This window comes from Streptococcus sp. CF4-3 (assembly GCF_024295385.1).
Taxonomy (GTDB): Bacteria; Bacillota; Bacilli; order Lactobacillales; family Streptococcaceae; genus Streptococcus; species Streptococcus infantis_I.
Genome location: NZ_JANCPN010000002.1, coordinates 230,260 through 287,930 on the forward strand (window position 1 = coordinate 230,260; position 57,671 = coordinate 287,930).

Here is a 57,671-nt window from a genome sequence, read left to right on the forward strand (position 1 = left end):
GGCGCATGAGCTCACGTACAACGGTCAAGCCTCCAACGCCCGAATCCAAAAAACCAATTGGTCGATTATCCATACAGTCTTCTTTCTAGTCTTATTTTTCTGATTGATAGTTCATTATCATTACATTTCTCGCTGAAATTTCTGACAGACTGGTAAACTCCAGACTATCCCCTCTTAATCATAATCAAATATCAATAGAATGCAAGGAAAAAGTCTTATCCTTAAATATCAGTTGAACATAGTGAGAAGTCTGGAATTTTCATCCCAGACTTTTCCTATTTATTTCTTTTTATTGTTAGCAAGGGCTGCTTTTTGTTGGCGAATGATTTGGTGGTACACTTGTTGCACCTTAGCTTCGCTTGGTTTTTGACCATTTGCACTCAACAGAGTACGAACTGCTTCTGCATTCAAACGTGGGTTATCAGCAAATTCTTTTTCAATTTGCTTGCGCACCAAGTACATTCCTCCAAGAGCTCCACCTAGAAAAGCTAAAACAATCAAGACAATTGCTAAAATAAGGTCCATAATATTTCTCCTGTTTCTTTTTGAATCTTCTATATTATACCATAAAGTCCCACGCCTGACTAGTTTGATTTACGCTTTCAAAAGGGTAGGGCATTACTCAGATTCTTTTTCAGCTCTAATCTTTTTTAATTCAATAAAATTAAAAAAGAACTAAAATTTGGTAAAATAATTCAGTTTTTCCTAAAAAACCTTGCATTGAATCGATTTATTTGCTATATTAAGATTATACAAAACAAAGGAAACATCTTTCTGCAAGGCTTATTTTTTTACAAGAAAATGTATGCGCTTACAGATTTGAGAAAGGAGTTTTTATGGAGAAGAGCTATTGGGAAAAATCCTGTAAGTATAGCATCCGAAAATTGACCGTTGGAACTGCTTCTGTTTTACTGGGAGCTGTTTTTCTAGCAACACAGAATGTAGCTGCCGATGGCATCGAAGTGAAAGAAAATCAAGCAAGTGTCAGTGAGACTACGGTTCAAGTGAATACAAAAGTAGAGGAACCCACTCAAGAGGGTAAGGAAAATCAACCAAGCACAGAAAATCAAACCTCTACTGAATTAGCTGACAAAGAGGTAAAACCTGAAAAGGAAACACCTCAAACACATCATCAATCAGAGACTAACGCTGTAGTTGAACCTTCTGAAAATAAGGAGAGTGAAAAACCAGAACTTCCTATGACTAAGCAAGAAAACTATCAACTTCATTACGACCAACCAACTGCTCCTTCTTATGACGGCTGGGAAAAACAAGCCCTGCCAGTCGGAAATGGAGAAATGGGGGCAAAAGTTTTTGGGCTCATCGGTGAAGAAAGAATCCAATACAATGAAAAAACTCTCTGGTCTGGTGGACCGCAACCGGATAGCACCGACTACAATGGAGGAAACTATCAAGACCGCTATAAGGTCTTAGCAGAAATTCGTAAGGCATTAGAAGAAGGAAACCGCCAAAAAGCAAAACAATTAGCGGAGCGCAACCTAGTCGGACCAAACAATGCTCAGTATGGTCGTTACTTATCTTTTGGTGATATCTTTATGGTCTTTAACAATCAAAAGAAAGGCTTGGAAAATGTTACCGACTATCATCGTGGCTTAGATATTTCTGAGGCCATCTCGACCACTTCTTATACCCAAGACGGTACAATCTTTAAGCGTGAAACCTTCTCTAGCTATCCTGACGATGTTACTGTGACCCACTTGAGTAAAAAAGGTGATAAAACCCTTGATTTTACACTCTGGAATAGCTTGACTGAAGATTTGATTGCGAATGGCGACTACTCCTGGGAATATTCGAATTATAAACAAGGAGCAGTTACGACTGATTCTAATGGTATTTTGCTCAAAGGAACTGTCAAAGACAATGGTCTGAAATTTGCTTCCTATCTCGGAATCAAGACAGACGGACAAGTCACCGCACAAGATGGCTATTTGACTGTCACCGGAGCCAGCTATGCGACCCTTTTACTCAGTGCCAAGACCAACTTTGCTCAAAATCCAAAAACCAATTATCGTAAAGACATTGATCTAGAAAAAACGGTCAAAAATATCGTAGAGACTGCAAAGGCCAAGGGCTACGAGAAACTCAAGGAAAATCATGTCAAAGACTATCAAAGTCTCTTCAATCGAGTACAATTAAATCTTGGCGGTAGCAAGTCTAGCCAAACTACAAAAGAAGCTCTGCATACCTACAACCCAGAAAAAGGGCAAAAACTAGAAGAGCTCTTCTTCCAATACGGACGTTATCTACTCATTAGTTCGTCTCGTGACCGAACAGATGCCCTTCCTGCCAACTTGCAGGGAGTTTGGAATGCTGTAGACAATCCACCTTGGAACTCAGATTACCACCTCAATGTCAACCTTCAGATGAACTACTGGCCTGCCTACATGAACAATCTTGCAGAAACGGCTAAGCCAATGGTCAATTATATTGATGACATGCGCTACTATGGTCGTATCGCTGCTAAAGAATATGCAGGTATCGAATCCAAAGAAGGCCAAGAAAACGGTTGGTTGGTTCATACTCAAGCAACACCATTTGGCTGGACAACTCCAGGCTGGAATTACTATTGGGGTTGGTCTCCAGCTGCCAATGCTTGGATGATGCAGAACGTCTATGACTACTACAAATTCACCAAGGATGAAACCTATCTCAAAGAAAAGATTTATCCAATGCTCAAGGAAACAGCCAAGTTCTGGAATTCCTTCCTGCACTACGACAAATCTAGTGACCGTTGGGTTTCTTCTCCATCTTACTCACCAGAGCATGGAACTATCACGATTGGAAATACCTTTGACCAATCTCTAGTTTGGCAGTTATTCCACGATTATATGGAAGCAGCCAATCACCTCAATGTCGACCAAGATTTGGTGACAGAAGTGAAGGCTAAATTTGACAAGCTCAAACCACTTCATATCAACCAAGATGGCCGTATCAAGGAATGGTATGAGGAAGACAGTCCTCAATTCACTAATGAAGGAATTGAAAACCATCACCGTCACGTTTCTCATCTGGTTGGGCTCTTCCCAGGAACCTTATTTGGCAAAGATCAGCCTGAATATCTGGAAGCAGCACGCGCAACCCTAAACCATCGTGGAGATGGTGGTACCGGTTGGTCTAAGGCTAATAAAATCAACCTCTGGGCTCGTCTCCTAGATGGAAATCGTGCCCATCGTTTATTGGCAGAACAACTCAGATCCTCAACTCTAGAAAACCTCTGGGATACGCACGCGCCTTTCCAAATTGATGGGAACTTTGGTGCAACCAGCGGTATGGCAGAAATGCTCCTTCAGTCTCACACCGGCTACATTGCCCCATTACCAGCCCTTCCAGATGCATGGAAAGATGGTCAAGTCTCAGGTCTAGTAGCTCGTGGTAACTTTGAAGTCAGCATGAAATGGAAAGAAAAGAATCTTGAAACGCTATCCTTCCTTTCTAATGTGGGTGGAGACTTAGTCGTAGACTATCCAAATATCGAATCTAGCCTTGTTAAGGTAAACGGTAAGGAAGTACAAGCTACCCGCATCAAAGACAATCGCATCCAGCTTGCTACTCAAAAGGGCGATGTCATTACCTTTGAAAACTTTCCTGTGCCTATACCGTCTGAATTTGATTAGACTAAATCTAATCTATATCATAGACTCTCTACGAATCTATTATTTGCATCAGCTTTTTAAAACTTCGCCTTAATCTTATTGCTATAAACAAAAAAGATGGAATATCTTCCATCTTTTTTGTGATAATAAAGTTATATATGAGTATATATATGTACGTACTTCCAATTTCTAGTCTCTAAAATAAACTAAAAAGCCAGTTATAAATCCAGTTAAAAATCGAATATAACAAATTCAAAAGGAATTCATAAAAAAATAAACAAATGTGATACCAAATAAATTCTACAATCGTAATCAGTGGCTTGACTAGGATATAAAATAAAATATCCCAAATAAATTTCATTTTTTATCTTCCTTTCTAGGAAGTCCCGCAATCCAAGGCAGAGCAGATAACATTTTATAAGCCGCAAGAAATTTAGCAACCTCTAGGGCTTTTGGCTCAGATTCCTTCTTCTCAGTCAGTACTCCCATTCCTCTTACCCAGAGGCATGTTCCAATAATTCTAGCCATTCCTGTAAAAAAATTTGGTTGGTTGTCCATATGATTCTCCCGTAGTTCATATCATTTCTAACAGATTAGTTCTTATTGTATTCAGTATATCAAATTTATATAGTTTATCAAGTTTTTATCTGCAAAATAAAAAAGTTTCATAACCTTTCTAGAATAATACTAGGAAGATTATAAAACTTTTCATTAGTTCATATCTTTTTTATAGCGTTCCAATTCTGCTTGGTTAGCCCAAACATAATGTCCTGGACGAATTTCAACCATAGACGGTTTATCAGTTTCGTAGTCGTGTTGGTCTGGATCATAGACTTTCAAAACTTTCTTACGTTCCAAGATTGGATCTGGAATCGGTACAGCTGATAAAAGTGCTTGTGTATATGGATGAACTGGATTGTTAAACAATTCTTCAGTTTCAGCCACTTCAACAATGACACCCTTATAAATTACCGCGATACGATCAGAGATAAAACGAACTACTGACAAATCGTGGGCGATAAAGAGATAGGTCAAGCCCAATTCTTTTTGGAATTTCTTGAGCAAGTTCAAAACTTGGGCACGAACAGAAACGTCCAAGGCTGAAATTGGCTCATCCGCGATAACGAAATCAGGTTCCATAACCAAAGCGCGGGCAATCCCGATACGTTGACGTTGTCCACCTGAAAACTCATGAGGATAACGCGTCAAATGCTCAGACAAAAGTCCAACTTCACTGATAATCTTTTTAACTTTTTCTTGTCTTTCTTCCTCATCCTTAAATAGGTGATAGTTATAAAGACCTTCAGAAATAATATAGTCAACTGTTGCACGTTCATTCAAACTAGCAGCAGGGTCTTGGAAAATCATTTGGATTCGGCGGACTAATTCTGACGCTTGAGTACGTGATTTTTTACCATTAATTTTTTGACCATCAAAGATGATATCACCTTTGCTGGTATTATTCAAACCGATAATTGCACGACCAATTGTTGTTTTACCACTACCTGATTCTCCAACAAGTGAGAATGTTTCACCTTTGTTGATAAAGAAGTTAGCATTTTTAACAGCTACAAACTTTTTACTTCCTTCACCGAAGGAAATCTCTAAGTCTTTAATTTCTACTAATTTTTCAGACATTTCCTTCCTCCTAGTTTTCCAGATGAACAAGACCCATTCTCTCACGAATCTTGTCATGTAAATTTGCAATTACTGCTGGTTTTGCAACTTTTGGTGCTTGCTCATGAAGTAACCATGTTTTAGCCCAATGAGTATCTGAAACAGCAAATTGGGGTGCTTTTTCTTCGAAATCAATTTTCATTGCGTAATCTGAACGAAGAGCAAAAGCATCTCCCTTCAATTCTGTATAAAGTGATGGAGGTGTTCCCGGAATTGAATACAATTCCCCTTTATCGTCAGCCAACTGTGGCAAACTTGATAAGAGGCTCCATGTGTATGGGTGACGTGGATCGTAGAAGATTTCCTCAACTGTACCATACTCAACGATTTCACCAGCATACATAACCGCAACTTTGTCAGCAATACTTGCTACCACACCAAGGTCGTGTGTGATAAAGATTGTTGTAAAGTGGTATTCATTTTGTAGAGACTTCAACAAGTCAATAATCTGAGCCTGAATCGTCACATCAAGGGCAGTTGTTGGCTCATCACAGATAAGAACATCTGGACGACACGCAAGAGCAATAGCGATAACGATACGTTGACGCATCCCTCCAGAATATTGGAATGGATACTCCTCAAAACGCTTTTCAGCATCAGGAATACCAACCTTATTCATGTAGTCGATAGCCATTTCTTTTGCTTCTTTTGCTGTTTTACCTTGGTGTTTAATGATAACTTCAGTAATTTGGCTTCCGATTGTTTTGATTGGGTCCAAACTAGTCATAGGATCTTGGAAGATAGTTGCAATCTTGGCCCCACGAATTTGTTCCCAATCTTTGTGAGACGAAAGTGCTGTTAGGTCTTGTCCACGGTAATCGATGCTCCCCTGAGCAATACGCCCGTTTTCTTCTAACATTCCTGTAAAAGTTTTTGTCAAAACTGATTTACCCGAACCAGATTCTCCAACCAAGGCAAGAACTTCTCCTTCAATCAACTCAAGAGAAACTCCGCGGATAGCGGTCAAAACTTTGTCACGAACATCAAATTCCACGACAATATCTTGAGCAGATAAAATTACATTTTTATTATTTGTCATTTCTACTCCTATCTGTGTGTACGTGGATCACTAGCATCGGCTAAATTTTGTCCAACAATGAAAAGTGATAAGGAAACCAAAACCAAAGTTGTCAATGGAATCCAGAAGAGGTAGGCATTTGTAGTTACGTTCTGAGAATAATCTGAGATCAAACGTCCCAAACTTGGAACTGTAATCGGCAATCCGAGTCCAAAGAATGAAAGGAAAGCTTCATATGAGATAAAGGCTGGAAGCATTTGCGTCAAAGTCGTTACGATAACAGATACCAACTGAGGCATAATATTTTTTACTATAATTTTATATGTCGGTGTCCCCAGTGTCTGAGAAGCAAGGTTATATTCCAAATCACGATAACGCATGATTTGAATACGGATAGAATAAGCAATACCAATCCATGTAGTTACACTCATGGCGAAAATCAAGTTCCAGAAACCTGCACCGATAGAGTAAGTCAAAACGATAACGATCAATAACGATGGAATATTGTTGATAACGTTGTAGACTTCCATCATGATACGGTCTACTGATTTTGAAATACCCCAAATTCCACCTACAATCACACCGATAACAAGGTTTATAAAGGTCGCAATTACAGAAATCAAGATAGAGTTACGAGCTCCAAACCAGACACCATCAAAGAGAGATTTCCCGTTACTATCTGTACCAAACCAATGTTCACCATTCGGTTTGATATAGCGAGCACTAAAATCATTTACCTTACTTACATCGTTAAAGTCAAAATCTGAGAACATTGGATAGATGAAACTCATCAAAACGATGGCAATCAAGATACCGAGCATGATGACTGTTGATTTTTTCTTCAAAAACTGTCTAAAGACAGAACCCCAGTATGAATAGGCAGGAGTATCAATTGCTTCAGAGGCATAATCATCACGTTTTACAAATTGAAATTTATCATTACTAATTGTAGACATTATTTGCCTCCTTTCTCTGTCAATTTAATACGTGGGTCAATCATAGTCATCCAAATATCCCCTACAAATAATGAGAAGATAGAGATACATGTAAAGATAAAGACAAGACCAACAACCATATTGTTGTTTGATGCTTTTACAGAGTCAATCAGCATTTTACCCATACCAGGGAAAGCGAAGACTGTTTCTGTAAGAGTTGCTCCACCGATAACACCAATAATAGAACCTGGAATACCTGAAACGAGCGGTACCATAGCGTTCTTAAAGATGTGTTTATTTGAAATTTCTTTCTCAGATAGACCTTTTGCACGTGCAAAACGAACAAAGTCTTGAGATTGTAAGTCAATCATGTAACGACGAATCCAAATTGCCATACCAGGTGCACCCAACAAGCCCAAAATCACTGCAGGAAGGACATAAGAACGCCAATCTCCAGCACCCAAAATTGGGAATGAATCAGGAAATCCGATAGATGAACCAATCAAACGAATGATATAAACCAAGGCAATGGTTGGAAGGGCAAGCAAGAAAGTCAAAATTCCTGTAGAGAAACTATCAATCCAAGTATTTTTGTAACGAGCCATTGCAGAACCAAGTGGAATTGCAATCGCGTATGAAATAGCAAGACCAATCAAACCTGTGATAGCAGAACTTGCAATCATTGATGGATACTGATAGTTACTTTCAGTAGCTGTGTATGGATCATCCTTACCATAGTTTGCTACTTCACGTGCATCTGCTTGACTTGGAGATTTATAAGTTCTTGAGTAGATATTGACTGATGATGTTTTCTTACCAGTTGGGAATTGAACTTCAGAAGTCTTGGTTTGTCCTTGTCCTTGTGTGATAACTTGAAGCACAGGAGTATTGGCATAAGTTGGATAAGAATCTCCTAAGTTTAAGTTCACAAAGTTTTGATGAACAAATGGGAATTGACTGTTGAAGTACAAGAGGTATTTATGTTTAGTCCCTGAACCTACCAAAGACCATCCAATAGCTGGATCGTTTTCAAATCGCAAATAACGCTCTAAATTAGGATTTTCTGGATCTTGAATCTTGTTTGTATGGTCAATATCAAGCAAGTTTGCATAGAATTTGAACACACGCTCAAAAATAGGAATTTCACGAGTCGCATAGAATTGTCCGCTCTCTGTGAATACACCCAAAGTCCAACCGTTACCAAGTTGTTGGATATATTTTTCGTAGATAGCTTTATTTGTATCGTTTGCATCAACGGTTACAGAAGGGTCAATGCTACTAGCTTTTTCCTGCAACTCTTTCGTATCGTAATATTCGATATAACCCATACGCTCAAAAACGGTATTTTCATAGTTATCACGTTTATCAGCTGTTGTTGCAATTTTATTGTAGTTAGTATCTTGTTTGAAGATCAACTTCCGTGGAACCATCGTATAGATGATTGTGTAAATCAAGGTCGTTACTAAAAAGATAGAAACTAACGACCGCAAGATACGCATAAAAACATATTTTTTCATATTATTTCCTTTAAAATCCCAAAAGAACCTTCTCCTTTTGGAGAGAAAGTTCTGATGAGCATTATTTATTTCACGTGGCTCGCTAATTCTTTTTGAGCTTTTTCATTTGATTCAGCTTTTTCTTTGAGCCATTTTTCACGAGCTTTTTGGTATTCTTCTTTTGTAATAGGTTTTTCACCAACTTCAGTGTACTTCAAGTAACCTGAGGTTTCTCCTTTAAGACCCGCAACTGAGTATGAAGAAGTAAATGGAATAACTTTAGATACAAATGATACAGCAGTTTCTTTCGGACCTGCCATTACAGGAATTGTCAAACCGTTGTCTGTTAACCAAGCTTGTGCAAGGGCATATTTTTCATAACGTTTTTGAACGTCTTGATTTTCTTTGTTTGCTTCATCAAGTAATTTTTCATAGTCAGACAAACCAAGTTTTTGGATAACTGATGCATCAGTATCTTTATCGATACCCATAATCAAACGAGTATTACCACCTTTAATCGTGAACTGGTCTAAGAAAGTTGATGGATCTTGGTAATCAGGATTCCATCCAGTCAAGGTATGAATATCCCAGTCTTGTTCTTTAGCTGTTGGAGCACTAAATGAAAGTGGTAAAGCTTCTGCTTGGGTCATTTGTTGAAGATCGATGACAACATTGTCAGCTCCAAGTACGTTTTCAATAGACTGTTTAAGTGATTGAACACGGTTTACAACTGCTGTAGACTCTTGGATTGTTAGAGCATCCAAGTGAATTGGGAATTCTACCCCTTCTGCTTTCAAGCTTTCTTTTGCTTTAGCAAAGGCAGCTTTAGCTTTTTCTTCGTTGTAAAGACCATTTTGCGAATCAGCAAGCGATACGTTTGACCATGTGCTTGAGTTTGTCTTCGCAAGACTTTCTTCTACAAGTTTACCAAACTGTTTGTCTCCAACTTGAAGATTATATGGTGAGAATGTATTACGGATTGCAACTGCAGCACCATCTGTACCATTTGTCTGAGCTGAGTAAGAATTACGGTCTACCGCAAAGTTAAGGGCTTGACGGAATTCTTTGTTTAGCAAAGCTTTTCTTGTAGATTCTTTTTGGCTATCTGTTGTTTTTGAGGTATGGTTATAAGTTGTACGACCATAGTTCACACTTACAGTAGCGATAGCTGATCCTGGTTCGTTAAAGAAGATATTATCTTTGAACTCAGAAGCATATTTTTCATACGTTGAGCTAGTAGGATAGATCCGAGCTTTACTGTATTGTCCTTCTGAGAATCCTTTAGCAACGATATCTTGGTCTTTCCCATCCCAGTAAGTAAATTTGATGTTTTGAATTTTAACAGCGTCTTTATCCCAATAAGCATCGTTCTTAGCCATCTCAATCGAAGACTTAGCAGTGATTGATTTCAAAACAAACGGTCCATTATACAAAATAGATGATGGATCTGTAGGTGCACCAAAGCCTTCCCCTTTTGATTTAAGGAAATCTTCGTTGATTGGCATCATCACGCCATTTGTTGTTTTGTCATTCCAGAAAGTCTCTGGCTGATTCAATGTATACTCAAGAGTGTTATCGTCAACTGCTTTTATACCAACAGTTGAAAAATCGTTTGTTTCACCGTTAATGTAAGCACTAAGTCCTTTGATTGAAGAACTAATAACTGACAAACCTTTTGATTTGCCTTCTACCGCGTGTTTCAAACCTGTCACAAAGTCTTGGGCTTTAACTGGAGCATATTCTTCTCCTTCAGCAGTAACCCACTTAGCATCCTTACGGATTTTATAAGTATAAGTCAAACCGTCTTGTGAAACTGTCCATGATTCAGCAATCGATGGTACAAGGTTTCCATATTTATCGTTAGCAAGCAAACCATCTACCGCATTTGTCGTCACAAAAGAAGTAGAATCAACGTTGTTAACAACGTAATCCAATGTTTCAGGATCAACTGAATAAACGTATTTATAATCTGATGCTAATTTTGTATTGCTTGAGCCTGCATTTGAATTTGAATTTGAACATGCAGCAAGTACTCCGACTGCAAGCAAGGATACTCCCGCTACCGCAAGAATCCGACTTTTTTTCATTTTTTAAACTCCTCGTTTTAAATAGTGGATATTGAAGATTATACCACAGTTTTTTTAAAAAGTAAACGAATTTTCAGAATATTTTGTCGCATGTTTTTTTACACATTTGAATCTTATGTTTTCAGAAAAGAAAACTATTGACGAGAAACAATTTTCAAGGTATAATAATAAAAGTTAAGGCGGTATAGCCAAGTGGTAAGGCACGGCTCTGCAAAAGCTTGATCGTCGGTTCAAATCCGTCTACCGCCTTTTTTATACTATTTTATAGGAATTTATCCGAAAAAAAGCCCATTTTTATGGGCTTTTTTATTTTTATTTTCGTATAAAAAAGATAACTTTAAAAACTTTTGGGGCGAGGGTGTTTTTTAGAGCTTGGATTTAAAATCCAAGCTCTCAGGGTAAACAAAAAAAGACCGCTCAAAAAAGCTTTATCAGTTTTCTCTGATAAAGCTTTTGTTTTATTCAGTTTCTTCTTCTGATTCAAGTTCTTGAATTTGAACCTTAAGCTTGGTGACACGACCATTTTTGACCTTGTCATTTGTCAAGGTGATATGCTTGTTGCCACTATCTAACTCATAACTGAGTTTCTCAGATGTTGGAATAGTTCCCACACCAGTCAAATAGTACCCAGCAATGGTATCTACATCGTCACTTTCAAGAACAACATCAAAATAGTCATTGAAATCGTTCAAATTCATTGTCCCTTGGACAATATGAGTGTCCTCGCCGATAGTATGAACATAGACTTCAGCACGGTCAGTTTCATCATCAATCTCACCAACAATCTCTTCAAGGAGATCCTCAAGTGTTACCAAACCAGCCATTCCTCCGTATTCATCAAGAAGAATTGCCATCTGTCTTTGTGAATTTCTTAGTTCTTTTAACAAATCGTCCACAAAAATAGTTTCTGGTACAAATAGAGGTTCCTGTAATATCTTTCTCAATACAATATTATCAAAACCATCGGTAAACCCTGCTTTTAGCAGACTCTTTGTATGAATCAAACCAATAACATTGTCCTTATCGCCGTCATAAACAGGAATTCGAGAAAAATTTTGTTTTAAGATACTTTCGATAATAGTCTGAGTGTCATCTTTGATATCTACCATAAAGGCATCTGTTCGAGGAACCATGACTTCACGCGCCATAAGCTCATCTAGTGAGAAAATCCCCTGCAACATCTCGATTTCATCAGCATCCAAAGTTTCTTCGCTCTTAGTCAGCATGTACTCAATCTCATCACGAGTCATTTTTTCGTCTGCATCGTCAAATGTCATCGGCGTTAAACGGCTCAAAAGATTGGTTGATGCAGATAGCATCCAAACAAAGGGACTCACAATCTTACCGAGAGCAATAATAAATGGTACAGTTCGGATTGCCAAGGCATCCTTAAGATTTAGAGCAATGCGTTTAGGATAAAGTTCACCAAAAACGATAGAGATATAGGTCAAGAAAGCAAGTGACAGGAAGCTTGCGATTGCGTGCGCAGTTTCGCTATTTCCCATCCATGAGGCTATCAATTGTCCTAGAGAGTCTGCTAGTTTAGCCCCTGACAAGATTGTAATTAAAGTAATACCAACTTGAATGGTTGATAAAAAGTGATTGGGGTTTTCAAGTACCTTTAGCAAACGGATATAGCGTTTATCCCCCTCTTCAGCCTTTTGTTCAACACGTGAGCGACTAAGAGAAATCATAGCCATCTCTGTAGCAGAGAAAAAAGCATTTAAAAAGGTCAAAACAACTAATAATACAAATTGCAGTAACAAATCCTGACTGCTCGGGTCTTCCATTTTCCTTCTCCTAAAAAGTATAATTGTGACTATTATACCATATTTTTCAACTTCTACACATTAAATTGTGATTTCTATAGTAAATCCCCTACCGAAACAATAAGGGACCGACTATCTATTAGTTCTTTGTAACAGTTACTTTTCCTGTTCGGTAATCTAACTGAATTCCCTTTTGAACGTTAGGAACTACGACGTTAAACTCCAATTCACCATCAGATGATTTGGCTTCAATCTGAGATGCAGAAGGAACCAAATCTTCTTCTGTAGCGTAGAGCAATGTGACACGGTAACGCACGCGCTTATTTTGATCCAAAGCCTTTCGAACTAAACTTTCATAGTAGTTTTGTCCAGTCGAATCTTCTGCGCGTGCTTGGTTGGCCCAGGCTGTTTGTACAGCGATATTTTTGGGATTGCTAGTAGATGCATCAAAACCATCTAAACCACCAATCAAGGCATAGCCTAATAAATGTCCTCTATCTACAGCGTGATTATAAGTCCCTTTTAGGTTTTTGACTTGATGCCATCCTGCTGGGGTCCAAGAAGTTGAACCATTACCGGTTTCTTCACGGTCTTTGTACTGTCTTGTTGCTTTTGACATAAGGGCATTAGCCACAGTTGGAACCGTCTCCCCACCTACAGTTTTTGTCTTGTTATCAGCATAGGGTTTACTTGAAACCTTTGCATCTAAGTTCGTTTTGTTCCCATTTACGATAAAGGCACCTGCTCCATTCCACTCAATAGTACCCTTTATTTGTTTTTTTACCGAATCAGTCAGTACACTCTCGGCCAGTTCTTGACTTGGAGCATCAGACGACTGGGATTTTTCTTTTACTCGTGTTTGTGGTGCAGTGTTGGAATACTGCATTTGTTTAATATAGTAGCTTCCTGCTGACAAGAGCAAAAAGAGCAAGAGACCAATTAGGGCCTGCCTTGTTTTTTTGTTCATACTTTCTCCTTCATTTCACTTCCTAGAAAAAGACTGGTCTCCCAGCCTATTTTCCTGTAAATTTCGCAATTAACTCATGCCATTTTTCTGGAGCTAAAATCGCCCATGGATCTTGCCCCTTGCCTAAGATACCGTAGCCAATCATCAAGCCAATTCCAAGTGCTAAGAGACCTAAAAGTAAAACAATGATGACTAAAAGAAATCGACGCAGCACATAAGCTACTTCTTTATTCATCTTCATCTTCATCAGCTTCCACACTTACCCGTTCAATATTAGCTCCTAACTGAGCTAACTTTTCATGAAAACGATAATAACCTCTATCCAAATGGACAAGTTTTCCAACAACAGTCTCACCCTCGGCCACTAAGCCTGTCAATATCAAGGCTGCACTTGCACGAAGGTCCGTAGACAGCACTTCTGCCCCTTGGAGAGGTTGCCCGCCAACAATACGAGCAGTGTCACGGATAATCTCAGAATGCAAGCCCATGCGACGCATTTCCTCTAGATGTTGGAAACGATTCTCAAAAACTGTCTCAACCATAGTTGATTCTCCTTGAGCAACCGTCATAAGAGCAGTAAACTGCGCCTGCATGTCCGTAGGAAACCCTGGATGTGGTAAGGTCTTGACATGAACTGCTTTTAGTTTGTCCCGTTGAGAACGGATGCGGATACCTTCATCCTCATCGATGACTTCAACACCCATTTCTTGTAATTTCGCCAACAAGGGACGGTTGTGTTCCCAGATAGCATCTTGAATCAGGACATCTCCACCTGTCATTGCAGCAGCAACCATGAATGTCCCTGCTTCGATGCGGTCTTGAACAACGTTATGGGTTGCACCATGCAAGTTTTCAACACCAGTGATGGTAATGCTCTCTGTTCCTGCGCCTTTGACTTTAGCTCCCATTTTATTCAAGAGGACAGCCAAGTCTACAATTTCAGGTTCACGCGCAGCATTTTCGATAACAGTTACGCCATCAGCTAGCGTTGCAGCCATCATCAAGTTTTGGGTTGCCCCAACACTAGGAAAGTCCATATAGATATGGGCCCCATGCAAGCGTTCTGCCTTAGCTTCGATATAGCCAGCTGTTTGGGTAATCTTAGCCCCCATTGCTTCCAAACCTTTAAGGTGAAGGTCAATCGGACGACTACCAATTGTACAACCACCTGGCATCGAAACTTTAGCGTGACCAACCCTAGCTAGGATTGGACCCAAGACTACAATAGAAGCACGCATCTTGCTAACATACTTATAGGGAGCTTCTTCTGTGATATCATCTGTCGCATCCACTTCAACAATGTGTGCATCTTGATCAAAATTAACTTTCGCATTTAATCCACGAACTACTTGGTTCATGGTAAAGACATCCGATAGGATAGGAACATTTTTTAAAACTGTTTTTCCTTCGCTTGCTAAAATTGTCGCCGCAAGTAGTGGCAAAACTGCATTTTTCGCGCCCTCAATGGTAACACTTCCGACAAGGCGATTATCGCCACCTCGAACTACAATTTTTTCCATAAATATTTTCCTTTACTTTCGAATTTAGAATAATGTCCGTACAGCTTCTTGCCATAATTGGTAGAGATTTAGGAAAAAAGAACTGATTAGATATCCTAAACCGATACTACACAATACTACCAAAAGTCGTACCTTCCTCGCATTGTCCTTGGTCACCTTCAAAATTTGATCCCATTTGACTAAATCTTTCAAAAGTTGAAAAACTAGGTAGACAAAAAACATATGACTACTGAGAGTAAAAAACAATTGAATCATCTGCCTATTATACCATCTTCTTTTTTTCTACGCTAGTCTATGGACTTGCACTATATTCTATGGGTTGTTTTTCAAGTAATCAATTGCATCCTGAAGTGTTTTTACAGGAACAATCTTCATGTCTGTTTTAATCATTTCAGCCGCTTCTACAGCCGTGTCATAATTACTTTTAGCATTAGGATTGGCCTTTTTAGCTTCTTCAGTTACTGGATTGTTAGGAGCAAAGAATACAGTAGCTCCTTTTTTTGCAGCAGCAACAACTTTTTTGTCAATTCCACCAATATCACCAACATTTCCATCTCTGTCGATACTTCCTGTACCAGCAATGATACGTCCATTTCGAAGAGTTGGATCTGCAATTTGCGTATAGATGGATAAACTAAACATCATTCCAGCACTCGGACCACCAATGCCAGCAGTTGAAAACTTGATTGGCACGTCACTTGACACTTCTGTGCGGTCAATCAAACCGATTCCAATACCGTTTTTCCCATTTTCCAGAGTAATGATTTTTCCTTCAGCGGTTTTGACTTTCCCGTCTTCTTGGTAAGTAACCTTAACCTTGTCACCTAGCGTTTGAGAATTAACGTAGTCGACCATCTCCTTAGAACTCTCAAAAGTCTTATCATTGACAGCCGTTACTGTGTCAGCGATATTGAGAATACCCTTGAAGGTTGAGTTATCTGTTACGGTCAAAACATAGACTCCCAGGTATTTGAGTTCTATCTCCTTGCCCGCTGCCTTCAGACCTTGATATTTGGCCATGTTCTGCGAAGTTTCCATGTAAAACTGGTTGATTCGCATAAATTCCGCATCTGACGAACCACCAGTCATCTCTTTAGCACTATGTATGTCCGTAAAAGGTGTTAGCCAAGCATAAACCAAGTCAACCAGTCTAGCGTGCTTAACTCCAACTGTTACAAATTGGTAGGAACCTTCTTCTTGGTCAGATTGGTTATTTACTTGTAAAACCTTTCGAATATCTTCTGAAGTCCCTGGCACCTCAATGTAATAAGGAAGTGGTACCGTAAAAGATATAAAAGTGATAATGAGCCCGATGATTAAATATATGGGCCATCTAGTTTTTTTCTTCATTCTTTAACTCCTCTAAGACAGCATTTGGTACATACTTGCTAATATCTTGACCAAACTTCAATAGTTCTCTCACAGCTGAAGAGCTGATGTAAACATGCTCTGGGCGACTATGGAGATAGACTGTCTCAATCTCTCCTGCTAATTGATGGTTGTAAAAATCAAAACTGGCTTCATACTGAAGATCCGCAGCGTTACGCAAACCACGAACAAGAACATGGACACCCAGTTTTCTAGCAACATCAACGACTAATTCATCATGAGAGGCAATGACTTGGACATTTTTAAGGTGTCCCACCGCTTTTTCAACCGTCTCTAGCCGACTTTCTATCGGTAAAAATCCATTTTTGTGTGGATTATAAAAAATTCCCACATACAATCTATCAAAGAGCTTACTTGCGCGTTCAATAAGGTCCAAATGACCATTGGTAATTGGATCAAACGAACCTGTAAATAGCCCAATTTTATCTGACATAAACCGTCACCTTACTAATCCCATATATTTTTTCCTTCCAGATGCCTAAACAGGCGATTTCTTCTGGAAGCTCTACTGATTTATCGGTCTCGCAGACCACCATGACATCTTCTGAAAAAAGATTTCTCTCAGCCATTTTTTCAATGTCGGATACGATCTGTTCCTTTGCATAGGGAGGGTCCAAAAAGATGAGATCAAAGACACCATCCACTTGCTCCAATGCGCGACTGGATTCCATTTTCAATAATTGAAATTTAGAGGTTTCCTTGGTCATCTGAATGTTTTCTGCCACAATATTCTGTGCTCGGCGATCCTTCTCAACTAGGACAGCGCTGGACATCCCTCTTGAAACTGCTTCAATGGATAAGCCCCCACTACCAGTATAGAGATCTAGCACACGCCCTCCTTCAAAGTAAGGGCCAATCATATTGAAAATAGCCCCTCGGACCTTGTCCGATGTCGGCCTCGTTGTTTTCCCGTCCAAGGTCTTTAAAGGACGTCCTCCGTAGATTCCTGATACGATTTTCATAAGGTATATTATACCAAATTCTGATGAAATAAGAAAATCGAACCTCTCGGTTCGATTGATTAAAGAATATTCTCGTAAGTATCTCTAACTTCTTGTGGCCAAACACTGGTTTGAACTTCACCGATGTGCTTCTTACGAAGTAAGAACATGGCCATACGAGACTGTCCAATTCCTCCACCAATTGTCAATGGGAAGAGTCCATTCAAGAGAGCCTTATGCCATTCAAGAGATAAGCGGTCTTCATCTCCTGTAATAGCTACCTGACGACGAAGAGTGTCTTCATCGACACGAATCCCCATTGAAGACAACTCAAAGGCTGCACCAAGATTCTCATTCCAAACTAGAATGTCCCCGTTCAGACCCTTATAGCCATTTTCAGATTCTGTTGTCCAGTCATCATAGTCCGGTGCACGTCCGTCATGAGGTTTTCCATCTGACAATACACCACCGATACCAATCAAGAAGACTGCACCGAATTCCTTACAGATAGCATTTTCACGTTCTTTAGGTGTTAAGTCTGGATAGCGTTCAACCAACTCTTCAGTATGGATAAAGGTAATTTGCTTCGGCAAGATTGACTCAATATCATAGCGGGCTTCGACTGCCAACTCTGTCAAACGAATGGCCTTATAAATCTTTTCAACTGTCTCTTTAAGATATGCAAGATTGCGATGTCCGTTTGGAATGACCTTTTCCCAGTCCCACTGGTCAACATAAACTGAGTGAGTCGCATCTAGTGAGTCTTCATCTGGACGAAGAGCCTTCATGTGAACGAAGAGACCTTCTCCCTCACCAAAACCAAAACGAGCCAAGGTATGGCGTTTCCACTTAGCAAGTGAATGCACCACTTCATAGGTCTCATTAGGAATCTGCAAAACCTTAACTGAAACTGGATGTTCAATACCTGAAAGGTTGTCCTGCATTCCATCACCAACCTTACTCAAGATTGGTCCTTGCACTTCTACTACTTCTAACTTATCTTTTAAATATTGGGTAAAGGTATTTTTTACAAAGGAAATCTCTTCTTGCTGATGGATAAAACTTTTCTTCATACGTTCCTCCTTTTGAATAATAAAAAGATTATACCTTTTTGTTATTAAAAATGAAAGTAAAAATTAAAAAAGAGCTCATTTGAGCTCTAAAAGTATTAATCGTCACGTCCAAAGATTCGTAGGAAGCTAAGGAAGAGGTTGATAAAGTCGAGGTAGAGGCTAAGTGCTAAAGAAATTGCCCAACCTGTAGCGACCTGACCATCTGACTCTTCGTAAACATAACGAATTTTTTGATTATCCCAAGCAATGAGACCTGCAAAAACAAGCACCATAACAATACTAATAATGTAATCCATTAGGTCACTATTTAAGAAGATATTGACAACCATAGCTAGTATCAAACCAAATAGGGCTGCAATCAAAGCACGACCGATTCCACTCAAATCCTTTTTAATGACTACTCCTATGATAGCCATCACGAAGAAGAGGGCTGCACTGGAGATAAAGGCTGTCAAAACTGTCCCAGGAAGATAGAGCGACACAATGAAGCTTAGTGAAAAACCATTGACCGCTGAATAGAGCAGGAATATTGGAAAGGTTGCTGGACTATTCTTTATCGCTAAACCACTCGCAAAAATCACTAGAGCTACTTCTACAATTCCTGTGACAATTAACCATATGCGGGCGTTAAGCATTAACTGAACCAGAAGATCTTGGAAGGTTGTTAACATCAAGGCTGAAACGATTGCAGATAAAGCAATCCCGATCCCTACAAAAGCATATACTTTTGCATAAAATTGATTCAGACCAGAACGTTCTTGAATAATTGTTTGATTCATATCTTTTTCTCCTTATGAAATCTTTTTACTGATTATAACAAAAATAAACTATTTTAACTCAAATAAAACATGAGTATGCCTGCAGCAATGGCAACGTTGAGACTTTCCGCTTGCCCTTTCATGGTAATATGAACCAGTTGGTCTGCCTGGTCTGTCATGAATTGACTGATTCCTTGACCTTCATTTCCCATGACCAAGGCGAAATCTTCTAGCTGAGCAAGCTCACGATAATCTTTAGAGTTTTGGGACAAAGTAGTTGCCAGAATTGGTAAATTGCTCTTTTTAGCCTCTTCAACAAAAGTTTCAACAGGCATCCGATAAATCGGCAAATGAAAATGGCTGCCCTGCATGGATCGGAGAGTCTTCAAGCTATAAATATCTGCTGACTTGCTTGAAACAATGACTCCAGAAAAACCTGCCGCATCTGCCGTTCGGATCATTGTGCCAACATTTCCAGGATCCTGCACGTCTTCCAAGAAAAGATATTTTCCAGAGGTGAAATCCGGCAACTGCTCTTCTTCCTTTTGAACAATGGCTACAATGCCCTGAGGAGTTTGTGAATCTGCTAAATCAAGCAAGATTTCTTCGGCCACAAAGACGGTCTGAGGATAGTCCGTTAATTTTTCACCATACTCTGACAGGGCAAATATTTTCTCTATAATTGCACCTGCTTGAACAGCCTCTTCAAACAAATGCCATCCTTCAATTAAATAAGAAGATTTTCGATATTTTTTTTGATGCAATTTCTTGGCATTTTTTACCACAGAATTGGCTTTAGAGGTTATAATAGTCATAGGAGTATTATAACACAATCAAGGAGGTTTGGTATGCAAAAGGTCAAAATGATCGCACAGGGTCGCGTTCAAGGCGTTGGTTTCCGCTGGGGCGTCTATACCCTTGCCCTCGAAATAGGTGGAATCACTGGTCGTGTCTGGAACAACGATGACGGAACCGTTGAAATTCTTGCCCAAGCAGAGTCTTCAGCTATCATGGCTAAGTTCATCCAAGAAATCCGAAAAGGACCTACTCCCTTCTCAAAAGTAACTTATCTAGATGTTCAATTGAGCAACTTCCCATCCTATTCAGATTTCAAAGTAGCAAATTAGGTCTCTAGAACTATTGTATATTTTCAAAAAAAAAAGTAGAATAGAAAGGTATAATTTTTAAAGAAGGAATAAAAACAGTGAAATCAATTAAACGAATCGCCCTCTCTATCATGGGAGTGGCTATGCTATTAGTCTTGACAGGCTGTGTCCAGGTTGATAAAGCAACTGGACAACCAACAGGATTTATTTGGAATACAATTGGAGCACCTATGGCTGAAGCTATCAAGTACTTTGCTACTGATAAAGGGCTAGGCTTCGGGGTCGCTATTATTATCGTAACCATTATCGTCCGCTTGATTATTTTGCCACTTGGTATCTACCAATCATGGAAGGCAACGCTTCATTCTGAAAAGATGAACGCCCTCAAGCATGTTCTTGAGCCACATCAAACTCGTCTGAAAGAAGCAACGACTCAAGAAGAAAAACTTGAAGCCCAACAAGCTCTCTTTGCTGCTCAAAAAGAGCACGGTATCAGCATGTTTGGCGGAGTAGGATGTTTCCCTCTCCTCATCCAAATGCCTTTCTTCTCAGCGATCTACTTTGCTGCTCAACATACAGAAGGTGTTTCTGAAGCTAGCTTCTTAGGAATCGCACTTGGTTCTCCAAGTTGGATTCTTATCGCCTGTGCAGGTGTTCTCTACTACGTCCAATCGCTCCTTTCACTACACGGAGTTGAAGACGAGACTCAAAGAGAACAACTTAAGAAGATGATTTACATGAGTCCAATGATGATTGTCATGTTCTCAATTTTCTCACCAGCCAGCGTTACGCTTTACTGGGTTGTCGGTGGTTTCATGATGATCCTTCAACAATTCATCGTCAACTACATCATTCGTCCAAAACTTCGTAAAAAAGTACGCGAAGAATATGCCAAGAACCCACCACAAGCAAGCAAAACTTCAGCTACTCGTAAAGATGTAACTCCTGAATCAGCTGCAGTTATCTCAACTTCTGCTAAGAAGAAAAATAAAAAACGCAATTCTGGAAAACAACATTCTAGATAAAGCTACGTGTGCTATCCAATAATTAAAAAAACGAATGAATGACAATTAGTTTTCATGAACTAGGTATCATTCATTCGTTTTTATTATCTACTTTCACATCTTAATTTATTTAAATCCTATGACAACAAATTAGTAAGTAAATCACTTTGATTTAATACAATTAAGAGCCATTAAAACTTCTGCTCCCTCGTCTCTATTTCTAAGCTCAACTCGGCCTTTGTGCAGTTTTGCAACTCTACATACAAAACTAAGTCCAATACCAAAATGTTGCTCTTTAACCGTTCTAGCTTTATCCATACGATAAAAGAGCTTCCCAAAATTAGTTAAAACTTCATCTGGAAATTCAGAGCAATTATTCCATATCCCTATTTTCAATTCCTTCCCCTCTTGCTCTACCCTAATTTTAATTTTAGGATTCTGTTTATCTGCATACTCCAAAGCATTTGTTAAAATATTTTGTATTGCACGAATCAGAAGAGATGGATTTATATAATAGCTTTCAGTTCCTTTCAAATTTTGTTCAAAAGAAAACTTCATCTGATTTTTTATCAAAAAAGAGACTTCTTTCTCTAATTCATTGATAAAATCTGAAGAAGAATACTCCGTCCAACCTGTCTCATCATCATAGTAAGTTTTAGAATAATGAATCAACTGATTAAAATAATCAAGCAAGCGTTGACTAGCATGAACTATATCCGCTAAACATTCTTTAGACTGCTCATCTTTAGTGGAAATGTGCAAAAATTCTGCATTCCCTTTGATGATAGTTAGAGGTGTCTTTAAATCATGAGAAGCTGCTGAAACCTGAAACATCAAATCTTCTTTCTGTTGCTTCTCATCATCTAATAGCTGTCGAATACGATTTTGCATCACAATAATGCGATTACCAGTCTCACGAAACTCCTTAACCGTTAATCTTTCTGTACATTCGCTTTCAAGCCACATACTATTTTCATAAATCAAATTCATTTCATAACTTAGTTTTTTCAACAATTTACCAATGTGATAACTTATTAGAATAATCAATAAAACACAAATATATATCCATGATGACACATTAAAAAAAATTGATTGAACATCATTATTTTTAAGAGGCTTCCCATCTTCATTTATTTGTATAGATACTGAAGCTAAGGGAATAAGATAGGCCATTAGTAAGCCAAGACTAAACTGCCAAATAATTCTCCAGCAGGTTTCTCGAATTAATTGTCTAAAACTTTTGATTCTACCCATTGATATCCTCCACCGTACAAGGTTTTAATTGGATTTAATTGATAAGGTTTCAGCTTTTGACGAATTTGATAAATGTACTCTGAAACCGAACGTAAAAGAGCTTCTGAACTTTGTGGATATAAATAATTATAGATTTCCTCTATAGAATATATTTTACTTGGGTTACTTGCTAAAAGATTCACTATATCAAATTCCCTCCTTGTCAAGGCAATCTTATCTTCGTTTACAAATAGTTCCTTACTATCCGTATATAGTATAAGCTTCCCAATCTTTATTTGATGAACATTTCCTTTAGTCCGTTCTTCACGACGTAAGTGCATTTTAACACGTGCTAAAAGCTCTGGCATACTAAAGGGCTTGATAATATAATCATCAGCTCCTGCATTGATTCCAGCCACCAAATCTTCATCCATATCCTTAGCAGTTATAAAACAGATAGGAACAGATATCTGCTCGCGAATCATCTGACAGACTTCTAAACCACTAACAGGCATCATAATATCTAATAAAATCAAGTCAAATCCTGTAAAATCACAAAGATCAATCTCTTCTATGTTATCTCGTATGACTACTTCATACTTTTCATACTCTAGTACCTTCTTTATTAGGCGAAGAATAGCAAGATCATCATCTACAACTAAAATTTTATAAGCCATAACTCACGCTCCTAAGTTATATTATATCATTAACTGAGAAAAAGACAGGATAGCCCCTGTCTTTAGCGTACATTTCTTCCTATAAGTATCAGTGTAGCAACTACAAAAACAATTAATAACCAAACTATTTGTATCCCCAGACCTTGCCAAACTGGGTAATAAAGTGATAAAGGATGGATATAGTAACAGTTCATACTAGCTAGTAATGGTAAATTTCTAAAAAAAGAACTGAATTGTAGTAGCATTTGTCCCAAGCCCAATAAAAGAGATAAACTTATTCCCAAAATTAAGGTAAAAGATCGGAAAATAAATACAAAAATACCACTTAAAAGAGAGAAGGTTAAAATAGAAATACAAACTGGAAATAGGATTGTTAGAACATTTTTAATATTGCTCAAAAGATTGATATTGTAGTATCCTTGGGCAATTAGTATACATACTGATATTAAAGCTAGCAATAATACAATTTCCACACATAACACAATAGCTAGTTTACATATTATAAATTTTAAACGATTTGGACATGTAAGAAAACTTGTACGAAGGCTAGAACCTGTAAATTCTTGACCTATAAATAGTATAGCTAGACTAATAAAACCTGCCTGTCCTAAATAGAGACTTTGCAGTAGCTGTTCCAAAACAAAGTGTAGGGTCAACTGATCTGGTTTACTATTTAAAAAAATAACCATCGGCGGAACACAAAGTAATAGAGCACCTATAATCAACCAATGCCAAGGATTCATAATAAACTTGAGATACTCACTTTTAAATTGCTCTTTCAACTCATTCCCCTCCTCCAACATCTGACTTAAGTAACCGGTAAATTGCCAAAACCAAGAATGACAAATTCCAACAAAGTAAAAGCAAAATATTTTGTAAACTATTCTGTTCTAACATTTGAGGAGATGTAGCAATCAGTCCATAGCTCAATGAAACTGGAAGAAATTTCGCAATTGATATATGATCGGCTAAGAATGTTCCTAAATTGTAGACTTGAGGAAGCAAAAACAATAGGGGAACAAGGGCTTTTTTAAATGTTAAAGCCAGAATATAGGCTAAAAGCCCCAACAACGTCCAAGCTATACTGTCCAAAAACATATAGAACCAAACTGTCCCATTTAGTGAAAAAAGTAATAAACCATCTTGTCCTAAAACATAATGTGTCATGTTAATCGTCAGAAATATTGATAGGAAGGAAATGACAAAAGAAAATACCAGCCAAACTAATGTTTTTGAAACTAGGAAAGTACTTCTACTCGTATTAGAAAGGAGGCTTGTGCGAATAGCAGAGCCTTTATACTCTTCAGCTCCGTAGATTGAGCCTAAGATAATCATAAAAAAAACGCCAACTAAAGTAACATCAAAACCTAAAAATTCAATAGGGGGAATAGCTTCTACTAACTCTGGGGTTGTCTCTGGGGTAGCATGGATACCAACTGAAACAATTTGAGATGCACCAATATTTGCTAAAAACGTTTGAAATACTAGTATCAAGAATAGTACAACATGAGTAGCTCTCTTATAAAGTAATTTCAATATTTCAGAATGAAGAGAGTAAATAAGTGCCATGTCACTTTCCTCCCTCTGTTAATCTAAAGAAGACTTCCTCCAGTGAAGAAAGATTTTTCATCACTTCTTGTAAAGTCCCTTTTATAAGAACTTTGCCTTTATTTATGATGACCACATCATCTGTCACTGCTTCCACTTCCGATAATATATGAGATGATAGCAAGACGGTCTTTCCTTCTTGAGCTTGTTTTTTTATAAACTCTCTAAACCACCGAATTCCTCTTGGATCCAACCCATTTGTCGGTTCATCCAATATCAAATACTGAGGATCCCCTAATAGAGCTGTTGCAATTCCCAAGCGTTGTCCTTCTCCTAATGATAATTTTCCTATTTTAGATTTTTTCTTATGGCTAATATCCACCATATCCAAGACTTGCTCAATTCGCTGGCTGGATATTCCATTACTAGCAGCAACAATTTTCAAATGTTGATAAACAGTCCGATCATCAGGAGCTCCGACACTGTCAAATGAAGCTCCTACAGTCTTTAGAGGAAATTTTAATTCCTTATAAGTTTGATTTCCAATTTTGGTAAGACCAGATGTTGCTTTGTCTAATCCTAATAAGATACGTAAGGTTGAACTTTTACCAGCTCCATTTGGACCAAGGAAAGCAGTCACTCTACCTGCTTTTGCTTCAAAAGAAATATCTTTTAAAATTTGAGTGTGACCATATGACTTACATAGATTTTTAATGGTAATACTTTGTTCCATAGATGTCTCCTGTTCAATTTTTTGTTTTATCGTTTTAAACAAGTATATATTAACCAATAATTTTCGGATTTTTTTCAGAATTTTAAATCTTTATAAAATCTGTATTGTCATATAAATCATAAAAATTTTGTTTAATTTAATCTTATTTGTATTTATTTGTGTAAACTTAAAAGCCCGATGTTTCCATCAGGCTTCTTTTTATCCATGTACACGTTTCATGTAATCTTGATAGCTTTCTGTATCCATCAATTCCTTAGCGTTCTTCACACGATCTGCTGTTGGAGGTTTAACCCCTTCAAGTGAATACGGAATCCCAAGTTCACGCCATTTGAATTCTCCCATAGTGTGGTAGGGTAGGATTTCAAACTTATCAACGTTTTTAAGAGTTTTTACGAACTTCCCAAGTTCAATCAAATCTTCATCACGGTCTGTCAATCCAGGCACAAGAACGTGACGAATCCAAACAGGTTTCCCAATATCTGACAAGTACTGAGCACAAGCCAAGATGTTTTTATTGGTTTGACTGGTTACAATCTTGTGTTGTGCTTCGTTGATTTCCTTGATATCAAGAAGAACCAAGTCTGTCACGGCCATTAGTTTGTTGAATTTCTCTAAATAACGTGGTTTATTACGGAATGGAAGGGCACAAGTATCCAAGGTACAGTGGATTCCTTTTTCTTTTGCTTTTGTAAAGAGAGCAATCAAGAAATCAATCTGCAAGAGAGCTTCTCCTCCACTGACTGTGATACCTCCCTTGTCTCCCCAGAAACCACGATAACGAAGCGCTTCTTCTAGAACATCATCTACTGTTCGTACACGAGATTTATTGGTTTCCATCGCCCATGTGTCAGGGTTATGGCAATACTGGCAACGCATCTGACAGCCCTGCAAAAAGACAATGAAACGAATTCCAGGGCCATCTACCGCCCCAAAACTCTCTGTCGAATGCACCATTCCTGTCACTTGTCCATAGTCAATTGTTTCTTCAGACATCACGTCACCTTCCTTGAAACCGTTTTATAGCTTTATTATATCATGCCTGAAAAGAAAAACCACAGATTTTGTCTATTTTTTAGAAAACAAACTGTTTTTCACTTTCAACTTTCATGATTTTCAAAAATTCTTCTAATCCTTGTCAAAGTCGAATCCATAGAGAGTCGCAAAATAGTCCTCAGGTCGCTCTGCTCTGCGGATTAGTCGTGCACCACCGTCCTCTGTGTAGAGAATCTCTGCTGAACGAAGTTTCGCATTGTACTGGTAACCCATAGAGAATCCATGCGCACCTGTATCATGAATGACTAACAGATCACCAATTTCTGTTTGAGGTAGTTCACGATTAACTGCAAACTTGTCGTTGTTTTCACAAAGTGAACCAACAACATCAACGACTTCCGTCTGACCGTCAGGATTCATCATATTGGTGATGTGGTGATAGGCTCCATACATAGCCGGTCTCATAAGATTGACAGCTGATGCATCTACTCCGAGATAAGTTCGGTAGGTTTTCTTTTTATGGGTTACTTTAGTCACTAGAATTCCATGAGGCGCTAACATAAAGCGACCTAGTTCTGTAAAAATCTTAACTTGACCGAGACTTGCTGGCGTAAGAACTTCTTCATAAACCTGACGAACCCCCTCACCAATTAAAGCAATATCATTTGGCTCCTGGTCCGGACGATAGTTGACCCCGATTCCTCCCGAAAGATTGATGAAGTCCAGCGAAATACCTAACTTTTCCTTGATTTCTACAGCCAGTTCAAAAAGCTGGCGCGCCAATTCTGGATAATAGAGATGAGTCACAGTATTAGAAGCTAGGAAGGAATGAATCCCAAAAGTTTTTGCTCCCTTTTCTTTCAAGATAGCAAAGGCTTCAAAGAGCTGTTCCTTAGTCATCCCGAACTTAGCTTCACCAGGATTATCCATAATATCCGTTCCGAGTTCAAATACGCCACCGGGATTGTAACGGCAAGAGATGATCTCAGGAATCCCCGCAGCGCGCTCTAAATGGTCGATATCTTCAAAGGCATCCAAGTTGATAGTCGCCCCTAATTCACGGGCATAAGCGTACTCCTGGTCTGGTGTATTGTTAGATGAAAACATCATCTCCGCCCCTGTAAACCCAAGCTTATGACTCATCAAGAGTTCTACATAACTAGAACAATCCACTCCACATCCTTCTTCTTGCAAAATCTTCAAGATAGCTGGAGTTGGGGTTGCCTTAACTGCGAAGTATTCTTTAAAGCCTTTATTCCAAGAGAAAGCCTCATTAACTGCGCGTGCTTTCTCGCGAATACCTTTTTCATCGTAGAGATGGAATGGAGTTGGAAACTCTTCAACAATCTTTTCTAAGTCTTCACGTTTAATAAATGGCGTCTTCATAGGGCTCCTTCATATTCATTATCAAAGAAAGGCTGGGACGAAAGTTCCAACCTTTAAGCATCTTATTCTCTCTTATTTTTCTGTTTCGAAGATGTTCCCAACTTCAACTTCAATTTGTTGGTTCTTCACATCAATATTGGTAACTTTTAAGAGCGATTTATAGTCGAACTGCTGTTCACGATCTTCCTGCGCATTATCAGCAAAGACAGCTACACCAGCTAGCTCAGAATCAAACTCTGTTAAAAGGCTAATCATACCGTTAATCGTTCCTCCGCCTTTCAAGAAGTCATCAACAATCAAGACACGACTTCCTGCTTTAAGGCTACGTTTTGAAAGGAACATTTTTTCAATACGGTCACTAGAACCTGAGACGTAGTTAACACTCACAGTTGAACCTTCTGTGATTTTCAAGTCACGACGGACAATGACAAAAGGTACGTTGAGAACATTTGCTACTGCATTTGCAAGTGGAACCCCTTTGGTCGCTACCGTCATAACAGCATCAATCTTTTGGTCCATAAAGCTCTTAGCAATAATACGTCCAATATTTTTCAAAATAGCTGGAGTGCTAAGGAGATCAGACAAATAAATGTAGCCTCCTGGCAGAATGCGGTCGCTCTCTGAAAGTTTATCGCGAAGCTCTTGGATGATTGTTTTAGATTCAAGGGTAGAGATAGAAGGTGTGAAAATAACCCCACCACCAGCACCTGTCACCGTTTGAATATGGCCGATTTCAATTTCTTCAAAGGCGCGCTTAATAATGACAATATCTTCTGAAATAGAAGATTTGGCAGATTCATACTTTTCCGCAAAGGTATTGAGACTGGTTAATTTGTATGGATTGTTAATCAAATAATTGGAAATAACAACCATCCGATCACTTCTTCTTAATTTCATTAGTTATTCACCATTCTTTTTAATTAGTCTTTTTCTCATTATAACACACTAAAGCAAAAAAAACGAACTTTATTGTCTAAATAAAGCTCATTTTTTTAGTTTCTAGTCTAATTTTGGCTTGTAGAAGGAACGATTGTCCATAGCAAAGACTTTATTGGTCATTTCACCCTCATCAACAAGAGCCAGAGCTGTTGACATCATCATCATACTCGCATCCAAATTATCAATCATATGAATAATTTCAGCTTCCATCACACGAGGACGAACAGGACTACCATACTCGAGTAATCCATGGTGGCTGAGAATCACATGGCGCAGAAGCACCACTTCTTCTCGAGTATCATCAATGCCAAGTTCCATAACCGCTTTGGTAATCTCGCTATCAATCAAGGCGATATGTCCGATAAGATTCCCTCTCACTGTATACTCTGTCTGATCCGGACCTGTTAACTCAATAACCTTAGCCAGGTCATGAAGCATAATTCCTGCATAGAGCAAGCTCTTATTGAGTTGTGGGTAGACATCTGCAATTGCCTCTGCTAAACGAACCATAGTCGCTGTATGATAAGCAAGCCCTGTTTCAAAGGCATGGTGGTTGGTTTTTGCAGCTGGATAAGAATAAAATTCTTTATCATATTTGGTATAGAGGGCCCGAACGATTCGTTGCCAGATGGGATTTTCAATCTTGAAAATCATCTGTGCCATGTACTCACGGATTTCTTTAACATCCACTGGTGATTTGACCTTGAAGTCTGCTGGGTCATTGGGTTCGCCAGGCTGAGGTAAGCGAAGGGTAATTTGATTTACCTGTGGAGTGTTGTTGTAAACTTCACGACGCCCTTGCATGTGGACAACCTTTCCTACAGTAAAGGCCTCAACGTTATGAGGTTGGGCATCCCAGAGCTTTCCTTCGATTTCCCCACTATCATCTTGGAAGGTGAAAGCTAGGTAGTTTTTCCCAGCACGCGTCTGTCTCAGATCGGCTGATTTGATTAGGTAAAAGCCTTCGAACAGTTCATCTTTTTTCATGTGACTAATCTTCATATTCTTCCTCATCTTCTTGGAACTGGAGCAAATCAAGCATAGGCTCACCTTCTGACAATTCAATATGTCGGAGAGTTCGCTCAATAGCTGAAGTACGTCGGTTTAACAATTCATCAATATTACCAGTGGCATGTTGGAGGTGTTTTTGCGCTTTAACCAAAATGCCACCAAACTTGCCAAATTCGGTTTTGACGTTGGCTAGAGTTTGGCTAATATGGTCAGCACTCTTTTGGATATTCAGAGTCTTGAAGCCGACCGATAGGGAGTTCAGAAGGGCTGACAAGGTACTTGGTCCCGCAACGATAATCTGCTCCTCCCGTCTCAAACCATCAAAGAAAATCGGATTTCTAACGATTTCTGAGTAAAGACCTTCTGTCGGAACAAACAGAACTCCAAAATTGGTCGTCCTTGGCGGTGCTATGTACTTGCTCTTGATATCTTTGGCAAAACGCTTAACGCTTGTTTGGAGGGATTTGCGACAACTTTCGATTTCATCCTTATCACCTGCTTCATAGGCTTCTTCCAGACGGTAATAATCTGCCAGTGGAAACTTAGAATCAATCGGTAGATAGACATATTCCTGGTCACCTTGTCCAGGTAACTTGATGGCGTATTCCACACGTTCACTAGAGTTTTCAACCGTTGCAAATTCTCGTTCATACTGGGCAGGTGTCATGATATCTTCAATAATCTGTCCCAGTTGTAATTCTCCTAGAATTCCTCGAGTTTTTGTACCAGATAAGACCTTATTAAGAGCGCCGACATCACGGGCAACCGTCTGCATTTCTCCAAGGCCGCGATTGACAGATTCCAGTTGTTTTGAAACTGTCTCGAAAGACGCTTGCAAGCGTGTCTGCAAGGTCTTTTCTAACTTTTCCTCGACCGTTTGGCGCATCTGCTCTAAACGTTGCTCATTTGACTCCTGCAAGGCCTGTAGTCTTTGGTCAGTCTTATCTCTGGTTTGGAGGAGGTTTTCATTCATCTCCTGTCGAACCTGAGTCAGACCTTGGTGCAACTCGATTCGCACCTCCTGCAAACGGTCGCTAACAACCACTTCAAGATTTTTTTGGTCAAGCTGACTAGACTGTCTGGCTTGCTCAAATCTATAATCTAACTGATCTGAAAGGTTATCTGCCTGGTCTTCTAAACTTTTGGTCAGGTATTTCTCCTGCCTATCCTGCCTTTGCCAAATAAGAAAGAGGCCGGCTAGGTTAGCAATTAGTAACAGTAGTAATATAATCTCCATCCTATCTCCTGTCCTTGCTATGCAGTACAACCACATAGCCATCTGGGCAAGTCACCGAAACTCCCCTATCTATATATTCGTTAGAAGCGTAAACTTTCTTAAAGAAAAAATTCGCCTCCGTCAGTTCATACTTGGCTCCGATAATAGTCAACTGACTATCCCGAACCGGCATAAAGGCCAGATAATCGTAGTCCGAACGTGGCTCTAGTTGACTGGTCCCTTCTGGGCAATAGCTAATCAAGTTTTGCCCATCCTCAATCTCTATTTGGCGCATATAGGGCGCCAATTTGGGATTGCTGGGTAGAAAGACATTAGCCAGCATATGATCGATGCGACCACCTAGGGCACCAAAAATGGTCACCTGAGCCTGAGGATTTTTTTCAAAAATCGTTAAAAGTGCTAGTTCCAGATCGGTATCATCCTTCTCTGGCTGAGCTTGGACAAAGTGCTGGGCACGTTCTTGAATCAACTGACCTTCTTCTACAGTCACAGAATCAAAATCCCCAACTGCTAAAGCAAGAGGAAGTTCTTCTTCCAATACCCAGAGTGAGCCTCGATCCACACCGACAAAACAGTCAAAATCTGTCCGGTAGTGACCGCGGTCTCCCCCTGCAAAAACTGCAGCTTTAGTCCAGTTGATTTCTGAGAGCTTGCACTCGTTCATTGACATCTCCCTTAAAAACATAGGATCCTGCTACAAAGACTGTAGCACCAGCTTCTTTGGCTTGAGCAATCGTTTTATCATCAATCCCGCCATCCACTTCAATCTCAAAGTTCAGTCCTTTTTCTTCACGAAGGGCAACTAACTCACGAATCTTATCCATGGTTTCAGGTAGAAAGGCTTGACCACCAAAACCAGGGTTAACCGTCATGACCAAAACTTGATCAACTAAGTGAAGAACGTACTTGATAGCCTCAACGGGCGTTCCAGGATTAATGACAACCGAAGGTTTAACACCGAGAGAACGAATCTTTTGAAGAGCGCCATGAATATGAGGTGTCGCTTCAACATGGATGCTGATGATGTCAGCTCCTGCACGCGCAAAATCCTCTAAATGATGTTCTGGGTTAGAGACCATCAAGTGACAGTCAAAGACCATCTTACTATGAGGTCGAAGACTTTCGACTACACCTGCACCAAAGCTGATCTGAGGTACAAAGTGACCATCCATGATATCGATATGGGCGTATTCTGCCCCAGTTGCTTCAAGGCGTTTAATTTCACGTTCAAAGTTGGCATAATCTGCTGCCAGAATTGACGGAGCAATCTTGTATTGAGACATAGGTTTCTCCTTATTTTGGAATTTTTTTGCTGACTTTTTTATAGGTTTCTCTGCGATTTTCAATCTCACTGAGGAATTGTAGATAGTTGTCGAAACGGAAGTTTGCAATGATGCCCTCTTCTACTGCTGGTTTCACTGCACAAGATGGTTCATGAGTATGCGTACAAGTACGGAACTTACAGTCGCGACTGACACTAGCAATCTCTGGAAAGGCCTGGTTCAGCTCTTCAGCACTTGATACTTCATAATCTAGCGACGAAAAACCTGGTGTATCTGCGATTTTGCCTCCATTTAGGTTGTAAAAACTAACAGCTCGAGTGGTATGACGACCACGGCCTAGACTATCAGAGATTTCTCCCGTCTCTAGATTGAGGTCAGGAGCAATTTTATTAAGCAGGGTTGACTTCCCAACACCTGTCTGCCCCATAAAGACTGTCACTTTGTCTGTCAACAAGGGTAAAAGTTCTTCTTTACTCGTCACAAAATCGTAACCAATAGCACGATAGGTTTTCTCGTAGAAATCCAGTTCTCTCCTATCCTCTAGTAAGTCCATTTTGGAAATATAGACGATAGGATGAATGTCCTTGTGCTCTAAAAGAACCAAAAAACGATCCAACAAGTTGCTATTAAAGTCAGGTTCTTTAACGGACATAATGACAACGGCTTGGTCAATATTGACAATGGGTGGACGAACCAGACTATTTTTTCGTTCATGAATCTTGAGAATATAACCTTCAGAATTTTCCTCCGCAGAAAAATCTACCCAATCTCCAACATAGGGTGTGTGGCCTTTTTTACGAAAATTCCCACGCGCGCGTGTTTGATAAACCTGACCATCACTTTCCACATAGTAGAAACCCGCTAAGGCTTTAATGATTTGTCCCTGCATCTTAGAGCCCTTGTCCTTTAAGCGCATCTGCTAGACTAGCAAATTCTGCCAAGCTGAGAGCTTCACCACGTACAGATGGTGACAAGCCTGCTTGGTCCAAAGCCTTGGTCAATTTATCCTTGACTTCTTCAGACTTCCCAAAGTAACCTGTCAAGTTGTTCCACAAGGTCTTACGACGATGAGTAAAACTAGCCTTGGAAACTTTAAAGAAGAAGTTCTCATCTTTTACTGCTACAGCAGGTTCTGGACGGCGTACCATTTTTAAGATAGCTGAATCTACGTTGGGCGCTGGCACAAATACTGTACGAGGCACGATAAAGGCAACCTTGGCCGTCATGTAATACTGAACTGCAATTGACAAGCTACCGTATGCCTTGGTATTTGGCTTAGCAGAGATACGATCTGCCACTTCTTTTTGCATCATGACCACAAACTCACTAAAAGGAATACCACTTTCAATCAAGTGCATGAGAATAGGCGTCGTGATATAGTAAGGCAAGTTGGCTACTACCTTAATAGGCAGGTCAGGATTTTTAAAATTTTGGATATGTTGCGCTAGGTCAACTTTTAGAATGTCCTCGTTGACTACGGTCACATTATCAAAATCACGCAGAGTATCTGCTAGAATTGGCACCAAACGGTGGTCAATCTCAAAGGCCATGACTTGAGCTGCACGCTCAGCTAAAAATTCCGTCAAAGCACCAATCCCTGGACCGATCTCGATGACATTGACCTGGTCATCAATTTCAGCCGTATCCACAATTTTTTGAAGGATATTGGTATCGGTCAAGAAATTTTGTCCGAAGGATTTTTTAAAGGTAAAACCGTGACGCTCCAGCACTGCCTTGGTCACTCTATAATCTGCAATTCTCATTTATTCTCTTTTCTAATATTAAAGAACTTTCTAATCTTGAGCTCTTCCTTCTTGTTCCTCACTAAGCTTTTGCATGTCTCTAAAAGCTGTTAGGCTAACATAGGCACCCGCTTCATAGTATTCCGTTGGGTTAATGGCATAGTCAAAAACTTCAATCATGCCTCCTGCTTCTTCTATCATGCCATTCCACTTTTCATCAAAGACCATTCTCAGACGTTTCCAATCGGTAAAGACTGGGACGGAATTTCGTCCATCTTTTCCTTCTTTGACTGGAATGTTAAAACTGGAATCTTTTTCCAAGACAAAGGAGTTCCCTTCCTGACTCTCTCCCTTAAATTCCGAAGCTGCATCTAAAGGCAATAGGAATTTTGCTTTAGGCATAGCTTCTGAGAAGAACTTATAATAGAGTTTATAAAGTAATTCTTGCTCTTTCGTAATAGGATAATCTAGTTGCCCCATCAAGAGCATCCATCTTACCAGGTCAGGATTCATGACAGGCACTTGTATTTCTGGTAAATCAGAAAAATCTGGTTTTTGGACTAAGGCTGAAGCACTGATGCTGACTTCCTTGGAATTAAAGATTGCTCCCAAGGCACCATTTAAGTAAAAGGCTGTTCCAAGGAAATTCTCAATCTCTTTTTTATCTTCCGTATTTTCAATCAGTTTAACGACTGAGTTTGGTCGGCTATCAATGGTTTCCTTGAATTGGCGATACCAAGATGGTGTCAAAAGCATAATCATGGGATCAGTGCAGAGATACCCTTCTTCTCCTCTGTCATAGGTCGTTGAGAAAAGATAGGGTTCTCCTGTTTTTTCCGAATAAACAGCATAAACTGCATCTGCTTCTAAGAGCTTATCTTTAACGATTTCCGCTAGACGTTCCAACTTGCGAGTGTTGGATTGATAGCTTTCTTCACTTTCAGTTTCCTGATTTTGACGGCATTTCCATAAAAAGAGACGTAAAATCTCTACGCTGTCATCAAGGGTAGCTGCCAAATAGTCTTCATTTGTTAACTGACCCTCTTGGATGGCTACAAAAGCACGATAAAGAGCATCTGAATAGCTAGATAATTTTTGCTCTTCCTCAATACCTGAACTAAAGAGCACACTTCCTTTTTTCAGTTTATCCAAAGAAGGAATCCTATCAACCACTAGATGGGCAAGAACTTCATCAGTTAGACTATCTACATCTTTGTTTTGACTGCTAAGTTTTTTAACCTCTACAGTACCAAGACTTTCCATTCCTTGGTCGGGATTGCAAAATTGCAACTGATCCCCAACCTTGAGCCTACCTTCTAAACTTCCAACAATCAATAATTGATTCGTTTCCTTCATTGGGAGAAAGTCCAAAACTCCCACACATGCATTGTTTTTAGACTCTTCTGCTTCCTTATTGGATTCAGTTGTTTTTGTTGCTTCAGTCTTTTTTAAAAAATCAAAGATTCCCATAACTTTTCCTCATCATCTCCACTTAGCACAATTTCTATGGAGTCACTTTTCTAATACTTGCTACCAAGCCTGATTAAACCGTATATGATTACTTCTATTGTATCACATTCCCTCCACATTTTGGGGGAGTTTCTCAATTCTCGTATGATTTCATAACATCTTCAACTTCAGCTAGACTTATCCCAAATAACTCTAAACGTTTAAGGAGTTGTTTCCCATTGGAATAACCGATACGAAGACTTTCTCCTAGATATTCTCTGCGTTTTCGGCTATCTGCTCCAGCTAGAAAACCAAGGCGAATCAAGTCACTACGGCTAATATCAAAGTCGCTTTCTACTTCAAACTGCTCAGTTACTTGTTCCAGCGCTGTTCTCAAGTCTTCGTAGCTAGCATGCTCAATTCCTAGAGAACGTCCCTTGGTCTTAGATTTTGGCACTGCCTCATCACGTTTGAGAAAGGCGTGCTGAACTGTCGGAATGGCCGTCATAATCATCCGACGAATGCGTTCCCCGTTAAAATCAGGATCCGTAAAGACAATCACCCCATAACGTTGGTGTAGACGTTGGATTCGTTCAAGGTCCTGTTCATTGATAGCCGAGCCACGAGTCTCATAGGTCTCCACATCAAAATAACGTTTGAGATTGGCCGTATCATCGCGTCCTTCTACCACGATGACTTGGGAAATTTTCTCTTTCATGATTCACGTTCCAATCCAAAGATGCCTTCTGCATTAGCACTTGTCACTTCTGCCAATTCTTCTGTCGTCATACCACGCAAGTCTGCAATAAAGTCTACTACATAGCGCGTGTAAGCTGTCTTGTTTTCACGACCACGCTTGGGTACTGGGGCTAAATAAGGGGCATCTGTCTCTACCAAAATCTTATCCAAAGGTAAACCTTTAGCTGCCTCCTGTATGTCAGTCGCTTTTTTAAAGGTTACTACTCCAGAAAAGGAAATGGTCATGCCAAGCTCCACAAACTTCTCCGCCCAATCCAAAGAACCTGAAAAGGAGTGCATAATCCCACCACGTGGACCGACTCCCTCACTCTTAATAATTTCATAGGTATCTTCGAGCGCATCACGGGTGTGAACCACAAAAGGTAAATCTAATTCCTTAGATAGCTGAATCTGACGACGAAAAACCTTTTCTTGAACTTCCTTAGATGCCGTCATCCAGTGGTAGTCCAAACCAATCTCGCCCAAGGCAACAACTTTTGGATGTTTTAGTTTTTCTAGCAAGTAATTCTCAACATCCGTTGTATAGGTTCCTGCTTCCGTTGGATGCCAGCCAATCGTCGCATAGAGTTGGCCATACTTATCCACTAGTTCAAGAGCACGCTCAATAGTCGGTTTGTCAAAACCAACAATATTCATCCGAGTTACGCCCATTTCAGCCGCTAAGGCAAGTTCTTCTTCTTCGCGTCCCAAAAATTCTTCCACATTCAAGTGGGTATGAGTATCAAAAATCATTTATATTTCCTCGTTTTTTCTACCTTCTATTATACCAAAAAAACTAGCCTCATCCTTATAGGAAAAAATATTTTGAAATCATTCATTTTTTCTTGACGACTTTTTTTCATAGCAGTATAATAACTCTTGTTGAAATTTTCAGAAAAGGAAAGAAAATGTTTACAAAACTAAAATATACCTTTATCGGTCGTCCCCTTAAATCCTTAACTGAAGGCGAGGGAGGACTACTTGGAAAAACGCAGGCACTCGCAATGCTATCAAGTGATGCCCTATCTTCTATCGCTTATGGACCTGAACAGGTCGTTCTCGTATTGGCTAGTCTTTCTCCGCTTGCTATCTGGTGGAGTCTCCCTATTGGCATTTTTGTCCTCTTACTATTAGCTAGCCTGACCATTTCTTATAGACAAATCATCCATGCCTACCCTCAAGGTGGAGGTGCCTATATGGTTACTCGAGAAAACCTCTCTCCTGAGTTAGGTTTGATTGCTGGGGGAAGTCTGCTTGTCGACTATATGCTAACAGTAGCCGTATCAGTGGCTGCAGGTGCGGATGCAATCACTGCTGCACTTCCCGCACTCCATCCTTACAACCTCCACATCTCCATTTTTCTGGTCTGTTTGCTCATGCTTTTGAATCTGCGAGGCTTGAGGGAATCTGCTAGTTCTCTGATGATTCCGGTCTACCTCTTTATCTTTAGTACAGTCTTCCTCTTATTGTTTGGTATCTTCCAACTATTGACAGGTTCTCTAAGCTATCATGCAACTTCTGCAATTGGTCAAACTGTCCCAAGTCTCTCAATTGTCCTGATTTTAAGAGCCTTTACCAGCGGTTCAGCTTCATTAACTGGGGTTGAAGCCATCTCAAATGCTGTTCCATTTTTCAAGACCCCTAAAGAAAAGAACGCAGCTCAGACACTGACCATCATGTCTCTGATTCTTGGATTTCTCTTTGCAGGAATTACTTTCCTAAACTACTGGATGGGGATTACACCTCAACACGGAGAAACAATCCTCTCACAAATGGCTAAAGGAATTTTAGGGGATTCAGCTCTCGGTCAGGTTGTTTATTATCTCTTCCAATTTTCAACAGCTCTCATCCTTGCCGTAGCTGCAAATACTGGTTTTTCTGCCTTTCCGATGTTGGCTTACAATATGGCTAAAAACAAGTACATGCCCCATCTCTTTATGGAGAAGGGAGATCGCCTAGGTTACTCAAACGGTATCTTAACACTAGCCTTTGGCGCTATGATTCTTCTGCTCATTTTTAACGGAAATACGGAACGCTTGATTCCTCTCTATACTATCGGAGTTTTCGTTCCTTTTGCACTTTCTCAAACAGGGATGATTCGCCATTGGAAAAAAGAAAAAGGCTCTCATTTCTTAAAATCTGCCTTTGCAAATATCCTCGGTGCCATCATTTGTTACGCTATCGTTCTTATTCTACTCCTCTTCAGATTTGGAGATATCTGGCCATTCTTCCCAATTATCCTGGTCCTAACCTTCCTATTTCTGTCCATCCACAGTCATTACCAAAAAGTGGCCAAGCAACTTCGACTTTATGAAGGGATTCAAAAACAAAGCTACGATGGCAATGTCGTCCTTGTCTTAGTAGGAAATGTTACTCGAGTCAGTGTTGGAGCGATTAATTACGCTCAAAGCATAGGAGATGAAGTTTTGGCTATGCACATTTCCACCAAGGAAACTGAGGAAAAAGACCAAGAAATCCTCCAAGAATTTGCCGACTACTTCCCAAATATTACTCTTAAAAACATTAATACCAGCTATCGCGATATTATCACACCTACAGTTCGATATGTTCGAAAGATTTCTCAAGAAGCCAAGAAAAAGAACTACACGGTTACAGTTCTTGTACCCCAATTTATCCCTAACAAACCTTGGCAAAATATCCTCCACAATCAAATGAGCCTTAAATTAAAATATGCTCTCAGATGGCACGAAGATGTCGTCGTTGCTAGCTACTCTTATCATTTGAAAGAATAAAGAAAAGCTCAAAATCAGAGAAATTATCTTCTGATCTTGAGCTTTTTCTATATGTGATTTTTTCAAGACGTCTTCTAAAATGTTTATTCTCAATCAATAACTTTATAAAACAATCTTTTTAAATAAAAGAAAAATCAGTAGGCTCGAGTTCCTACTGACTTCTTTGTTTCATTTGTTTGGATTATGCAGCCAAAACTTTGCGTCCTTTACGACGACGAGCTGCCAATACGCGACGACCGTTTTTAGTTGACATACGGTTACGGAATCCGTGTTTGCGCGCACGACGAAGTTTACTTGGTTGATAAGTACGTTTCACGATGAATACCTCCTCATAGATTTTGTATTCGTTTAGCCGGCTATAAAGTGATCAGTTACTAAACATACTTTACTATTCTATCTGATTCTTACGTATTTGTCAATAGCTCTGACAAATGTTTCCAGCTTTTTTGCTATGAAAGCCTTATCTACGATACTGCTTCAAGAAGCGAGTCATCTTTTCCTGTATTTGGGCCAACTCATCGACACGTGGTAGATAAACGATACGGAAGTGATCTGGTTCTTTCCAGTTAAAGCCACGTCCATGTACCAAAAGCACTTTTTCTTGTTTCAAGAAATTAAGGACAAATTGTTCATCGTCATCGATACGGTACATATTGCGGTCGATTTTAGGGAAGATATAAAGACCTGCTTTTGGCTTAACAGCTGATAAACCAGGGATATCTTGAATGGCATTATAAATAAAGTTTCTTTGCTCATAGATACGACCACCAGGAAGAAGCAACTCATCCACTGACTGGTGACCACCTAGTGACGTTTGAACCACCTGTTGAGCAAGGACGTTCGAACAGAGACGCATGTTTGAGAGCATGTTGAGACCTTCAATGTAGCCCTTTACATGATGTTTAGGTCCAGACAAGACCATCCAACCAACACGGAAACCAGCGATACGGTGAGATTTAGACAAACCATTCATGCTGACACAGAAAAGGTCTGGAGCCAAACTAGCGACTGGTGTGTGGACATTGCCATCCATCACCATACGGTCGTAAATTTCATCCGCAAAGATAATCAAGTCATTTTGACGAGCAATCTCGATGATATCTAGTAAGAGTTCTTTAGGATAGAGAGCCCCCGTTGGGTTATTCGGATTGATCAAAACAATGGCCTTGGTATTTGAACTAATCTTAGACTTGATATCATCTAGGTCTGGATACCATTCCGCTTCTTCATCACAGACGTAGTGAACGGCATTTCCCCCAGCCAAGCTGACAGCAGCAGTCCAAAGAGGATAGTCAGGCATAGGAACCAAGACCTCATCGCCATTATCCAAAAGCCCTTGCATAGACATAACGATTAGCTCACTAACCCCATTTCCAAGGTAGATATCATCAATATCCACATTGGGGAATTTCTTCAGTTGACAATACTGCATGATGGCCTTGCGAGCTGAGAAAATCCCTTTGGAGTCAGAATATCCCTCACTATCACGCGCATTCATAATCAAGTCGTGGATAACCTCATCTGGAGCCGTAAAGCCAAACTCAGCTGGGTTTCCTGTATTTAGACGCAAAATCTTTTCACCATTTGCGCGCATGCGCATCGCTTCTTCCAAAACTGGACCACGGATATCATAAGCCACATGCTCTAATTTTATTGATTTGTTAAATTCTTTCATTTGAGTTCCTCTATTCATCAGGATAGTTAATATTATACCACTCCAAAAAGAAATCGTAAATCTCCCAGTACTATTCCACAAAAAAACCTTGCTTAACGCAAGGTAACAGGACAAATCCGATTTCTTTCTATTTTTGGAGAAGAAAGAGTAGATATACTTCTCTAAAAAGCTGGACAAATTGGACCAAAATCTTTGTAGAGAAACTCTGGTGATCGAAAACAAAGTCATTGTAAGGGATGGTAATTGCATGAACAAAAGAATTTCTACTTCTATCCAGCAAAACGCAAAGAAAAAATAAGTAGACTAACCAACATTAGGAATAATGTTAGACTATGCCGAGTCTAGCTGTAAAAATACCATCTCACTAACTTATTTCCTTGCCCTGTCAATTCATATTATACACTAAAATCTTTGCATTTTCAAACAAGTATACATATAAAAAGAACTCAATATTTGAGCTCTTTTTGTATGCTATTTTGCAATTTCTGCCAACATTTTCTCAATGTGTTGGATTGATTTTTCACGTCCAAGCAAGTAGATGGTATCTGGCAATTCAGGACCATGCATTTCACCTGAAACGGCGATACGGATTGGCATGAAGAGATTTTTCCCTTTGATACCAGTTTCCTTTTGGACTGCTTTGATTTGTGGGAAGATATTTTCTACCACAAACTCATCGTCTGACATGGCTTCGAGTTTGGCTTTAAAGGCTTCAAGTACAGTCGGAACGGTTTCACCAGCCATGACTTCTTTCTCTGCTTCTGTCAATTCTGGGAAATCTGAGAAGAAAAGGTCTGTCAATGGAACAATTTCGTCCACTGACTTCATTTGTGGTTTGTAGAGTTCCACCAATTTCTCAGCCTTGTCTGTCAAACGTCCTGCTTCTTCAAGGAATGGTTTTGCCATTTCAAAGATAGTCTCAAGATCCGCATTCTTAATGTACTCATTGCTCATCCAGTCCATTTTCTTCTGATCGAAGGCTGCTGGAGACTTGCTGAGACGGTTTTCATCAAAGAGGTTAATGAGTTCTTGACGAGAGAAGATTTCATCTTCCCCACCAGGATTCCAGCCAAGAAGAGCGATGAAGTTAAAGACTGCTTCTGGAAGGTACCCTTTCTTACGGTAATCTTCGATAAACTGAAGGGTGTTCGTATCACGTTTAGATAACTTCTTACCAGTTTCAGAGTTGATAATCAAGGTCATGTGACCAAATTCAGGTGCATCCCAACCAAGCGCTTCATAGACCATGAGTTGTTTTGGTGTATTGGCAATGTGGTCATCTCCACGGATGACGTGAGAAATTTGCATATCATGGTCATCAATGACAACGGCAAAGTTGTATGTTGGGTAACCATCTTTCTTTTGGATAACCCAGTCCCCACCGATATTGCCACCTTCAAATTCGATATCGCCTTTAACCATATCATGCCACTTGTAAATACCAGACTCATTCACTGCCAAACGAACCGTCGGGATAATCCCCGCTGCTTCACGTTCTGCAACGTAAACTGCTTTTTCTTCTTGGCTCATACCAAGGTATTCGTTAATGTAGCGAGGTGTTTCACCTGCTGCTTCTTGACGTTCACGTTCTGCTGCTAGTTCTTCTTCTGTAACGTAAGATTTGTAGGCTTTTCCTTCAGCTAAGAGTTGGTCGATATATTTTTGATAGAGTTCCAAACGCTCAGACTGGCGGTAGTTTTCATGAGTCTCTGGACTTTCATCCCAGTCCATGCCTAACCAACGAAGGTTTTCAAGCTGTGAACGTTCTCCGTCTTCGACATGACGTTTGCGGTCAGTATCTTCGATACGGATGATAAAAGTTCCACCATGGTGGCGTGCATACAAATAGTTAAACAATGCTGTACGGGCATTACCGATGTGTAATAGTCCTGTTGGACTTGGTGCGTAACGCACACGAATATCTTTTGACATATCTTCTCCTATAAAGTCTCTAGGCGTCTGCCTTTTTGCTCTCTATATTATATCACAAGTCTCGCCAGAGTCCAATTTCTCTTTTCGAGAAAAAGCAAAAAGAGTGGTAAAACCACTCTTTTTTATTCTATTATAGACGAGCGTTAAGTTCTTTGCTCAATTCTTCAAATCCTGGTTTACCAAGAAGGGCAAACATGTTACGTTTGTAAGCTTCAACACCTGGTTGGTCAAATGGGTTGATGGCATTCAAGTAACCTGAAAGGGCGATGGCCAATTCGAAGAAGTAGATCGTGTAACCAAGAGTGAAGGCATCTTGCTCAGGAAGAGTCACGTACATGTTTGGTACGTCACCGTCAGTGTGGGCAAGAAGAACACCGTCAGTTGCTTTTTTGTTTACAAAGTCAACGTCTTTCCCTTGAAGGTAGCCAAGTCCGTCAAGGTCTTCTTCCAAAGTAGGGATGATCACGTTCTTACGAGGTTTGTCAACACGGACAACTGTTTCAAACATGATACGAGTTCCTTCTTGGATAAATTGACCCAATGAGTGCAAGTCTGTTGAGAAGTTAGCTGAAGTTGGGTAAATCCCTTTTTGGTCTTTCCCTTCTGACTCACCAGCCAATTGTTTCCACCATTCTGAGAAGTATTGAAGGGATGGCTCGTAGTTTACCAAGATTTCAGTTGCATAACCTTTACGGTAAAGGATGTTACGAACAGCTGCATATTGGTAAGCTTCGTTTTCAGAGATTTTATCTGAAGTATAGTCTTTACGAGCTGCGTTAGCACCTTCCATAAGGGCTTTGATGTCTGCACCTGACGCAGCGATTGGAAGCAATCCAACTGCTGTCAATACTGAGAAGCGTCCACCGATATCATCTGGAACAACAAATGTTTCCCAACCGTTAGCATCTGCTTCAACCTTAACAGCACCTTTTTGGCGGTCAGTTGTTGCGTAGATACGTTTGTTAGCTTCTTCTTGTCCGTATTTCTTAACCAAAAGTTCTTTGAAGACACGGAAAGCAATCGCTGGTTCAGTTGTTGTACCTGATTTAGAAATCACGTTTACTGAGAAATCTTTATCTGAAACGTACTCTACCAAGTCAGCAAGGTAAGTAGATGAGATTGAGTTCCCAGCGTAAAGGATTTGTGGTGCTTTACGTTCTTCTTTTGTTTGCAAGTTTGCAAAGTGGTGGTTCAAGAAGTCAATGGCAGCTTTCGCTCCAAGGTAAGATCCACCGATACCGATAACCACCAAAACATCGCTGTCTGCTTTGATTTGCTCAGCAGCTTTCAAGATGCGGTCAAATTCTTCGCGGTCATAGTTTTCAGGAAGGTCCAACCAACCCAAGAAGTCGCTACCAGCACCAGTTCCTTTACGGATCAATTCGTCTGCTGCTGTAACTTGTGCTTGCATGTATTCCACTTCATGTGGTGCAACAAATTTGTCTAATACTTTTGAATAATCAAATTTAATATGTGACATAGTATTCCTCCAAAATTTCTTCTTTTCTATCATAACGCTTACTAACAATTTTTTCAAGTTTTTATACTAAAAATTTCCAATTTTTATCACAATTCAAACGTTTGCGTAAAAACACGATTCTATAAAGATTCGTAAATAATGAATAAAAAAACGACTAAGATTCTAGTCGTTATAATTCATTCAATAAATACTCAAATAATTCTAAGTTGCCATCTTCTTCATTGACCAAGAATTCTGGATGCCACTGCAAGCCGATAATGCGGTGTTCGTCGATAGATTCGATTGCTTCAACAGTTTGATCACGTGGATCCACAGCCGTCACACGGAAATTGGGTGCCAGATCTTTAATGCTCTGACGATGCACTGAATTAACCTGACTTTCTTTACCAAACAATTTAGATACTACACTGCCATCCACTGTCTCAATAGAATGTGAAGTCCCAAAAGGTAGACCTTGCCAATGACCTTCAATATCCTGATTGAGTGTCCCACCAAAGGCAACGTTGACAAGCTGAACGCCACGGCAAATGGCTAAGATTGGCTTGTTCTGACGCAAGGCTTCTTGTAGAAGAGCTAGCTCAAACTCGTCGCGAGTTAGGTTATAGTCGTCGCTATCAATTGTTTTTTCCTCACCATAAAACTGAGGATGAACATTTTGTCCCCCAGTCAAGATGAGTTTATCAATCATTTCTACATAGTCATGGACCACCGACTCATCACCAACTGGAATGACCAAAGGAAGTCCGCCAACCTGACGAATACTCTCAGCAAATTTACAAGAGACTGATGAATGAATATTTTTTCCTTCTGCGTCCACAGGACATAGATTTGCTGCAACTCCAACAACTGTTCTTGCCATCACTGATTTCCTTTCCTTCTCCATTGATAATCTTATCTTATCATCCTTGCCCACTCCTGTCTAATATGTATTTTTTAAGTCCGTGATAAAAATTTTTTATCAGAAAAAGTTGCCCAAAATTAGGACAACTTTTTTGCTTATACTCAATGAAAATCAAAGAGCAAACTAGGACGCTGACGTGGTTTGAAGAGATTTTCGAAGAGTATTATTCAAAGACAAATTGATTGTGATAAAGTTCGGAGTAAAAACCTCCAAGCTTGAGCAATTCGTGATGATTTCCTTGTTCGATAACCTCACCATCCTTAAGAACAATAATCTGATCTGCATTGAGAATAGTTTTCAAGCGATGGGCAATCACAAAACTAGTTCTTCCTGCTACAATTGCCTCCATGGCATTTTGAATCTTGCTCTCTGTTACAGTATCCACGTTTGATGTTGCCTCATCCAAAATTAAGACCTGAGGATCTGTCATCAAGGTACGAGCAATAGAAATCAACTGCTTCTGACCGGTTGAGAATACGCTCTGATCATCATTAATCAGAGTATCGTACTTATCTGGTAGACTTTCGATATATTCATGGATATGCGTAGCCTTAGCTGCCGCTTCTACCATTTCTTGACTAGCATCAGGGGCACCAAAGCGAATATTGTCTCGGATGGTTCCGCTAAATAAAACTGAATCCTGTAAGACAATTCCCACCTTGCTTCGCAAGCTATCCAAATCAAACTCGCGAATATCTGTTCCATCAAAGCTGATACTACCTGCATCCACATCATAAAAACGATTGATTAAGTTCATGATGGTTGTTTTCCCTGAACCTGTCGGACCAACTACCGCAATCATTTTCCCTTTTAGAGCTGAAATGCTGACATCTTTTAGAATCGGTTTCCCTGGCAGGTAGGAGAAGTCTACCTTGCGAATCTCTACACCCTCTCGCAATTCTGTGAAAACTGGAGCATCTTGAGGACGAATCTCTTCTTCTGCATCAAACATTTCTTGGATACGTTCTGCACCTGTAAAGGCCAGTTGCAAACTTCCCCAGCTCGCTGCCAATTGGATAATGGGTTGGTAATATTGCTGAGAAAACTGGGTAAACATGACAATCAAACCCAGAGCTGTCGCTGTCTCGATATTCTGATCATTCAGTAAGACAGCTGAACCGACAAAAATAACAATAGCTGTATTGACCAAGCTCATTCCGTTCATGACAGGAAAGAGAATTCCTGAAAACATTCTGCCCTTAAAAGTTGCTTTACGGACACGCTCGTTTTGCTCAACAAAACCTGCGATCACATCATCTTGAATACCCTGAACGATAACGGCTTTTTGACCTGAAATACTCTCATCCATGTAGGCGTTTAGCTTCCCAACCTCTTTTTGCTGAAGATTGGTATATTTTCTTGCCAATTTTAAAATGACAATCAACATGATGACAGCTATCGGAGTGCTAGCAACCGTAATCAAAGCCAAGGTCACATTTTTTGCAAACATGACAATCAGCAAACCAATGTAAAGGGCAATATTGGTCATGACAGACACAAGACTTTCATTAAAAGCTTGGAGAATATTATCCAAATCACTGGTAAAACGAGACAGAATATCCCCATCTTGATGACGGTCAAAGAAGGAAACTGTCAGGCGAGAAAGCTTGCCAAAAAGCCCCTTACGCATCTCATTTGTAGATTCAGCAATAATGCGGCTCATCAAGACCATATAGATGAGACTAGACACCACGAGCGCAATCAAAACATAGGCAAGATTAATAAGGAGTCCGTATAGACTTTGCCAAACCATATCTGAATTTCCATTTTGATAGGCTATAACCAAATTAGCTAGTTCCGTTACTGTTTGACCTGCAAAAACTGGAAAGAGGGCTTGTGCTACCGTTGCAATGATAATCATAGTGATAACAACGACAAAGGATATCTTGTAAACTTTAAAATAGTTCCAAAAAAATCGAAATGTCTTCATCCTACTCCTCCTTTCCTTTTTGCGTTTCGTAAATTTCTCGATAAACTGGGTTTGTTGCAACCAAGTCAGCGTGTTTGCCTTGACCAATCAAGCGGCCTTGATCAAGCACTAAAATTTTATCCGCATGAACAACAGAGCTTATTTTTTGGGCGATGATAATCGTAGTTGTCCCCTTCAAATCCTTGTTAAGGGCTTCTTGAACCAAGCGTTCTGATTTGGCATCAAGTGCAGAGGTTGAATCATCGAAAATCAATATTTTAGGATTGCTGACAATCCCACGCGCAATAGACATTCGTTGTTTTTGTCCACCAGAAAAGTTGGTCCCACGTTCCTCGACCGGACTTTCAAAAGCCAAGTCCATGCGACTGATAAATTCACTAGCTTGTGCGATACGAGCTGCGCGTTCCATTTCTGAAACTGTTGCATCTCCTTTTCCTTGTCTGAGGTTATCTGCGATGGTTCCACTAAAGAGAATGGCTCTCTGTAAGACGATAGAAACTGTTTTGCGAAGTGTCCCTTCACTAACTGTACGAATGTCCTTTCCGCCAATTTTGATCGAACCTTGCTGAGGATCAAACAGTCGTGGAATCAACTGAGCCAAGGTTGATTTCCCTGCACCAGTTGCTCCGACAACCCCAACCATCTCACCAGCTGCAATATCGAAGGAGACATCTTTTAGGATAGGTTCTTCATCATTTGGATAGGTGAAGGTCACATTTTCAAAGCTGAGACTTCCTTCCAAATCTTCATCTTCCACATCCTTAAAGGTCATAGCCGGTTCTGTATCCAGGATTTCACGAATACGACGAAGGGAAATCATAGCACGAGTGACTGAATTCCCCAAAAATCCAACCATGACGATGGTAAAGATAATCTGACTCAGGTAGTTTACAAAGGAAGCAATGGAACCAACTACTGATGGATCTGACTCTGCCATACCTGCTACAAGCCAGATTGAGAGAAAAACAGCCCCGTAAGAAATCAACATCATTGCAGGTTGCATAACAGAAAAGGCATAACCGATATAAAGGTTTTCTCCCAACAATTCATCTGACACCTGCGTAAATTTATCAAACTGATCTTTTTCTCGGACAAAAGACTTAACCACGCGCACACCACGCAAATTTTCTTTAGCAATGGCATTGATACGCTCTAGTAAGGTCTGGAATTTTGCAAAGCGCGGTCCCACAACTCCCATCATAAAACCCATTATGGCAACAATCAGAACGACCATGAGAACTAGCACCCACCACAGAGAAGGTAGGGTGACAACTGCTAGAATAAAGGAACCGATAAATAAAATCGGTAGTCGAAAGAGGATTTGGAAGGTCATCATAACGACGTTTTGAATCTGGTTGATATCGTTGGTCATACGCACAACGAGGTTCCCTGCATTAAACTTCTCAATATTGGCGTATGAAAAAGTTTGAATCTTACGAAAGGCATCTTCACGTAAGTCAGACGAAACTCCTTGAGCAATGTAAGCTGCTAACACTACATTGATCCCACCTGCAACCAAACCAATCAAGGCAACAAGAATTAACCAAAAACCGATAGTATAAATAGCTTCATTATCACCCGTTAACAGTGCCTCTAAAACCTCCTGCAAATAACGTGGTTGCAAGAGTGAACTCGTTACCATTAGACCTGTCATGACCAAGGAAGTCAGGGCCTGCCATTTATAGGCTTTTATTTTCTGAAACAGCATATTTCCCCCTTATAAGATAGACAAAAGTGGACGACAGTTCTGTCAGTCCCTTCTTATGCTTTCATGTTGATACTATTCTAACAAAAAAGAATGCTATTGTCAAAGCACTCAGCTCTCAGAAGCTTGTGCAAGCACGACATTAGCATTCTATCAATCCTTTAAAAATTCTTCTAAATTTAGTGCTGAATTTTATTGTTCTGAACTATCTTGCTCGTCTAGCTTAACTCGTCCAATTTCACGGTAGCTACAGTCCCCAACAATTTTTACTGAAAACTGACCATCTTCGTACTCAAGAATCGTCACACTTCCGTTATCAAGACCATGTGGATGCATGCCGTTAATGAGGTAAACAATAGTTCCAATTGTCATTCCATGACTGACAACGAGAGCATTTCCTCCCCCATTAGCTTCCATTTCCTTGGCAATGGCTTCAAAACCTTCCCAGATACGACCACTTAGTTTTTCCCAGCCTTCAGCCCAACCTGCTGTGTCTACTTCTACCAGACCCTCAGCTAGCTCCGCATAGGACAAACGATGCACATGATCGACATTAAAGATACGAGGAATAATCCCCATAAATAAGTCCCCATCATAAGCACCATCAAAACTACCAAAGCACCATTCACGGATTCGCTTATCCATCCGATAAGGAATTTGCCCTGTTAAACCTAGTTCCTCAAGGATAATTCCCATAGTCTGGATGGTACGTCCTGAGTCACTTGAATAAGCACGCTCAAACTTTAAGCCTGATTCACGCAAACCAATTCCCAGTTCGTGAATGCCTCGCTCACCTTCAGCTGTTAAAGGAGTATCACTCCAGCCTTGAGCACGCCCAATCGTATTAAACATTGTTTTCCCATGACGCACTAGATACAATTTTACACTTGCCATTTTTGGTCCTCCATATGTATCTATTATAGCATGATTTCAGGTAAAAACCTCGTCCAAACTACTCTGTGCCCTTCTTTGAAGGTGCTAATTTTGAAGATCTAGCAGTCTCTTTTTTGCCCCCTTCTTCTTTTTTCTCCTCATTTCCTTCTTTGGGCTTGTTTTCTGTTTTCTCAGACTTTTGACCGGTCTTTTTTAAAGGAGAAAAGTGAAATTCAAACTTATTTTTTCCTGTGTCAATAGTCGTTGTGAAGAAATTCTCGTCATTTCGATAAGTTGACTTCCCTACATTAAATGACTGCTCTCCATTTTCAGAAGAAGCTTTTTCATAGGTTCTCTTAGCCATAGCAAATGCAAGAAGTTTTTCTTTATTTAAGGCATAATCCTGATGATGTGCTAGTTGCCGATTTAGATAAAACTGCAACAAAAGACTAAAAATTCCAGCAATAGTGACAGCGTATAGGAGAACTCCTGCTCTAACTTTTTTCTTTTTCAACACGATAGATAAATTCCCTCTCTAGTCCCTTTTCAAACTGAAAGTGAAAGTGCAACTCCTGCCCTTTTTCTTGAATTCGAGCTGATTTTAGACCGTAGACCATGGGTTGATAACCACGTCCACTGGCATCTGTTTTCCGGAAATCATTTGACTTTGATTTACCCATGGAAATGGGGTTACCTTCCTGTCTGAGGTAAAGCCTATCATTCTCCACTTTTTCAAATTGGGCTCGATTCAGGTCTGCTTCTAGCTGATCCACAAATAAAAGCCATTCTTTTTGCTCACTTCTCTGCTGATAGCGAACCTCTGAAACCAAGAGTTGGCTCATAGCTTGAAAAAGAAGTAAGCTACCACTAATAACGATAAGGGCAACCAAGGATTCTAAAAGTGTAAAAGCTCTGACCCTACTTGTCTTGAATCGCCAGTAATTTCTCCGTTCCATGGTATACCTCCAAACCTCGCTCATTCGAGACAACATGAACCGTAAGGCCATTGACAGTTAACTGCTTTTGTCCAGTCTGCAAAGCCATACGAGCCACTCGCAAAACTTCTTCCTGTTTTAGAAGTTCTACTTCTCTTTTTCTACTTTCTTGAATCTGTCCCAGCAAGAGGGTGGCTATACTGGCAAAAATGGCTAGTGAAATCACTGCCTCTAGTAGAATAACAGCCTTAATTTTTTGCTTCTTGAATACGTTTAATCTTTCCATTTCCTAGATATAGTTGGTAGCGAACCACTTCTTTCCTTGTTTGAAATCTCACGCTAGCTAGAGACGAATTCCCTCCAGCCTTATCAAAGGTAATTGACTGATTAGACTGCAATTGAATGCCTTTAGGAATAGCCAATTTCTGATAGCCATTCCCAATACTTCTCTCTTCTAGCATTAAGTTCATCTTCTGCTGGCTAGCCAGACTTCGCTTCTGGGTTTCTCGATAAAGTTCCTCAAACTCCATAAAGAAAATTTGCTCTTCCACAGCTGCAAAAGTTGATTGAACTGAACTCGACAAGCCCAAGGCTAACAGGCTGACTATTCCTAAGACCAATAAACTTTCTAGCATAGTAAAAGCCCTAATCCGAAACTGTTTGACTTGTCTTTTGTTTTGCATGATATTCCTTATAGGCTTTTGCTTGCTCAGCAGTAATGCGTCCATCTGCCTGTAATTTGCTTAGACTAGCATCTTCATTTTTATCCAGACTATACAGTTCTGCTTGGCTTTCTACCACCTTGACGACAGCTGCTTTCCCCTTATCATTGACTGCATCCTTTTGCTTAGTAAGATTTGGCACAAACAATAAGAGTAGGACGCTAATGATAAGAAGGACCACTAACATTTCTACCAGTGTAAAAGCTTTTGCCTTCGTTTCTTTTAATTTCATCATCATTTTTTTCATCTAAAAATTTACCTCCATATTTTGATACATCGGCAGCAACATAGCTGCATACAATAAAACGATTAGCAGGGCTACAAAAATAAAGACCAGTGGTTGAACAAGGTTCATGGTCCGATTAACTCGAGTAAAGAAGGATTCCCAGGTTTTTTCCGCATAGATTTCCAATTCGCTTCCCAATTTGGATTTAACCTCTCCATATTCAATGATTAATCCCAACTCCTTTCTAAAGAAGGGATAGGTCTGAACAACCTTAGAAAATTCCTGCCCATTTTGCAAAGATTGCTCTAAATCGTATCCAATTTCCTTAAAAAGAGGATTCCCTTGCTCCTGCATCATCTGGAAAATCTGTGCCAACTCTAAACCTTGTCCAATCATATTTCCCCATTCCCGAGCATAATAGGCAGTTAGATAATACTGAACAAACACACCTAGAAATGGAAATTTAGCCAGAAAAGAGAAGACTGATATCTTCCTAGATTTCCTGTAGAAAATCAGCCCTGTTAAAGATGCAAAACTTAGTACCACAGTAAGTCCGAGAAAAATCTGTGGTAGATTGCTAATCACTAAGGTAGCTATGTTACTACTATCCAGTTGGGGCAAGAGATAATTTCGCAACCCCAACATTATGAGCAGTAAGAAAGCTAGCAAAATAAGTGGGTAGGTCGCAACTTCAATTAACCTCTTCTTGACCTTAGCAAGATTATCCAAATATTCTTCAATTTTCCCCAAACTCAAATGGAGATTTCCATGAACTTCAGCCAATGAAAGTTGAGTGACAATCGCACTCGAAAAACCTAAATTCCCCATCATTTCCGAGAAAGATTTTCCTTTCGATAGTCCTAGGTGCATCTGCGAAACATATTCCTTCTCCAACAAAAGACTTCTATCAAGAAAGGAAATGATTTCTACCAAGTGAAAACCACTCGAAAACAAATTGTTAAAGAGAGTGATAATTTTCTTCTGCTTACTGGTAGCTAATTTTCTCCGTTTCAGCTTGAAGGGCAGTGATATGTCCGTCTTTAAGAAGCTGATCAATTTGCTCATTCCACTTTTCTGCCTGGTGTTCTGAATAATTTTGGTTTGCAAAATCAATAATTCCTCCTCCCCCGATTAGTCTCTGGTAGCAAATACCTTGTAAAACAACTGCGAGTTCATCTTCACTGACACCCAGTTCTAAAAGACGCTCATAGACCCCACGAATACTCTTTGCATGTATGGTCGAAAACACTGTAGCTCCCGTTAAGCTCGCTCTTACAACAGCACGGGCTGTTTCGCTATCCCGGATTTCTCCAATGATTAAAAGATCTGGGCGGTGGCGCAAAGAAAGTTTTATCAAGTTTTCATAACTCAGTCCAATAGCTTCATTGAGTTGTAATTGCAGCATCTCTTTTTGCTTAATCTCGACTGGGTCCTCAATGGACATGACTTGTTGTCCCTTAAAAAATGACTTAGCTAATTCATGCATTAAGGTAGTTTTACCACTTCCTACAGGTCCTGCAAATAGATAAAGGCCGCGTTGCCTAAAGCCCTTTTCTAGTTCCTTAAGGTCTTGAAACCAGAAACGCAACTCTTGTTCTTCATCATGCAAAAGGCGAATAACTAAACTCTCATGACCACGATAATCTCCTACCGTCGATAAGCGTAGTGAAGAAACCTTGCCATCATGCTGATAATCACAGGACCCAAGCTGACTACGACGCTTTTCTCCAACATTCATCCCCGCAATAAACTTAAAATGACTAATCACTGCGCCCAACTTTTCAAAGTCATAGCTATTAATCAACCGCCTTTCATCACCTATTCGCATATGCAACTCATAAACCTTGTCCTTGGGAATAAAATAGATATCCTGAGCTCCATCCTTTTTTGCGAGACTAATCAATTCTTGTGCAAGTGCTTGTACCATATTCCCTCCTCAGTTAATTATTCGAAGAAAATACAAAAAAAGAACAACTTTATTAAAAAGTTGTTCCATCTTTTTTGATGCGACACGTCCGGTGGATTTCTAAACCAGTTTGTTTTTCATAACCCGGTCTGAATTTTTCATCTGGTATAACTTGACCATCTTCCAGTAAAGCCAAGGAATGATATTGCTGCAGAAATTCATCACATTCCTCACACCAACGCTTATCCTCCGGATTCCAAAATATGGTCATTAAGTCTCCTCGACTTTTATATAGTGGAATTTTCTTTTCCAGCTCAAACCAGCAAGATTTATAATACTTCAAGGCATCATAGTAATTTTCAAATTTCTTACTACTAATGACGTCTTCTTCCCATCCTTCTATGAACCACCAAGGTTCAAAATCCCCGTACATTTCTATCACTCGATACATAGTTTCATTTCCTTTGTATCGTATATTATAGCGAAATTTTAAGAACAATGAAAGAAATTTGCTTGCTTTCACGAATTATCTAATATTTTCAAAAAATCCAGCAATTCTAAAAAGAATAACTGGATTCAAAATTCGATTAACCTTCTGAAATATCGTTTTCAATGATAACCTTAATCGCATGATGATCTGCAGCCTTACCAAATACTTCATATGCCTTTTCAATTTCACTTAGTTTGAAGTAATGAGTTACCAATTTTTCTGGTTCAATTTTATGGCTTTCTAAAGCTTTCAAAAGCTGAGGAGTTGTATTGGTAGAAACCAATCCAGTAGTAACATTAATGTTACGAATCCAAAGAGTGTCCAAATCAAACTGAACTGGTTTACCATGCACACCACAGTTGGCTACTGTTCCATCTACACCGATAATCTTTTGGCAGAGATCAAACGTTTCAGGAATACCAACAGCTTCTATAGCAACATCCACACCTCTACCATCTGTTAAATCATAAATTTCTTGAATTGCTTTTTCAGGGTCTGAAGAATTAATCTTATGAGTAGCACCGAAAGAAATTGCAGTATCCAAACGGTTATCGTCTAGGTCTACCATGATCAATTTAGCAGGTGAATAGAATTGAGCAGTCAATAGAGCTGCTAAGCCAACTGGACCTGAACCAACGATAGCCACACTACAACCAGGCTCTACTTTCCCTTTTAAGACACCAATTTCATAACCAGTTGGTAGGATATCAGATAACATAACCAAGGCTTCATCAGACAAATCAGCTGGAGTGTGATAGAGAGTATTATCAGCATGAGGAACACGAAGATATTCGGCTTGCATACCGTCGATCAAATGTCCAAAAATCCAACCGCCTTCGTCTTCACAGTGGGCATAGATTCCTTTTTTACAGTAGTAGCATTTACCACAGGCACAAACACAAGAAATCAAAACCTTATCGCCTTTTTTGAAGTTTGAAACGCCTGCTCCAACTTCCTCTACAATCCCGATTCCTTCATGGCCAAGGATAGTTCCACTCTTACATGCAGGGACATCTCCTTTGATAATATGAAGATCTGTTCCACAAATAGTAGTTTTTACAATACGCACAATAGCGTCAGTTGGCTTGCGAATAACTGGTTTGTCAACATCAACAAATGAAGCAAGTCCTGGTTTAACATAAGTATAGGCTTTCATAAAGCTTACCTCCGTTTTTTTATTTGTATTGTTTATATCATAATTGTAAGCCTTTCCATAAATAAAATCAAGTAATATGTGAAAAAATTAACAAACTAAATTAAAAAAAGTAGAAACTAAATTAGTTTCTACTTTAGAGATTATGCTTGATAACGTTTTTCACCATCAAGGTAAGTTGCTACCAATTCAAAATCCTTATCAAGAACGATAAAGTCAGCATCGTAGCCTTCACGGATTTGTCCGCAAACATCATCAATATGAACTGATTTTGCTGGGTTGAGACTGGCCATCATAACTGCTTCATGAGGATTTGCAATGCCCCATTCAACAACATTTTTCAAACCGTCTTTAAGTTTGAGAATAGAACCTGCCAAGTTCCCAGTAGATTTGAGACGAGCAGTACCATTTGCAACCACAACTGGAAATTCTCCTAACATATAGTCCCCATCTTTCAAACCACCCGCTGTCATACAGTCAGTGATAAGAGCAATATTTTCAGTACCTTTTTGTTTAAGTAGGATGTCACAAGCCTTAGGATCAACGTGATGCCCATCGCAAATCAATTCAGCATAAGTATGTGGCAATTCATACATAGCACCAACCATACCAAGCTCACGGTGAGTTAACCCACGCATACCATTATAAGCATGAACCCAAACACTTGCACCAGCGTCAACAGCCTTCTTAGCCTGATCAAAAGTTGCATTTGAGTGACCTAAAGCAACAGTAACACCTTCACCAGTAACCGTACGTACAAAGTCCTCAACACCTTCACGTTCTGGTGCAAGAGCAATTTTATTTAGAAGACCATTAGCAGCCTTCTGCCAAGCACGAAATTCATCCATGCGAGGATCTTTCATGTAAGCAGGGTTCTGAGCTCCTTTAAATTCCTCAGTAAAGTATGGGCCTTCAAAGTAAATCCCACGAATTTTAGCACCAGAAGCCTCTTTATACCGCGCACCAATATTTTCAGTAACAGCTAATAATTGTTCGTATGATGATGTTAGAGTAGTTGGTAGGAAACTAGTAACACCTGTGCTAAGAAGACCTTCACTCATTGTATGAAGAGTACCTTCGATGTTATTATCCATAACATCAACCCCACCAAATCCATGAATATGTGTATCAACAAGACCAGGAGCAATACTATAACCAGTATAGTCAATAATTTCTGCGTCCTCAGATACTTGATCCACATGCTTACCAAATTTACCATCAACTAGTTCTAGAAAACCGCCACGGCGAACACCATGAGGATAGAAAAATTGATCCGCTTTAATATATTTAGGCATAATGATAACCTCCGTAATTCATTTTTCTAATATTTATTATGTCAATTACATTATAAACCTTTCTGTGTAATTTGTAAATGGTATAGACCTATTATAGTTAAATTTATAAAGAAATAAATTAAGATTTAGTAAACATATAGTAAAGTAATATTGAACATTCAGGTTTACAATAAAATTTAGAAAAAATATAAGTAATTTTAAGTAACTGCAAAAGAAAAAATTAGAAGAAAAAAAAGACAAGGTCCGAAAACCTTGTCTTTAATACTATACCGGCGGCCGGGGTCGAACCGGCACGTCCTTGCGGACACTGGATTTTGAGTTCTATGAATACATTTTTTAAATCTTATAACCTTGATTTAGTAGGTTTTTTAGACTTTTAAATCTTGCAAAATAGACTCTTTTTTCAAATTTTGGTAACTTTTTTGTAACTCATCTTTCTCTCTTAAATAACTACTTCCATAAATAGTGAGTCGATAATCTTATTTCTTAGTTATCTCATTTGTCAAATTAAGCTAGACAATTTCACCTGACTCAGAAAAACTTGATACGGAGTTTGGTAGTTCAAGGACTTCCTTGGGATTCGATTTCGCTTATCAAGTACAGAAAAAACAAATTAAACTATAGTCCGTTAAAAATTAGAGGTATCGTAGTTAGTTTACATATCTATCAAGTGTCTATAGTAATAAACTTCATTATTAAAATAAAATGTATTAGTATCAAAGCAACTATCTCAACTTGATTGGTTACTATAATACATCCCTACTAATATCAAAAAGCCACTGTTTCCAGTGACTTCATAATACCTTTCGCTCAAAAATATTTACGTTTTTACCAACAAAGCTACACACTCAGCGGTTCGCTGTTACCTTAAATTTCGTTATGAAACAAGTTTATTTCTTTCTAACGTCCTCAAGAACCTCATCGCCTTTCAACTCAAAGACTCTGTGATTCTATTATTTGTAAAACTTCTTTCATATTTTCAACTTTCCATTGCGCTTTGTCATTAAAAAATGGTAATCGGCTATCATAATAACCAATAGTTGCAATTCCGGCGCTAGTTGAAGATTCAATTCCAGAGTATGAATCTTCAATTGCAATACATTGTTCTGCTTGCAATTCTAACTTATGTAGCGTTGTTAAATAGATAGACGGATTTGGCTTACTTTCTACAAAATTCTCTCCGCTAACGATGACATCAAAATATTTTTTTATGTCACACCTTTCTAAAACTTCATTAATATGCTCATATTTTGATGATGATGCTACAGCTAATTTGATTCCGTTTTTCAATGCATAGTCAATAATTTTTAGAATTTCTTTTCTAAAAAGTAAAGAATAATCAATTTTTTCATATCTCTCATCACTAAAAGAA

At 39.4% G+C, this 57,671-nt stretch carries 58 protein-coding genes, 1 tRNA gene and 2 pseudogenes (2 of these 61 only partly in view); 5 read left to right on the forward strand and 56 right to left on the reverse strand.

Annotated elements, in window-relative coordinates; translation table 11 throughout:
* Positions 1-73 carry the start of a glutamate racemase gene (gene racE, locus NML75_RS02650; RefSeq protein WP_254733652.1) on the reverse strand. The gene continues 722 nt to the left of window position 1, outside the view, so the window shows 73 of its 795 coding nt (coding positions 1-73); it begins with the start codon at positions 71-73; its stop codon lies off the left edge, out of view.
* A 206-nt stretch (positions 74-279) separates the two neighbouring features.
* The gene (locus NML75_RS02655) at positions 280-525 is read right to left on the reverse strand and encodes a YneF family protein (RefSeq protein ID WP_004251708.1); all 246 of its coding nucleotides are present in this window, start codon (positions 523-525) and stop codon (positions 280-282) included.
* A 311-nt stretch (positions 526-836) separates the two neighbouring features.
* Here NML75_RS02655 and NML75_RS02660 point away from each other — a divergent pair.
* Positions 837-3,608 (forward strand): annotated as a pseudogene (locus tag NML75_RS02660) (glycosyl hydrolase family 95 catalytic domain-containing protein); the annotation flags it as partial.
* A gap of 363 nt (positions 3,609-3,971) precedes the next feature.
* Here NML75_RS02660 and NML75_RS02665 read toward each other — a convergent pair.
* The 6 genes from NML75_RS02665 to NML75_RS02690 all read right to left on the reverse strand — a co-directional run bounded on the left by NML75_RS02665 (position 3,972) and on the right by NML75_RS02690 (position 10,827).
* On the reverse strand, positions 3,972-4,172 hold the full coding sequence (locus NML75_RS02665) for a hypothetical protein (RefSeq protein WP_004251701.1): 201 nt from the start codon (positions 4,170-4,172) through the stop codon (positions 3,972-3,974).
* A gap of 153 nt (positions 4,173-4,325) precedes the next feature.
* A complete protein-coding gene (locus NML75_RS02670) occupies positions 4,326-5,252 on the reverse strand; it encodes an ATP-binding cassette domain-containing protein (RefSeq protein WP_004251696.1) in 927 nt (308 codons plus the stop codon).
* Positions 5,253-5,262: 10 nt separating this feature from the next.
* Positions 5,263-6,330 carry an ABC transporter ATP-binding protein gene (locus NML75_RS02675; protein WP_004251684.1) on the reverse strand — a complete coding sequence of 356 codons (1,068 nt, stop codon included), beginning with the start codon at positions 6,328-6,330 and terminating at the stop codon, positions 5,263-5,265.
* A gap of 8 nt (positions 6,331-6,338) precedes the next feature.
* Positions 6,339-7,265, reverse strand: a complete 927-nt coding sequence (oppC, locus tag NML75_RS02680; protein WP_004251681.1) for an oligopeptide ABC transporter permease OppC — start codon at positions 7,263-7,265, stop codon at positions 6,339-6,341.
* Positions 7,265-8,761, reverse strand: coding sequence for an ABC transporter permease (locus NML75_RS02685; protein WP_004251679.1), 1,497 nt, complete (start codon positions 8,759-8,761; stop codon positions 7,265-7,267). The genes oppC and NML75_RS02685 overlap by 1 nt, the downstream gene beginning before the upstream one ends.
* Positions 8,762-8,826: 65 nt before the next feature.
* On the reverse strand, positions 8,827-10,827 hold the full coding sequence (locus tag NML75_RS02690; RefSeq protein WP_004251676.1) for a peptide ABC transporter substrate-binding protein: 2,001 nt from the start codon (positions 10,825-10,827) through the stop codon (positions 8,827-8,829).
* Between the two features lie 178 nt (positions 10,828-11,005).
* Here NML75_RS02690 and NML75_RS02695 point away from each other — a divergent pair.
* Positions 11,006-11,076 (forward strand) — tRNA-Cys (locus NML75_RS02695).
* 209 nt (positions 11,077-11,285) lie between these two features.
* Here NML75_RS02695 and NML75_RS02700 read toward each other — a convergent pair.
* The 11 genes from NML75_RS02700 to NML75_RS02750 all read right to left on the reverse strand — a co-directional run bounded on the left by NML75_RS02700 (position 11,286) and on the right by NML75_RS02750 (position 20,059).
* Positions 11,286-12,617, reverse strand: coding sequence for a hemolysin family protein (locus NML75_RS02700; RefSeq protein WP_254733653.1), 1,332 nt, complete (start codon positions 12,615-12,617; stop codon positions 11,286-11,288).
* A gap of 118 nt (positions 12,618-12,735) precedes the next feature.
* Positions 12,736-13,563 (reverse strand): DNA/RNA non-specific endonuclease, encoded by an 828-nt coding sequence (locus tag NML75_RS02705; RefSeq protein ID WP_247921919.1) that lies wholly within the window; start codon positions 13,561-13,563, stop codon positions 12,736-12,738.
* Between the two features lie 46 nt (positions 13,564-13,609).
* Positions 13,610-13,804, reverse strand: a complete 195-nt coding sequence (locus tag NML75_RS02710) for a DNA-directed RNA polymerase subunit beta (RefSeq protein ID WP_053092421.1) — start codon at positions 13,802-13,804, stop codon at positions 13,610-13,612.
* Complete coding sequence (gene murA / locus NML75_RS02715) at positions 13,791-15,083, reverse strand: UDP-N-acetylglucosamine 1-carboxyvinyltransferase (protein ID WP_049494507.1); 1,293 nt, start codon at positions 15,081-15,083, stop codon at positions 13,791-13,793. Before murA ends, NML75_RS02710 begins: the two co-directional genes overlap by 14 nt.
* 24 nt (positions 15,084-15,107) lie before the next feature.
* On the reverse strand, positions 15,108-15,338 hold the full coding sequence (locus tag NML75_RS02720; protein WP_033587493.1) for a DUF1146 family protein: 231 nt from the start codon (positions 15,336-15,338) through the stop codon (positions 15,108-15,110).
* A gap of 57 nt (positions 15,339-15,395) precedes the next feature.
* Entirely contained in the window at positions 15,396-16,433 is a 1,038-nt protein-coding gene (locus tag NML75_RS02725) for a SepM family pheromone-processing serine protease (RefSeq protein ID WP_004251664.1), read from the reverse strand.
* A complete protein-coding gene (gene coaD, locus NML75_RS02730) occupies positions 16,417-16,905 on the reverse strand; it encodes a pantetheine-phosphate adenylyltransferase (protein ID WP_004251661.1) in 489 nt (162 codons plus the stop codon). Before coaD ends, NML75_RS02725 begins: the two co-directional genes overlap by 17 nt.
* A complete protein-coding gene (rsmD, locus tag NML75_RS02735; protein ID WP_254733654.1) occupies positions 16,895-17,434 on the reverse strand; it encodes a 16S rRNA (guanine(966)-N(2))-methyltransferase RsmD in 540 nt (179 codons plus the stop codon). Before rsmD ends, coaD begins: the two co-directional genes overlap by 11 nt.
* Before the next feature lie 59 nt (positions 17,435-17,493).
* Positions 17,494-18,486 (reverse strand): aspartate--ammonia ligase, encoded by a 993-nt coding sequence (gene asnA, locus NML75_RS02740; RefSeq protein ID WP_004251655.1) that lies wholly within the window; start codon positions 18,484-18,486, stop codon positions 17,494-17,496.
* A gap of 95 nt (positions 18,487-18,581) precedes the next feature.
* Complete coding sequence (locus NML75_RS02745; RefSeq protein ID WP_004251653.1) at positions 18,582-19,265, reverse strand: Bax inhibitor-1/YccA family protein; 684 nt, start codon at positions 19,263-19,265, stop codon at positions 18,582-18,584.
* Between the two features lie 53 nt (positions 19,266-19,318).
* Positions 19,319-20,059 carry a TrmH family RNA methyltransferase gene (locus tag NML75_RS02750; RefSeq protein WP_004251643.1) on the reverse strand — a complete coding sequence of 247 codons (741 nt, stop codon included), beginning with the start codon at positions 20,057-20,059 and terminating at the stop codon, positions 19,319-19,321.
* Between the two features lie 33 nt (positions 20,060-20,092).
* Between NML75_RS02750 and NML75_RS02755 the strand changes: the two genes are divergently transcribed.
* Entirely contained in the window at positions 20,093-20,371 is a 279-nt protein-coding gene (locus NML75_RS02755; RefSeq protein ID WP_004251635.1) for an acylphosphatase, read from the forward strand.
* A 77-nt stretch (positions 20,372-20,448) separates the two neighbouring features.
* On the forward strand, positions 20,449-21,375 hold the full coding sequence (gene yidC, locus NML75_RS02760) for a membrane protein insertase YidC (RefSeq protein ID WP_004251633.1): 927 nt from the start codon (positions 20,449-20,451) through the stop codon (positions 21,373-21,375).
* A 141-nt stretch (positions 21,376-21,516) separates the two neighbouring features.
* Here yidC and NML75_RS02765 read toward each other — a convergent pair whose 3' ends face one another.
* From NML75_RS02765 to NML75_RS02845, 17 genes are all read right to left on the reverse strand, one after another.
* Positions 21,517-22,608, reverse strand: a complete 1,092-nt coding sequence (locus NML75_RS02765; protein ID WP_254733655.1) for a sensor histidine kinase — start codon at positions 22,606-22,608, stop codon at positions 21,517-21,519.
* Positions 22,578-23,264, reverse strand: a complete 687-nt coding sequence (locus tag NML75_RS02770; protein ID WP_004251628.1) for a response regulator transcription factor — start codon at positions 23,262-23,264, stop codon at positions 22,578-22,580. Before NML75_RS02770 ends, NML75_RS02765 begins: the two co-directional genes overlap by 31 nt.
* A gap of 62 nt (positions 23,265-23,326) precedes the next feature.
* Positions 23,327-24,046: an ABC transporter permease gene (locus NML75_RS02775; RefSeq protein ID WP_004251626.1), complete on the reverse strand. Its 720-nt coding sequence runs from the start codon at positions 24,044-24,046 to the stop codon at positions 23,327-23,329.
* 1 nt (position 24,047) lies between these two features.
* Positions 24,048-24,833, reverse strand: a complete 786-nt coding sequence (locus NML75_RS02780) for an ABC transporter permease (protein ID WP_004251625.1) — start codon at positions 24,831-24,833, stop codon at positions 24,048-24,050.
* Position 24,834: 1 nt separating this feature from the next.
* Positions 24,835-25,545 (reverse strand): ABC transporter ATP-binding protein, encoded by a 711-nt coding sequence (locus NML75_RS02785; protein ID WP_004251622.1) that lies wholly within the window; start codon positions 25,543-25,545, stop codon positions 24,835-24,837.
* Positions 25,546-25,743: 198 nt separating this feature from the next.
* Positions 25,744-26,538, reverse strand: coding sequence for a pyruvate formate-lyase-activating protein (gene pflA, locus NML75_RS02790; protein ID WP_004251620.1), 795 nt, complete (start codon positions 26,536-26,538; stop codon positions 25,744-25,746).
* Between the two features lie 132 nt (positions 26,539-26,670).
* Positions 26,671-27,924 carry a diaminopimelate decarboxylase gene (locus tag NML75_RS02795; protein ID WP_004251617.1) on the reverse strand — a complete coding sequence of 418 codons (1,254 nt, stop codon included), beginning with the start codon at positions 27,922-27,924 and terminating at the stop codon, positions 26,671-26,673.
* Between the two features lie 72 nt (positions 27,925-27,996).
* A complete protein-coding gene (purR, locus tag NML75_RS02800) occupies positions 27,997-28,821 on the reverse strand; it encodes a pur operon repressor (protein ID WP_006147832.1) in 825 nt (274 codons plus the stop codon).
* 102 nt (positions 28,822-28,923) lie between these two features.
* Complete coding sequence (locus NML75_RS02805) at positions 28,924-29,865, reverse strand: 3'-5' exoribonuclease YhaM family protein (RefSeq protein ID WP_004251613.1); 942 nt, start codon at positions 29,863-29,865, stop codon at positions 28,924-28,926.
* Complete coding sequence (gene rmuC / locus NML75_RS02810) at positions 29,855-31,111, reverse strand: DNA recombination protein RmuC (RefSeq protein WP_247921925.1); 1,257 nt, start codon at positions 31,109-31,111, stop codon at positions 29,855-29,857. The genes NML75_RS02805 and rmuC overlap by 11 nt, the downstream gene beginning before the upstream one ends.
* Before the next feature lies 1 nt (position 31,112).
* Entirely contained in the window at positions 31,113-31,775 is a 663-nt protein-coding gene (locus tag NML75_RS02815; protein WP_004251607.1) for a thiamine diphosphokinase, read from the reverse strand.
* Entirely contained in the window at positions 31,738-32,394 is a 657-nt protein-coding gene (gene rpe / locus NML75_RS02820; RefSeq protein ID WP_004251604.1) for a ribulose-phosphate 3-epimerase, read from the reverse strand. The genes NML75_RS02815 and rpe overlap by 38 nt, the downstream gene beginning before the upstream one ends.
* A gap of 10 nt (positions 32,395-32,404) precedes the next feature.
* Positions 32,405-33,283 carry a ribosome small subunit-dependent GTPase A gene (rsgA, locus tag NML75_RS02825; protein ID WP_004251602.1) on the reverse strand — a complete coding sequence of 293 codons (879 nt, stop codon included), beginning with the start codon at positions 33,281-33,283 and terminating at the stop codon, positions 32,405-32,407.
* A gap of 1 nt (position 33,284) precedes the next feature.
* Complete coding sequence (gene rsmA / locus NML75_RS02830) at positions 33,285-34,157, reverse strand: 16S rRNA (adenine(1518)-N(6)/adenine(1519)-N(6))-dimethyltransferase RsmA (protein ID WP_254733656.1); 873 nt, start codon at positions 34,155-34,157, stop codon at positions 33,285-33,287.
* Positions 34,158-34,187: 30 nt separating this feature from the next.
* Positions 34,188-35,606, reverse strand: a complete 1,419-nt coding sequence (locus tag NML75_RS02835) for an SseB family protein (RefSeq protein ID WP_254733657.1) — start codon at positions 35,604-35,606, stop codon at positions 34,188-34,190.
* Positions 35,607-35,739: 133 nt separating this feature from the next.
* Positions 35,740-36,303, reverse strand: a complete 564-nt coding sequence (gene rnmV, locus NML75_RS02840; RefSeq protein WP_254733658.1) for a ribonuclease M5 — start codon at positions 36,301-36,303, stop codon at positions 35,740-35,742.
* Positions 36,300-37,076, reverse strand: coding sequence for a TatD family hydrolase (locus NML75_RS02845; RefSeq protein ID WP_004251591.1), 777 nt, complete (start codon positions 37,074-37,076; stop codon positions 36,300-36,302). Before NML75_RS02845 ends, rnmV begins: the two co-directional genes overlap by 4 nt.
* A gap of 155 nt (positions 37,077-37,231) precedes the next feature.
* Here NML75_RS02845 and NML75_RS02850 point away from each other — a divergent pair, with 155 nt between their 5' ends.
* Positions 37,232-39,076: an APC family permease gene (locus NML75_RS02850; protein WP_254733659.1), complete on the forward strand. Its 1,845-nt coding sequence runs from the start codon at positions 37,232-37,234 to the stop codon at positions 39,074-39,076.
* A 181-nt stretch (positions 39,077-39,257) separates the two neighbouring features.
* On the opposite strand, the gene rpmH is transcribed toward NML75_RS02850, so the two are convergent.
* The 20 genes and pseudogenes from rpmH to NML75_RS02950 form a co-directional block, all read right to left on the reverse strand.
* Positions 39,258-39,392 carry a 50S ribosomal protein L34 gene (gene rpmH / locus NML75_RS02855; RefSeq protein WP_000831905.1) on the reverse strand — a complete coding sequence of 45 codons (135 nt, stop codon included), beginning with the start codon at positions 39,390-39,392 and terminating at the stop codon, positions 39,258-39,260.
* A 144-nt stretch (positions 39,393-39,536) separates the two neighbouring features.
* The gene (locus NML75_RS02860; protein WP_004251584.1) at positions 39,537-40,751 is read right to left on the reverse strand and encodes a pyridoxal phosphate-dependent aminotransferase; all 1,215 of its coding nucleotides are present in this window, start codon (positions 40,749-40,751) and stop codon (positions 39,537-39,539) included.
* 471 nt (positions 40,752-41,222) lie between these two features.
* Complete coding sequence (gene gltX, locus NML75_RS02865) at positions 41,223-42,683, reverse strand: glutamate--tRNA ligase (protein WP_004251581.1); 1,461 nt, start codon at positions 42,681-42,683, stop codon at positions 41,223-41,225.
* Positions 42,684-42,813: 130 nt separating this feature from the next.
* Entirely contained in the window at positions 42,814-44,163 is a 1,350-nt protein-coding gene (locus NML75_RS02870; protein WP_004251578.1) for a glucose-6-phosphate isomerase, read from the reverse strand.
* Between the two features lie 169 nt (positions 44,164-44,332).
* Positions 44,333-45,022, reverse strand: coding sequence for a gamma-glutamyl-gamma-aminobutyrate hydrolase family protein (locus NML75_RS02875; RefSeq protein ID WP_004251575.1), 690 nt, complete (start codon positions 45,020-45,022; stop codon positions 44,333-44,335).
* 205 nt (positions 45,023-45,227) lie between these two features.
* The gene (locus NML75_RS02880) at positions 45,228-46,994 is read right to left on the reverse strand and encodes an ABC transporter ATP-binding protein (protein ID WP_254733660.1); all 1,767 of its coding nucleotides are present in this window, start codon (positions 46,992-46,994) and stop codon (positions 45,228-45,230) included.
* 1 nt (position 46,995) lies between these two features.
* On the reverse strand, positions 46,996-48,702 hold the full coding sequence (locus tag NML75_RS02885) for an ABC transporter ATP-binding protein (protein WP_254733661.1): 1,707 nt from the start codon (positions 48,700-48,702) through the stop codon (positions 46,996-46,998).
* A gap of 189 nt (positions 48,703-48,891) precedes the next feature.
* On the reverse strand, positions 48,892-49,593 hold the full coding sequence (locus tag NML75_RS02890; protein ID WP_074324295.1) for a histidine phosphatase family protein: 702 nt from the start codon (positions 49,591-49,593) through the stop codon (positions 48,892-48,894).
* Between the two features lie 58 nt (positions 49,594-49,651).
* A complete protein-coding gene (comGG, locus tag NML75_RS02895; RefSeq protein ID WP_225750749.1) occupies positions 49,652-50,089 on the reverse strand; it encodes a competence type IV pilus minor pilin ComGG in 438 nt (145 codons plus the stop codon).
* Complete coding sequence (comGF, locus tag NML75_RS02900; RefSeq protein WP_254733662.1) at positions 50,067-50,528, reverse strand: competence type IV pilus minor pilin ComGF; 462 nt, start codon at positions 50,526-50,528, stop codon at positions 50,067-50,069. The genes comGG and comGF overlap by 23 nt, the downstream gene beginning before the upstream one ends.
* Complete coding sequence (gene comGE, locus NML75_RS02905) at positions 50,491-50,793, reverse strand: competence type IV pilus minor pilin ComGE (protein ID WP_024053803.1); 303 nt, start codon at positions 50,791-50,793, stop codon at positions 50,491-50,493. Before comGE ends, comGF begins: the two co-directional genes overlap by 38 nt.
* Positions 50,756-51,190 (reverse strand): competence type IV pilus minor pilin ComGD, encoded by a 435-nt coding sequence (gene comGD, locus NML75_RS02910; protein WP_070460860.1) that lies wholly within the window; start codon positions 51,188-51,190, stop codon positions 50,756-50,758. The genes comGE and comGD overlap by 38 nt, the downstream gene beginning before the upstream one ends.
* Positions 51,153-51,476: a competence type IV pilus major pilin ComGC gene (comGC, locus tag NML75_RS02915; protein WP_049494534.1), complete on the reverse strand. Its 324-nt coding sequence runs from the start codon at positions 51,474-51,476 to the stop codon at positions 51,153-51,155. Before comGC ends, comGD begins: the two co-directional genes overlap by 38 nt.
* Entirely contained in the window at positions 51,477-52,520 is a 1,044-nt protein-coding gene (comGB, locus tag NML75_RS02920; protein ID WP_083279643.1) for a competence type IV pilus assembly protein ComGB, read from the reverse strand.
* Entirely contained in the window at positions 52,441-53,382 is a 942-nt protein-coding gene (gene comGA, locus NML75_RS02925; protein ID WP_070460862.1) for a competence type IV pilus ATPase ComGA, read from the reverse strand. Before comGA ends, comGB begins: the two co-directional genes overlap by 80 nt.
* A gap of 52 nt (positions 53,383-53,434) precedes the next feature.
* Positions 53,435-53,812 carry a DUF1033 family protein gene (locus NML75_RS02930; protein ID WP_036752150.1) on the reverse strand — a complete coding sequence of 126 codons (378 nt, stop codon included), beginning with the start codon at positions 53,810-53,812 and terminating at the stop codon, positions 53,435-53,437.
* A 136-nt stretch (positions 53,813-53,948) separates the two neighbouring features.
* Complete coding sequence (locus NML75_RS02935; protein ID WP_070460865.1) at positions 53,949-55,007, reverse strand: zinc-dependent alcohol dehydrogenase family protein; 1,059 nt, start codon at positions 55,005-55,007, stop codon at positions 53,949-53,951.
* 140 nt (positions 55,008-55,147) lie between these two features.
* Positions 55,148-56,299 (reverse strand): N-acetylglucosamine-6-phosphate deacetylase, encoded by a 1,152-nt coding sequence (gene nagA, locus NML75_RS02940; protein ID WP_070460867.1) that lies wholly within the window; start codon positions 56,297-56,299, stop codon positions 55,148-55,150.
* A 502-nt stretch (positions 56,300-56,801) separates the two neighbouring features.
* Positions 56,802-56,912, reverse strand: a pseudogene (locus NML75_RS02945) (IS30 family transposase); the annotation flags it as partial.
* A gap of 320 nt (positions 56,913-57,232) precedes the next feature.
* A protein-coding gene (locus tag NML75_RS02950; protein ID WP_003005418.1) for an HAD family hydrolase crosses the window boundary here: on the reverse strand, positions 57,233-57,671 show its 3' portion. It continues 227 nt past the right edge of the window; only the last 439 of its 666 coding nucleotides appear in the window; its start codon lies off the right edge, out of view; its stop codon occupies positions 57,233-57,235.

Coding starts and splice junctions, on each gene's coding strand:
- NML75_RS02930 (WP_036752150.1), bottom strand. CDS start 53,812: ATGTATCGAGTGATAGAAATGTACGGGGATTTTGAACCTTGGTGGTTC.
- rmuC (WP_247921925.1), bottom strand. CDS start 31,111: ATGGAGATTATATTACTACTGTTACTAATTGCTAACCTAGCCGGCCTC.
- NML75_RS02875 (WP_004251575.1), bottom strand. CDS start 45,022: ATGGCAAGAACAGTTGTTGGAGTTGCAGCAAATCTATGTCCTGTGGAC.
- NML75_RS02815 (WP_004251607.1), bottom strand. CDS start 31,775: ATGAACGAGTGCAAGCTCTCAGAAATCAACTGGACTAAAGCTGCAGTT.
- NML75_RS02685 (WP_004251679.1), bottom strand. CDS start 8,761: ATGAAAAAATATGTTTTTATGCGTATCTTGCGGTCGTTAGTTTCTATC.
- comGF (WP_254733662.1), bottom strand. CDS start 50,528: ATGGAACGGAGAAATTACTGGCGATTCAAGACAAGTAGGGTCAGAGCT.
- NML75_RS02780 (WP_004251625.1), bottom strand. CDS start 24,833: ATGGCACTTATTTACTCTCTTCATTCTGAAATATTGAAATTACTTTAT.
- comGB (WP_083279643.1), bottom strand. CDS start 52,520: ATGAGCAAATTGATCAGCTTCTTAAAGACGGACATATCACTGCCCTTC.
- NML75_RS02870 (WP_004251578.1), bottom strand. CDS start 44,163: ATGTCACATATTAAATTTGATTATTCAAAAGTATTAGACAAATTTGTT.
- NML75_RS02705 (WP_247921919.1), bottom strand. CDS start 13,563: ATGAACAAAAAAACAAGGCAGGCCCTAATTGGTCTCTTGCTCTTTTTG.
- NML75_RS02750 (WP_004251643.1), bottom strand. CDS start 20,059: ATGACTATTATAACCTCTAAAGCCAATTCTGTGGTAAAAAATGCCAAG.
- NML75_RS02770 (WP_004251628.1), bottom strand. CDS start 23,264: ATGGCTTATAAAATTTTAGTTGTAGATGATGATCTTGCTATTCTTCGC.
- NML75_RS02805 (WP_004251613.1), bottom strand. CDS start 29,865: ATGAAGATTAGTCACATGAAAAAAGATGAACTGTTCGAAGGCTTTTAC.
- NML75_RS02785 (WP_004251622.1), bottom strand. CDS start 25,545: ATGGAACAAAGTATTACCATTAAAAATCTATGTAAGTCATATGGTCAC.
- NML75_RS02755 (WP_004251635.1), top strand. CDS start 20,093: ATGCAAAAGGTCAAAATGATCGCACAGGGTCGCGTTCAAGGCGTTGGT.
- nagA (WP_070460867.1), bottom strand. CDS start 56,299: ATGCCTAAATATATTAAAGCGGATCAATTTTTCTATCCTCATGGTGTT.
- NML75_RS02880 (WP_254733660.1), bottom strand. CDS start 46,994: ATGAAGACATTTCGATTTTTTTGGAACTATTTTAAAGTTTACAAGATA.
- NML75_RS02745 (WP_004251653.1), bottom strand. CDS start 19,265: ATGAATCAAACAATTATTCAAGAACGTTCTGGTCTGAATCAATTTTAT.
- NML75_RS02720 (WP_033587493.1), bottom strand. CDS start 15,338: ATGATTCAATTGTTTTTTACTCTCAGTAGTCATATGTTTTTTGTCTAC.
- NML75_RS02885 (WP_254733661.1), bottom strand. CDS start 48,702: ATGCTGTTTCAGAAAATAAAAGCCTATAAATGGCAGGCCCTGACTTCC.
- asnA (WP_004251655.1), bottom strand. CDS start 18,486: ATGAAGAAAAGTTTTATCCATCAGCAAGAAGAGATTTCCTTTGTAAAA.
- NML75_RS02890 (WP_074324295.1), bottom strand. CDS start 49,593: ATGGCAAGTGTAAAATTGTATCTAGTGCGTCATGGGAAAACAATGTTT.
- rsmD (WP_254733654.1), bottom strand. CDS start 17,434: ATGAAAATCGTATCAGGAATCTACGGAGGACGTCCTTTAAAGACCTTG.
- rnmV (WP_254733658.1), bottom strand. CDS start 36,303: ATGAAAGAGAAAATTTCCCAAGTCATCGTGGTAGAAGGACGCGATGAT.
- murA (WP_049494507.1), bottom strand. CDS start 15,083: ATGGAAAAAATTGTAGTTCGAGGTGGCGATAATCGCCTTGTCGGAAGT.
- comGD (WP_070460860.1), bottom strand. CDS start 51,190: ATGCAAAACAAAAGACAAGTCAAACAGTTTCGGATTAGGGCTTTTACT.
- NML75_RS02765 (WP_254733655.1), bottom strand. CDS start 22,608: ATGGGTAGAATCAAAAGTTTTAGACAATTAATTCGAGAAACCTGCTGG.
- NML75_RS02670 (WP_004251696.1), bottom strand. CDS start 5,252: ATGTCTGAAAAATTAGTAGAAATTAAAGACTTAGAGATTTCCTTCGGT.
- comGE (WP_024053803.1), bottom strand. CDS start 50,793: ATGGAAAGATTAAACGTATTCAAGAAGCAAAAAATTAAGGCTGTTATT.
- NML75_RS02845 (WP_004251591.1), bottom strand. CDS start 37,076: ATGATTTTTGATACTCATACCCACTTGAATGTGGAAGAATTTTTGGGA.
- gltX (WP_004251581.1), bottom strand. CDS start 42,683: ATGTCAAAAGATATTCGTGTGCGTTACGCACCAAGTCCAACAGGACTA.
- NML75_RS02665 (WP_004251701.1), bottom strand. CDS start 4,172: ATGGACAACCAACCAAATTTTTTTACAGGAATGGCTAGAATTATTGGA.
- NML75_RS02655 (WP_004251708.1), bottom strand. CDS start 525: ATGGACCTTATTTTAGCAATTGTCTTGATTGTTTTAGCTTTTCTAGGT.
- rsmA (WP_254733656.1), bottom strand. CDS start 34,157: ATGAGAATTGCAGATTATAGAGTGACCAAGGCAGTGCTGGAGCGTCAC.
- NML75_RS02850 (WP_254733659.1), top strand. CDS start 37,232: ATGTTTACAAAACTAAAATATACCTTTATCGGTCGTCCCCTTAAATCC.
- pflA (WP_004251620.1), bottom strand. CDS start 26,538: ATGTCTGAAGAAACAATTGACTATGGACAAGTGACAGGAATGGTGCAT.
- NML75_RS02795 (WP_004251617.1), bottom strand. CDS start 27,924: ATGAAGACGCCATTTATTAAACGTGAAGACTTAGAAAAGATTGTTGAA.
- NML75_RS02690 (WP_004251676.1), bottom strand. CDS start 10,827: ATGAAAAAAAGTCGGATTCTTGCGGTAGCGGGAGTATCCTTGCTTGCA.
- NML75_RS02935 (WP_070460865.1), bottom strand. CDS start 55,007: ATGAAAGCCTATACTTATGTTAAACCAGGACTTGCTTCATTTGTTGAT.
- rsgA (WP_004251602.1), bottom strand. CDS start 33,283: ATGCAGGGACAAATCATTAAAGCCTTAGCGGGTTTCTACTATGTGGAA.
- NML75_RS02725 (WP_004251664.1), bottom strand. CDS start 16,433: ATGAAGAAAAAAACTAGATGGCCCATATATTTAATCATCGGGCTCATT.
- oppC (WP_004251681.1), bottom strand. CDS start 7,265: ATGTCTACAATTAGTAATGATAAATTTCAATTTGTAAAACGTGATGAT.
- coaD (WP_004251661.1), bottom strand. CDS start 16,905: ATGTCAGATAAAATTGGGCTATTTACAGGTTCGTTTGATCCAATTACC.
- rpe (WP_004251604.1), bottom strand. CDS start 32,394: ATGTCTCAATACAAGATTGCTCCGTCAATTCTGGCAGCAGATTATGCC.
- comGA (WP_070460862.1), bottom strand. CDS start 53,382: ATGGTACAAGCACTTGCACAAGAATTGATTAGTCTCGCAAAAAAGGAT.
- NML75_RS02675 (WP_004251684.1), bottom strand. CDS start 6,330: ATGACAAATAATAAAAATGTAATTTTATCTGCTCAAGATATTGTCGTG.
- NML75_RS02835 (WP_254733657.1), bottom strand. CDS start 35,606: ATGGGAATCTTTGATTTTTTAAAAAAGACTGAAGCAACAAAAACAACT.
- NML75_RS02710 (WP_053092421.1), bottom strand. CDS start 13,804: ATGAAGATGAATAAAGAAGTAGCTTATGTGCTGCGTCGATTTCTTTTA.
- comGC (WP_049494534.1), bottom strand. CDS start 51,476: ATGAAAAAAATGATGATGAAATTAAAAGAAACGAAGGCAAAAGCTTTT.
- purR (WP_006147832.1), bottom strand. CDS start 28,821: ATGAAATTAAGAAGAAGTGATCGGATGGTTGTTATTTCCAATTATTTG.
- NML75_RS02700 (WP_254733653.1), bottom strand. CDS start 12,617: ATGGAAGACCCGAGCAGTCAGGATTTGTTACTGCAATTTGTATTATTA.
- NML75_RS02860 (WP_004251584.1), bottom strand. CDS start 40,751: ATGAAAGAATTTAACAAATCAATAAAATTAGAGCATGTGGCTTATGAT.